The following is a 43658-nucleotide window of genomic DNA, read 5'->3' on the forward strand; positions in this document are numbered from 1 at the left end:
TCATTACGGTTAACTCTGTTAGTGGGGCATCATGTTGTAGTTAAGGTTCCACATGATCCACAGTGAGCCAACAACAACAATCAAAATGATGACTGCTGAGAAGACCAGTGCTACCAGGTTCCATCCGCCTTCTGACTTACGGTCCAGATGCAGGAAGTACACCAGGTGAACCACTATCTGTACCACGGCACAGATAACGACCACTGCCAGAATAGTGTTCTTCGCAGCACCGCCATCCATCACCATCCAGAAGGGGATAGCCGTCAGGATGACAGAAAGAATGAAGCCGATAACATATGACTTCACACTCCCGTGAGATGCGCCATGTTCGGTTACTGAATGGTTCATTACATGGCCCCCATCAGATAGACAATGGTAAATACACAAATCCATACCACATCCAGGAAGTGCCAGAACAGGCTCAGGCACATGATACGGGTACGGTTTGTCGCCGTCAGACCACGGGTTCCTACCTGGAACATCAGGACCAGCATCCAAATCAGACCACAGGTCACGTGCAGACCATGAGTACCGACTAAGGTAAAGAATGCTGACAGGAAGCCACTGCGCTGCGGGCCCCAGCCTTCTGCAATCAGGTTATGGAACTCGTTAATTTCCATACCGATAAATCCGAGACCAAACAGGAACGTCAGCAACAGCCAGCCCAGTACGGCGCCTTTACTGTTGCGGTTCATGCCAATCACGGAAAAACCATAAGTAATAGAGCTCAACAGCAGTAAGGCTGTTTCACCCAGTACATAAGGCAGTTCAAAAAAGTCTTTACCTGAAGGGCCGCCAGCCGTGCTGTGGACCATGACCGCATACGTCGCAAACAAGGTTGCAAAGATAATGCAGTCACTCATCAGGTAGATCCAGAAACCAAAAACTTTATTGGCTCCTGCATCGTGATGCCCATGGTCCCCATGGGCGTCGTGGTGTTTAGTGAGAGTTTCAGAAGACATTATTTCACACCCGCTTTGCTAAGTTCTTCAAAGTGCCGGTTTTCGATCCGCTCAATTTCTTCAACAGAGACATAGTAATCCACGTCTTCGTCGAAACTTTTGCCGATCCACAATGCAATCATCGCCAGGAAAGACAGGCCAGCCAGCCACCAGATCCACCAGATCATTGCAAAACCGAAGATGGTTGCAAACAGGGCGATCACGACCGGAATACCACTGTTTTTCGGCATATGAATTTCTTCATAATGGGCCGGTTTTTTATAAGCTTCACCGCGTTCTTTCATTTCCCAGAAAGCATCACGTTCATGCACCTCCGGAATCACGGCAAAGTTATAGAATGGCGGAGGAGAAGAGCATGCCCAGTCCAGGGTACGGCCACCCCATACATCACCGGTCAGATCCCGGTTTTGTTCACGGTCACGGACCGATACCCAGAACATAATGACCTGACAAAGGATCCCGATAGCAATCAGACCGGCACCACAGGCCGCAACAACCAGCAGCGGGTGGAACTGAGGATCAATATTCTGGCTCAGACGGCGGGTCATCCCCATAAAGCCCAGAGCATACAGCGGCATAAAGGCAACGAAGAAACCGATAATCCAGAACCAGAAGGCACGTTTACCCCAGGTTTCATTCAGAGTGAAGCCAAAGGCTTTCGGGAACCAGTAACTGACACCTGCCATACAACCGAAGACCACACCACCGATAATAACGTTATGGAAGTGCGCAATCAGGAACAGGCTGTTATGCAGGACGAAGTCGGCACCGGGAACTGCTAACAGTACCCCGGTCATACCACCGACCGAGAAGGTGACGATAAAGCCAACGGTCCACAGCATCGGTGCCGTCATCTGAATGCGGCCCTGATACATAGTGAACAACCAGTTAAAGATTTTAACCCCGGTAGGAATGGCGATAATCATCGTCATAATACCGAAGAAGGCGTTAACGTTGGCCCCGGCACCCATTGTAAAGAAGTGGTGCAGCCAGACGATAAACGACAGAACGGTAATCGCAACGGTTGCCCACACCATAGAGGTGTAACCAAACATGCGTTTTTTGGCGAAGGTCGCAGTAACTTCCGAGAACACACCAAACACCGGCAGCACCAGAATATACACTTCCGGATGGCCCCAGACCCAGATCAGGTTGACGTACATCATCATGTTGCCACCCATTTCGTTGGTAAAGAAATGGAAGCCCAGATAGCGGTCAAGGGTCAGCAGTGCCAGAGTGACGGTTAATACCGGGAACGCTGCAATGATCAGTACGTTAGTACATAACGAAGCCCAGGTGAAAATAGGCATTTTGAACATTGTCATACCCGGGGCACGCATCTTCAGAATAGTGACGAAGAAGTTAATCCCGGTCAGGGTAGTACCAATCCCTGACAGCTGCAGGCTCCATATCCAGTAATCAACCCCGACCCCCGGACTGTACTCTGCACCTGACAATGGCGGATAAGCCAGCCAGCCGGTCTGAGCAAATTCACCCACACCCAGTGACAGGTTAACCAGCACCACACCGATAGCGGTAAACCAGAAGCTGAGGTTATTGAGGAACGGGAAGGCAACGTCACGTGCACCAATCTGTAACGGAACGGCGATGTTCATCAGACCGACCACGAACGGCATCGCGACGAAGAAAATCATAATCACGCCGTGGGCGGTAAAGATTTGGTCGTAGTGATGAGGCGGCAGAAAGCCTGCTTCCCCGGCAGAGGCCAGCACCTGCTGGCTACGCATCATGATAGCATCGGCAAAACCACGCAACAGCATGACGAAAGCCAGAATGATATACATGATACCGAGTTTCTTATGGTCCACAGAGGTAATCCACTCAGACCACAGATACTTCCACTTACCGAAGTAAGTGATGGCGGCCAGAAGAGCAACACCGCCAATGATAATCGCAGCGCAGGTGACCATGACGATAGGTACGTCCAGTGGTATCGCTGCTAAGCTTAATTTTCCTAACATGCTGTTATTCCCCTGCTCCGGCGGAAGCTGCGTGATCCATGTTCATGCCCTGATGGGAGGACATGTCCATTTTCCCGTCATGTGTCATAAACTTATCAACGACCTGCCTGAACAGATCAGGATTAGCTGTTGAGAAGTACTCCACCGGGTTGTTTTCACTTGGTGCAGCCAGTTTATTGAAGTCATCCATAGTGGTCAGAGTGGCAGGTGCTGCTTTCACTTTGTCGACCCACTGCCGGAATTCCGCATCGTCTTTGGTCGCAATGGCTTTAAATTTCATGCCAGAGAAACCGCGACCACTGAAGTTAGAAGAAATACCGTCAAAAATACCTGGTTCATTCGCAATCAGGTGCAGTCGGGTCTGCATACCTGCCATAGCGTAGATCTGGCTGCCAAGGGTAGGAATAAAGAAGGAGTTCATGACCGAGTTTGAGGTGATTTTGAAACTGACCGGTGTATTTGCCGGGAAGGCAATCTGGTTAACCGTTGCAATTCCTTGCTCAGGGTAGATAAACAACCATTTCCAGTCGAGGGCAATAACGTCAATTTCAACAGGTTTTACATCGGAAGCAATGGGTTTACTTGGCTCGAGAGCGTGGGTTGATTTCCATGTCAACACACCAAGGAAGATGATGATGAGGATTGGAATTGTCCAAACGACAGCTTCAATCTTATTAGAGTGCGACCAGTTAGGTGAATATTTAGCATTCGTATTGGATGCCCGATACTTCCAGGCAAATACGATAGCCATTAAGACTGCCGGGATGACGACCACTAACATTAAGCCAAAGGCTGTCAAAATCAGTGAGCGTTGCTCCAGTGCAATCTGACCTTTAGGATTTAACAATGCACTATCACAGCCACTAAGCAAAATAGCACCGGTGATAAGTGACAAAATCCCCAAACTTTTATTGTATTTCCTGAGTCTCATTTAACGACCTCAATGACAAAGGGCTTATTGTCGTTTAAGTGTGGCGGCATTTTACGGCAAGGTTTATAAACTGTAAACCATATTGAATTTATGTCAGTAAGTTGTGGCTACATATTGCAAGGAATTTAACAAATGTGGTGGGGGCATTGAAATGATCAAGGACATCAAAGGATTGGCTTAATATAACCAGACGACAATAACCCCGTAGTTAATGTTCTTTATTGCTATAAGTATCGATATTAATTATCAATTATTTAACACTTTGCCTATTTATTTTAACAATAGGTGCTTTTATCGCACCGTATAAAAGCACCGGTATGTACAATTAATAAGCAATCCTGTTTTGTGTGAACAAAGAAAAAACTAAACCGTTAATTATCGCTGATCATTAAATGTCTTTTTTCAGACTCAGGCAGTCCAGTACGACTCCGAGAATGACTGCCAGGCTAATCACCACCATGCCAGCTTCAAACAAGGGAACATCGCGGACGTTACCCGGAAGCCAGCCTGAAGCACCAGATATAAGTGTAGACAACCAGACCAAAAGTACTAGGCAACCGGAAACAAAGAGGCGGAATGCCCAGCGATAGGCGAGAGGAAAACAGCGTCGCGGGGCGAACTGCCCGGCGACTGTCGGCATCAGATTATTGCGACTTATCAGTAGCAGCAGTAACCCCGGCAGTCCTGCGGCGACAGTAAAGGCATAGAATCCGGGCCAGCCCCAGAGTTCGACCAGCCAGCCGGCAGCAGGGCCGACATAAACGCGGCCGACAGCAGACAGGGCAGACAGCAGCGCAAACTGGGTGGCAGAAAAAGAGCTATTGCATAAGGCCATTAACAGGGCCACAAAAGCAGCCGTCCCCATACCACCACACAGGTTCTCGATAAATACTGCGCTGGCCATACTCCATAAATGCACATCAGTGATTGTCAGTAACCAGTAAGCCAGGTTTGACAGGGTCTGTAATATACCGAACCACATTAGTGCGCGAAACAGGCTGAGTTTTTGCATCACCACTCCGCCATACAGGGCACCGACAATGGTAGCCAGTAAGCCGAGAGTCTTATTCACCAGCCCGACGTCGCCGGCATTAAATCCCAGACCGCGGATCAGAAAGGTGGTGGTCAGGGCTCCGGCAAAGGCATCACCCAGTTTATACAGGATAATCAGTGTAATCATCAGCCAGGCATTATTACGGCTAAAGAAATCCAGCAACGGCGCGACTACGGCCTGGCGCAGGGTCAGTGGCCTGACAGCCGGGCCGGCCGGTTCCCTGGCAAGTAATGTGCCTGCAATGCCGGGCAGCATAAGTGCAGCCATCAGCCAGTAAGTGGCATGCCAGCCCAGATAACGATCTGCCAGCCAGAGAGCCAGCCCGCCGGAAACCAGCATCGCCAGCCGGTAACCCAGCACGGTGATGGCTGCACCGCTGCCGCGCTGTTCGGCCGGCAGGACATCGGTTTTCCAGGCATCGAACACAATATCCTGCGAGGCCGAACAAAAGGCGACGATCACTGCCAGTAATGCCAGCAGCGTCAGGTGTCCTGACGGCTGAAGAAAGCCAAGGCAGGCGATAGCCACAATCAGGGCACACTGGGTAAGTAACAGCCATCCCCTGCGGCGTCCGAGCAGCGGCGGGGAGTAGCGATCCATAAAGGGGGACCAGAGGAATTTAAATACATAGGCCTGGCCAACCAGAGAGAAAATACCGATGGTTTTTAAATCGATATTTTCAACCGTCATCCAGGCCTGAAGTGTACCCGATGTCAGGGCCAGAGGCAGGCCCGATGAAAACCCGAGTAACAGCAGAACGGCAAAGTTGCGCTGAGTGAAGATTTTTAAATAGTCTGAACGCATGGCATCCTGGCTGCACGAAGAAAATTCATGCAGCCATCATAACATTCAGTGCGAGTTTTGTTTAATGAACTGGTTAATGCTGGTGTCGCGGGACATATCAGTAATCACATCACTCAGGGTCTGGTTAACCGCCTGAGTAATTTTGTCGTTAGTTGCGCTGAACGGACCTTCAATACTGTAGGTCTGGCGGTAGGTTTTTATCTGTTTATTGCCATTTTTCGCGGTGGCGGTAATAGAAATGTCCGCACTGGTGGTAATACTGTAACGCAGATTCCCCTGAGAGACGTTAGCGTACAGTTTGTTAACCACGATCTGCAAGTCAACAGCACCGTCAGGGCCGATCATATAACCGCGGGCAGTCATCTGCTTTTCAAGCACTTCCTGTAACAGGAAGCGCAGATCACGTGACGGTGTCAGGGTGACCAGCTGGTTATCGCGGGTCACCTGAGCCAGTGCCTGGCTGGTACGTTGATCGGCACCATTAATACTGATAGTCACACCCATCAGGGCCGGATCCTGCTGCGGCAGAGTCATTGTCGGGGTAACATCCAGGGTGTTGCTGCTGGTGGCACATCCGGCAAGGGCCAATACCGCCAGTAAAGGAAAGACTGCTCTTCTTAACATACAAATTTTCTCATCACATGATAACAACAGTCAGCCGGAGGGGCTGCTGTCAGGGAATTTTTTGGCGACACCAGCAGGTATTCGCTGGCTGACTTATAAAAGTCTCTGGATTTCAGCTGCTGACTCATCCATAGTCCGCTGATCGCGCGAAGCTATCATGCGCAATTGGTTATAAAATAGCACGTTTTTTTTGCGCTCTGGCGCAGTGATAATGAAAACACACTACTATTGATCATAAGGGCAGTGCGCTTGCCAGCCAGGAGTGTCAGAAATGATCCGTGAACAGATTGAAGACAAGTTACGTAATGAATTTCAGCCTCTGCATCTCGAAGTGCAGGATGAAAGCTATCGTCATAATGTACCGGCCGGTGCCGAAAGTCACTTTAAAGTCGTGATAGTGTCCGACCGCTTTGAAGGGTTGCGTTTTCTGGCCCGCCATCGTGCTATCTACGGGATTCTGGCTGACGAACTTGCCGGTCCGGTACATGCACTGGCATTACATACTTATACTGCCAGTGAATGGCAGGGGCTACAGGATACTGTACCGGCCTCCCCTGATTGTCGCGGGGCCGGATTACAGGCCTGACGGCGGGCTATCCGGCAGGTATTTATACGGCCGAAAGGCCGTTTTTTTGAAAAAAAAGCCACTGACAGGCAAAAACCCGCAATATCACAGGTGTCGTCTGCGTGTGGCTTCTCGACTCATTCAACCGATGTCGCTATAATGCTGCGTCTATTTTTCCGGAATGTCTTCGGGACGCTTCTGGTAACAGGGATCGGAGTTTTCTTCACGGAAGCCGTCCCGGTTGTTAGATAGTGCGTATTTTATAATGCGTGATGTCTGAAGTTGACCGAGCACGTGATTTTTTGAGGTAACAAGATGCAAGTTTCAGTTGAAACCACACAGGGCCTTGGCCGTCGCATTACCATCACAGTCGCTGCTGACAGCATTGAGACTGCGGTAAAGAAAGAACTGGTAGAAGTATCTAAGAAAGTCCGTATCGATGGTTTCCGTAAAGGCAAAGTGCCTAAGAACATCATTGAACAGCGTTACGGTGCATCCGTGCGTCAGGATGTACTGGGCGAGCTGATGTCACGCAACTTTGTTGATGCGATCATCAAAGAAAAAATCAATCCGGCGGGCGCACCTAAATATGTACCGGGTGAATACAAGCCGGGTGAAGACTTCACTTACTCTGTAGAGTTTGAAGTGTATCCGGAAGTTGAACTGAAAGGTCTGGACACTATCGAGGTTGAGAAACCACTGGTAGAAGTGAAAGACGAAGACGTTGATACCATGCTGGATACCCTGCGCAAGCAGCAGGCTGACTGGAAAGAAACGGATGCTGCCGCGACTGCTGAAGATCGCGTCACTATCGATTTCTCTGGTTCAGTTGACGGGGAAGAGTTTGAAGGCGGTAAATCGTCTGACTTCGTTCTGGCAATGGGCCAGGGCCGTATGATCCCGGGCTTCGAAGAAGGTCTGGTTGGTCATAAAGCCGGTGAAGAATTCACCATCGACGTGAAATTCCCTGAAGAATATCACGCTGAAACTCTGAAAGGTAAAGAGGCTAAATTTGCGATTGTTCTGAAAAAAGTAGAACAGCGTGAACTGCCTGAATTTACCGAAGAGTTCGTCAAGCGTTTTGGCGTTGCTGATGGCTCTGTTGCCGGTCTGCGTACCGAAGTTCGTAAGAACATGGAACGCGAACTGAAAGGCGCAGTGCGTAATAACATCAAAACTCAGGCGATTGATGGTCTGGTGAATGCTAACGATATCGAGGTGCCTGCGGCACTGATCGACAGCGAGATTGATGTTCTGCGTCGTCAGGCAGCCCAGCGTTTTGGCGGTGATGAAAAACAGGCACTGGAATTACCTCGTGAACTGTTTGAAGAACAAGCGAAACGCCGTGTTGTTGTTGGTTTACTGCTGGGTGAAGTTATCCGTACCAGTGAATTAAAAGCTGACGAAGACCGCGTTAAAGGCCTGATCGAAGAAATGGCATCTGCTTATGAAGATCCTCAGGAAGTGATCGAATTCTACAGCAAAAACAATGAGCTGATGAATAACATGCGCAATGTTGCACTGGAAGAGCAGGCGGTTGACGTATTGCTTGAAAAAGCAAAAGTTACCGAAAAAGCGGCTAACTTCCACGACCTGATGAACCAGGGCCAGACTGCATAAGTCTGACTTAACGGTTCTCAGGTGAAGCCCGTGATCAGATTGGTCACGGGCTTTTTTACTTTTATAGCTAAAACTCCGTAACCCGCAGTGCTTTTTGTCGGTATTTCAGAGATTAACCGGCAGATTATCGGGTAATCTCTGGTGTAATATTCGCGAATTATCAAAAGATTGTTATGCTTGAAATATCGGTAGTTACCCCCATATACAGGGGAGTGTAAGATGAGACTGACTGATTAACCGTCCTGACGTTGTCGGAAGGAGGCAGGCTTCGGGGATTCGTAGCTTTCCTAACGTAAAATCGGTACAGAGTATTACCAATGTAATTTATTCAGGAGACGGTTATGTCATACAGTGGCGAACGTGAAATGATGGCATCACAAATGGCGCTGGTGCCAATGGTGGTTGAACAGACTTCACGCGGAGAGCGTTCTTACGACATTTTTTCCCGCTTACTTAAAGAGCGTGTGATCTTTTTGACAGGGCAGGTTGAAGACCAGATGGCCAACCTGATTGTCGCTCAGATGCTGTTTTTAGAAGCCGAAAATCCTGAGAAAGATATTTATCTGTATATTAACTCGCCGGGTGGCGTGATCACTGCCGGAATGTCGATTTATGACACCATGCAGTTTATCAAACCTGATGTCAGCACCATTTGTATGGGCCAGGCATGTTCGATGGGGTCATTCCTGTTGACGGCCGGGGCAGAAGGTAAACGTTTCTGCCTGCCAAATTCACGGGTTATGATCCATCAGCCACTGGGCGGTTTCCAGGGCCAGGCAACAGATATTGAAATTCATGCCCGCGAAATCCTGAAAGTGAAACAGCGGATGAATGAGTTAATGGCGAAGCATACAGGCCAGTCGCTGGCACAGATTGAAAGCGATACTGAACGTGACCGTTTCCTCTCAGCAGCAGAAGCGGTAGAGTATGGTCTGGTCGATTCTATTCTGACGCAGCGTAAATAAGGCTGTTTGCTACACTGCTTAAACCGCAGGCTGAAACCCGGGTAAATAGTGTATTGACGATGCCAGTCTGCTGCACGTTAAGTCGTGTTGCAGATTATCGAAACAATTAAAGAGGTAACTGATGACAGAAAAGCGCAAAGACGGTTCAGGTAAGTTGCTGTACTGCTCTTTTTGCGGCAAGAGCCAGCATGAAGTGCGTAAACTGATTGCCGGACCGTCAGTGTATATCTGTGATGAATGCGTTGATTTATGCAATGACATCATCCGTGAAGAGATTAAAGACGTCGCGCCTCATCGTGAACGTAGCGCACTGCCTACACCACGTGAAATCCGCGTTCATCTCGACGATTACGTGATTGGCCAGGAAAAAGCCAAAAAAGTGCTGTCAGTAGCGGTGTATAACCACTACAAACGCCTGCGTAATGGTGATACCAGCAACGGTGTTGAACTGGGCAAAAGTAACATTCTGCTGATTGGTCCGACCGGTAGCGGTAAAACCTTACTGGCGGAAACCCTGGCGCGGTTACTGGATGTGCCTTTCACTATGGCTGATGCCACCACCCTGACCGAAGCGGGTTATGTGGGGGAGGATGTGGAAAACATCATCCAGAAATTGTTGCAGAAATGCGACTATGATGTGGAAAAAGCCCAGCGCGGTATCGTCTATATTGATGAAATCGACAAAATCTCGCGTAAGTCTGATAACCCGTCAATAACCCGTGATGTGTCCGGTGAAGGGGTTCAGCAGGCATTACTGAAACTGATTGAAGGTACTGTGGCCGCTGTTCCGCCGCAGGGCGGACGTAAGCATCCGCAGCAGGAGTTTTTACAGGTAGATACCTCTAAAATCCTGTTTATCTGTGGTGGTGCTTTTGCCGGACTGGACAAAGTGATTGCTCAGCGTGTTGAAACCGGCTCAGGTATCGGTTTTGGTGCAACGGTAAAAGACAAGTCACAGAAAGCGACTGAAGGTCAGTTACTGTCTCAGGCAGAGCCGGAAGATCTGATTAAATTCGGTTTAATCCCTGAATTTATTGGCCGTCTGCCGGTAGTGGCGACGCTGAACGAATTAAGTGAAGAGGCATTAATTCAGATTCTGCGTGAGCCGAAAAATGCTTTGACCAAGCAGTACCAGGCATTATTCAGCCTGGAAGGCGCTGAACTTGAGTTCCGTGATGAGGCGTTAACCGCAATTGCCAAAAAAGCGATGGCCCGTAAAACCGGTGCCCGTGGCTTACGTTCAATTGTTGAAGCCGCACTGCTGGATACCATGTATGACCTGCCTTCGATGGAAGGCGTGGAAAAAGTGGTGATTGATGACAGTGTTATCGAAGGGCAGTCAGAACCTATGCTGATTTACGGTAAGCAGGAAGCTCAGGCGTCTGGCGAATAAATCAGCAAAATAGCCATCTGTTAGTTAATAAAGGGGAAAATCTTTTCCCCTTTTATTTTTTCTCGCATTTATGACATTGAATGTCTTGTCATCATCCCCATATACTCAATAACCTTTGGGCCTGAAGCACCCTGACGCTGTAAAAGGGTAGCTGAGCCCATCACCTGGCGGAAATTAAACTAAGAGAGAGCTCTATGAATTCTGAGCGTTCCGAACGCATTGAAATCACCGTATTGCCGTTACGCGATGTGGTGGTTTATCCGCACATGGTTATTCCGTTGTTTGTCGGACGTGAAAAGTCGATTCGCTGTCTGGAAGCGGCAATGGACAACGATAAAAAGATCCTGTTGGTGGCACAAAAAGAAGCTTCCACCGATGAACCCGGCGTTAATGATCTTTTTTCCGTCGGTACAGTTGCCTCTGTGTTGCAGATGCTGAAACTTCCCGATGGCACCGTCAAAGTGCTGGTGGAAGGCCTGCAGCGTGCGCGTATCGATACCCTGTCCGATAACGGTGACCATTTTGCAGCCCGTGCAGATTATCTGGAATCTGCAGAAATTGAAGAGCGTGAGCAGGAAGTGCTGGTACGCACGGCGGTGAATCAGTTTGAAGGTTACATCAAACTGAATAAAAAAATTCCGCCGGAAGTCCTGACGTCGCTGAACAATATTGATGATGCGGCCCGTCTGGCTGATACCATTGCTGCTCATATGCCCCTGAAACTGGCTGATAAACAGTCAGTTCTGGAAATGACAGATATTAATGAACGTCTTGAATATTTGATGGCGATGATGGAATCGGAAATCGATCTGTTACAGGTCGAAAAGCGTATCCGTAACCGTGTCAAAAAACAGATGGAAAAAAGCCAGCGTGAGTACTATCTGAATGAGCAAATGAAAGCCATTCAGAAAGAACTCGGCGAAATGGATGATGCACCTGACGAATTTGAAGCGCTGAAGCAGAAGATTGAAGCGGCGAAAATGCCGAAAGAGGCGAAGGAAAAAACTGAAGCCGAGCTGCAGAAGCTGAAAATGATGTCCCCTATGTCGGCGGAAGCGACAGTCGTCCGTGGCTATATCGACTGGATGGTTCAGGTGCCGTGGAACGGTCGCAGTAAGGTTAAAAAAGATCTTACCCGCGCCAAAGAAACCCTGGATACGGACCATTATGGTCTGGACCGGGTAAAAGACCGTATTCTTGAGTACTTAGCCGTTCAGAGCCGGGTCAATAAAATTAAAGGTCCTATTCTGTGTCTGGTCGGACCACCAGGGGTCGGTAAAACCTCTCTTGGACAGTCAATTGCTAAAGCAACCGGCCGTAAATACGTACGTATGGCGTTAGGCGGGGTGCGTGATGAAGCGGAAATCCGCGGACATCGTCGCACCTATATCGGTTCAATGCCGGGCAAACTTATCCAGAAAATGGCCAAAGTCGGGGTGAAAAACCCACTGTTCCTGCTGGATGAAATTGACAAAATGTCGTCTGATATGCGCGGCGATCCGGCTTCTGCACTACTGGAAGTGCTGGACCCGGAGCAGAATATCGCATTTAACGATCATTACCTGGAAGTCGATTACGACCTGTCCGACGTTATGTTCGTGGCGACCTCGAACTCGATGAATATTCCGGCTCCGTTACTGGATCGTATGGAAGTGATCCGTCTTTCCGGTTATACGGAAGATGAAAAGCTGAATATTGCCCGTCGTCATTTACTGCCGAAGCAAATTGAACGTAATGCGTTAAAACCGAAAGAAATTACGGTTGAAGACAGTGCACTGATGGGCATTATTCGTTACTACACCCGTGAAGCCGGGGTACGTAGCCTGGAACGTGAACTGTCAAAGCTGTGCCGTAAAGCAGTGAAAGCCCTGTTGCTGGATAAGCAGCAGAAACACATTGCGATTAATGGCGACAACCTGAAGGATTATCTCGGGGTGCAGCGCTTTGATTACGGCCGTGCTGATGAGCAAAACCGGATTGGCGAAGTGACCGGTCTGGCATGGACCGAAGTCGGTGGTGATTTACTGACCATTGAAACTGCCAGTGTCCCGGGTAAAGGTAAACTGACCTATACCGGTTCTCTGGGTGAGGTGATGCAGGAGTCTATCCAGGCAGCAATGACGGTGGTCCGTGCCAGGGCAGAGACGCTGGGGATTAACAGTGATTTCTACGAAAAGCGTGATATCCACGTGCACGTCCCGGAAGGCGCCACACCAAAGGATGGTCCGAGTGCCGGTATTGCTATGTGTACTGCGCTGGTGTCCGCGCTGACCGGCAATCCTGTGCGGGCTGATGTCGCGATGACCGGTGAGATTACGTTGCGTGGTCAGGTACTGCCGATTGGCGGATTAAAAGAAAAGCTACTGGCTGCTCATCGTGGTGGTATTAAAACCGTACTGATCCCCGATGAAAACAAACGTGATCTGGAAGAGATCCCTGATAATGTGATAGCGGATCTGAAAATCCATCCGGTTAAATGTATCGAAGAAGTGCTTAAACTGGCACTGGAACGTGCACCGGAAGGATTTGAGGTTGAAACAGCGAAATAATCTCGTTGCGTCAGCGCGGTTATTACCGTCAAATAGCGGCGGTAATAACCCGGATGCCGGCATTGTTATCACGGCGGCATAAATTCAGAGTAATACCGTTGTGTATGGCTGCGATGCTTGTTATAACGGGCTGTTCTTTATCGGCAGTTATTCTGCCGGTAAGGTAAAAAAATAAAAGGGGATGATAGAGTGAATAAATCACAGTTGATTGACCAGATTGCTGCTAATGCGGATATCTCCAAAGCAGCAGCCGGACGTGTTTTAGATGCATTTATGAGTGCAGTAACAGAGTCACTGAAAGAAGGTGATGAAGTGGCTTTAGTCGGCTTTGGTACTTTCTCCGTGCGTGAGAGAGCAGAGCGTACCGGCCGTAACCCACAGACCGGAAAGGAAATCACTATCCCGGCAGGTAAAGTTCCTGGCTTCCGTGCCGGCAAAGCACTGAAAGATTCTGTTAATTAATCGTATTTAACTCTGTGAAAGGATTTTCTTTCATGGATTGAGGACTGTACTGCCGTTCTCATGTAACATACTGGCACATCATGGTGATGTGCCTTTTTTATGCCGGTTAGCGGCTGCATAAGACGGTGACATCACCAGACAGGTTCGAAAATCAGTACCTGTTTATTGCTGATTTTTGAGTTGAACGGCGACGGTAAAGCGTCATATTTACACTACAGCGGAGTGTTGCCATACCATGATGGACAATTTACGCACGGCCTCTAGCCACATCGTATTGAAGATTATACTGGGATTGATCATTGTTTCATTCGTGCTGACCGGCGTGGGTAACTATTTGATTGGTGGTAATAGTGATTATGCCGCCAAGGTTAACGGTATCACTATCAGTGGTCCTCAGCTGGAGAATGCGTTCAATAATGAGCGTAATCGTCAGCAACAGCAACTGGGCGCACAGTTTGCTCAACTGGCAGGCAATGAACAATTTGTACAGCAAATGCGCCAGCAGGCGATGTCGGATTTGGTCGACCAGACACTGCTACAGCAGTATGTTAAGTCACTGGGACTGGATGTCAGTAACGATCAGATTAAACAGGCTATCTTTGCCCAGAAGGCTTTCCAGACCGACGGCCATTTTGATAATGCCCGTTTTACCGGCCTGATTAACAGTATGGGATATACCCCTGACCAGTATGCAGTGGCATTACGTAAGAGCCTGAGTACTGGTCAGCTGATTAACGGGATCACGGATACTGATTTTATGCTGAAGAATGAAATCAGCCAGCTGGTGAGCCTGGTGGCACAGCAACGTAATGTCCGTGAAGCGGTCATTAGCACTGATGCGCTGGCGGCGAAGCAGACTGTTTCAGATGACGAAGTGAACAGTTATTATCAGCAACATAAAGACAGCTTCCTCGCGCCTGAACAGTTCCGTGTCAGCTATATCAAACTGGACGCGGCCAGCCTGCAAAAAACACCTTCCCCGCAACAGGTACAAGCCTGGTATGACAGTCACAAAAGTGACTACACCACGCCGCAGCGTACCCGGTTTAGTGTGATTCAGGTAAAAACACAGGCTGATGCCGATGCTGTGCTGGCACAACTTAAACAGGGAGCCGATTTCGCGGCTTTGGCTAAAGAGAAATCTATTGACCCGATTTCTGCCCGTAAAGGCGGTGACATGGGCTGGCTGGAGCCGGATACTCTGCCAGATGAACTGAAAAATGCCGGTCTGACAACCAAAGGTCAGATTTCTGGTGCGATTAAAAGTTCGGTCGGCTATCTGATTGCGCGGGTGGATGATATTCAGCCGGAACAGATCCAGCCACTATCGGCTGTTTATACCACTGTTGCTCAAAGCGCAGAGCAGGATAGTGCCGTCAGCGAGTTCTATCAGCTGCAGCAAAAAGTCAGCGATGCCGCCAGCAATAATAATGCATCCCTTTCCGGTGCAGCCAGTGTTTCCGGGGTTAATGTGGTCGAAACCGGCTGGTTTACCCGTGACACGCTGCCTGCGGACCTGAATTTTGATCAGGTAAAACAGGTTATCTTCGGCGGAACGCTGCTGGGAAGTAACGGTGCTGCCGGTAATAACTCGGATATTATTACCGTAGAGGGTGACAGAGCCTTTGTGGTTCGTATCAGTGATCATAAACCTGAAGCAGTACAACCGCTGGTTCAGGTAAAACAGCAGATTGTTGATGCGATTAAACATGATAAAGCACTGCAACAGGCACGTACTCAGGCAACGGCGATTGTTGACCAGCTGAAACAGGGGAAAACCACAAGCTTTGATGCTGCCGGTCTGAAATTTGCGGCCTCAGAAACGCTTGAGCGTAATAACCCGAATGCTGTGACATCTACTGTCTTCGCCTTACCACAGCCACAGGCAGACAAACCTTCTTACGGTATCGGGGAAGATATGCAGGGTAATGTCGTGATTTTAGCGCTGGATAAAATCAGTGAAGGCACATTACCGGAAGCTCAGGTAAAACAGATGGTCGCTGGTGTGACACAAAACAATGCGCAACTGGTATTTGCCGCACTACTGCAGAATCTGCGTCATAATGCGAAAATCAAATACGGTGCGGCTGCTCAAATGCAGTAACCGTCCGCAACCCGTGTTGTGATGTTGTAATAACAAAGGCTGCCTTGTGCAGCCTTTCTGTTTTCTGTGCGACGTCCTCTGCGCACCGCCTCATTTTTCTGACATGCTGCCGCTGAATGTTATCCAGGGAGAATTAATATGCAATCAGGACTTATACGCATGCTGTGTACTTCACTGTTTTTACTGTCTGCTGTCAGTGTGTTGCCGGCAGGGGCCAGTGATGCAGTTCCGCGCCTTACGGGTAAGATCAATACTGCTGAGACTGTGACGACGAAGGTCAGTGTGAATCAGGCAACCGCAGAAATGCTGGCAGAGGCTATGAACGGGGTGGGTCTGAAAAAAGCCCGCGCAATCGTTGAGTACCGGGAGCAGTACGGCCCTTTCAGTTCTGTTGAACAGCTGGAGGAAGTCCCGGGGATTGGTGCGGCTCTTGTAGAAAGAAATATGTCGCGTTTAACACTGTAACCCTGCGGGACTTATCAGGGAGCATGCGGAGGGGAATAACGCCGGGCAACAGATACCTTCTGTTGCCCGTGATGTTACACCAGGCCGGTTTTTTGCTTCATGGCCGTCATCACCGGTTGCGGTTGTTGCTGGTATTCTTCCAGTCCGCGGGCACGCAGATGGCAGGCCGCACATTCACCGCAGCCGTCACCGGTTATCCCGTTGTAGCAGGTCAGGGTGGAGTGACGGATCAGTGGCAGTTGCTGCCAGTAGTCTGCCAGTGCCCAGGTCTCGGCTTTATTCAGCCACATCAGCGGCGTTTCAAAGCGAACATCTCTTGCCATTCCCAGCTGAACAGCATTATTCAGTGCTTTGACAAAATCATCCCTGCAGTCGGGATAACCGGAAAAGTCCGTTTCACAGACCCCGGTGATCACTGCTTCGGCGTTTACCTGGTAAGCATAGATAGCAGCCAGTGTCAGAAACAGAATATTCCGGCCCGGAACAAAAGTACTGGGCAGACCGTCCGCTGCGGCATCGTAGGCCGGTACCGGGATGTTATCCCGTGTCAGGCTGCTGATTGCCAGCTCGTTGAGTAGTGTCACATCCAGGACTTTATGTGCTCTGGCCCCCAGTTGCTGGCTGAGCTGACGTGCGACCTCTATTTCCTGGTGATGGCGCTGGCCATAGTCGAAGGTGACACAATGGACTTCATCATACTGGTTAAGTGCCTGGATCAGGCAGGTGGTCGAATCCTGTCCGCCACTAAAAACAACTACTGCTCTTTTCATTATCGTTATTCCGCTCAGATTACGCCGGTATGTTAACCTCTGGCGGGCAAAAGGACAAAGCCCGCGGCACGCAAGGTAAACCGGAGAAGATGGTCAGCAATTCAGTTCAGATTGCCAGTGGCTGATATCACCGATATTCTGGCCGACCCAGTGGGGATTATAGTAAGTATCCGGATAACGTTCTCCGCTGTCACAGATTAACGATACCAGTGCGCCCTGCTGACCCCGGGCTTTCATTTGCCGGGCGACATGGATCATACCGTAAAAGTTAGTGCCGGTAGACGCCCCCACGCGGCGACCAAGGATTTTTTCCAGTGCATAGATAGCGGCTACAGAGGCTGCATCCGGTACTTTAAGCATATTATCTATCACGCCGGGCAGAAATGAGGGTTCGACACGGGGCCGTCCTATGCCTTCAATCCGGCTGCCGGTCTGGCAGGTGAGGGTTTTGTCACCCTGTTGCCAGTAGTCATAAAACACCGAGTTCTCCGGGTCGACAGCCAGTAACTGTGTTTCAAAGCCGCGGTAGTGAATATAACGACCCAGGGTGGCTGTTGTCCCGCCGGTACCGGCGCTCATAATCAGCGTATGGGGTATCGGAAAAGGCTCATCCTGTAACTGACGGAAGATGCTTTCGGCAATATTATTATTACCCCGCCAGTCGGTTGCTCTTTCTGCATAGGTAAACTGATCCATATAATGGCCGTTCATCGTTTCTGCCAGTTGTGCCGAGCGGGCATATATCTGAGCCGATGAGTCGGTAAAATGGCATTCGCCGCCGTAAAAACGGATCTGTTCCGTTTTCCTTCTGGCAGTGGCGGACGGCATAACAGCAATAAATGGCAGCCCAAGCAGCCTGGCAAAATAGGCTTCGGAAACGGCGGTGCTGCCAGACGAGGATTCAATTACCGGAGTATCGCGTTTTATCCAGCCATTACTCAGCCCGTAAAGAAACAGAGACCGCGCCAGCCGGTGTTTCAGACTGCCACTCGGGTGGGTGCTTTCATCCTTCAGATAAAAGTAAATCCCCGGAAATTCCTTCAGGGTAAAACGGATTAAATGGGTATCTGCCGAACGCCGGAAGTCTGCATTTATCTCGTTGATTGCTTCTCTGACCCATGGGTCTGCCATGATATGTACCCTGTAAATTTAAAAAGGCAGCATAAAGCACCCGGCGGAAAATAACGTGATTAAATAGCGGTTAATATGCCCCTGTAAGAGAAAAATATTCTCCGGAGTTAGTTATATGGTAGATAAAATAGATCGTAAATTGCTGTCTTTGTTGCAGGAAGACAGTACATTATCTTTGCAGTCATTAGCCGATGCGGTAAACCTGACATCAACCCCTTGCTGGAAACGGCTGAAAAAGCTCGAAGATAATGGCATTATTCGCGGCCGGGTGACATTACTGGACGGGGATAAGCTCGGGTCAGGCCTGATAGCATTTATGTTTATCAAGACCCAGCAACATAATAAACAGTGGTATCAGGATTTTGTGTCACTGATCCATGAGTTACCGGAAGTGATGGGCTGCTACCGGATGTCGGGACAGTATGATTATTTGCTGCGTATTCAGATTGCGGATATGAAAAGTTATGATGCGCTGTATAAAAAGCTGGTGGAAGGTATTTCCGGACTGACAGAAGTGACGTCCAGCTTTGCAATGGAAGAAATTAAATATACCACTGCTATACCGCTCAATCTGTAGTCACTGATAGTGAGATCCTGAGTGCTTTTATTTAGTCAATTACGTGAATATTTCGCGTCAGAATGGCGGCGGTACACCGGTGCGGTCAGCCTGCTGGTGCTGGTTGCGCTATTACAATTACTGCCGCCGCGGCTGGTGGGGATTATCGTTGATGGTGTCACACATCATACCTTGTCACATCGTCAGCTGACCCTATGGATTGGCGTTATTCTGGCGATTGCGGTGGTCACTTATTTTTTACGCTATGTCTGGCGGGTGTTGCTGTTTGGCGCGTCTTATAAGCTGGCAGTGGTATTGCGGGAAAAATATTATCATCAGCTCAGTCGGCAGAGTCCGCAGTTTTATGCCCGTTACCGGACCGGTGACCTGCTGGCCAGAGCAACCAATGATGTCGACCGGGTGGTATTTGCCGCCGGAGAAGGGGTACTGACGCTGATTGACTCGCTGGTGATGGGGCTGGCGGTGCTGGTGGTGATGAGTACTCAGATCAGCTGGCAACTGACACTGATAGCTTTAGTCCCGATGCCGGTAATGGCATTGATTATTAATCGTTGCGGGAAAAAACTTCACCGTCGCTTCCGCTCGGCACAGGCGGCTTTTTCTTCTCTGAATGATCAGGCCCAGGAGAGCCTGACCAGTATCCGGATGATTAAAGCCTTTGGCCTTGAGCAATACCGTTCCGCTCAGTTTCTGAAAACGTCACAGCAAACCAGCACCGATAACTTCCGTGTCGCGAGGGTGGATGCCTTATTTGAGCCGGTAATTTATCTGGCGGTTGCCTGTTCTAACTTTCTTGCGATTGCCGGCGGAGGCTGGATGGTCTGGCATCAGCAGTTATCCCTCGGCCAGTTAACCAGTTTTGTTATGTATCTCGGGTTAATGATTTGGCCAATGCTGGCACTGGCCTGGATGTTTAACATTGTCGAGCGAGGCAGTGCGGCATGGGTGAGGATTGAGGCTCTGCTATCACAGGCCCCGGAAATTGCTGACGGCCTGCACCGGCTGCCGGCAGGACGCAGTGATTTACGGCTGAATATTGCATATTTCCGCTATTCGCAAAGTGATAATGATGTGTTACACAACATGGAAATAACCATACCGCCCGGCAGTATGCTGGGGATCTGTGGTCCGACAGGTAGCGGAAAGTCGACTCTGCTGGCCCTTATCCAGCGGCATGTCGAACTCACAGCAGGACAGGTGACTTATCACGGACAGCCTCTGTCATACTGGTTACAGGATGACTGGCGGCAGCGTCTGGCGGTGGTAAACCAGTCGCCGTTTCTGTTTTCAGACACGGTTGCCGGCAATATTTCTCTGGGAAATCCGCAGGCCAGCCGTGAACAGATTGCTCAGGCGGCTAAGCTGGCCTGTGTCGAACAGGACATTTTACGCCTGCCACAGGGTTATGATACGGATGTCGGCGAGCGCGGCGTTATGCTGTCCGGCGGACAGAAACAACGCATTTCTCTGGCCCGTGCCCTGCTGATGAATGCGGAAATTCTGATCCTTGATGATGCTTTATCAGCCGTCGATGGCGGTACTGAGCACCGGATACTGACAAACCTGCGACAATGGCGGGGGAATAAAACCGTGATTATGACTGCGCATCGTTTATCTGCGCTGGCGATGGCTGATGAGATTATTGTGCTGCAACAGGGGGAAATTACCCAGCGCGGGACTCCGCAGCAACTGGAAAATGCCGCCGGCTGGTATCAGGATATGTATCAGTATCAGAAAATAGCAGCATCACTCTCCGGCAATTCAGGCCGTCAGCCACCACAGGAGGTTTGAGTGTCTCAGCCGGTATCATTTATGAAAACCTTAACACGGTTACTGGCGTATGGTCTGCCGTGGAAAAAACAGTTAATTTCAGCGGTGGTATTGCTGGTTCTGGCGGCGGCAGCACAGGTCGCAGGGCCGATGCTGATCAGCTATTTTATCGACCATTTTATCAGTGCTGAGCAATGGCAGTGGCGGGCAGTATTGCTGACGGGGGCAGGATTTTTGCTTTTGCAGCTACTGGCCGCGATATTTAATTACCGCCAGTCTCTGTTATTTAACCATGCGGCGATTGGTGTGGTGCGCAAACTCCGTTGTGAGGTGATGGACGCGGCATTGCGCCAGCCACTGAAAGCATTTGATACCCAGCCGGTCGGACAGCTGGTTTCCAGAGTCACCAACGACAGTGAGGTGGTACGCGATCTGTATATCACTGTGGTCGCCAGCGTGTTACGCAGTACGACCCTGATTATTGCAATGCTGGTCGCCATGTTTGCCCTGAACGTGGAAATGGCATTGATTGCGTTATGCATTTTCCCGATGGTGCTGGGTGTGATGATTATTTATCAGAAACACAGTACAGGGATTGCCCGCCAGGTGAGAACCCGACTGGCAGATATTAATAACGGTCTTAATGAAGTGATTAGCGGTATGACGGTGATCCGGCAGTTTCGCCGCCAGCAACATTTTGCTCAGTTGCTGAAACGGCACAGCGAAAATCATTACCGCTCAAGAATGAAAATATTGCGTCTGGACGCCTTTCTGTTACGGCCATTGCTCAATCTGTTCAGTGCTGTGATTCTGGCTATGCTGGTACTGGTGTTTAGCCTGGCGAGCCCCGGTCACTTCGAAGTCGGGGTATTGTATGCATTTATTGCTTATCTGGGCCGGATTGAAGAGCCGTTAATTGAACTGACGACCCGCCAGTCGTTATTACAGCAGGCAGTTGTCTCCGCTGAACGTATTTTTGAACTGATGGATGCGCCGGCACAGCAATACGGTACTGATAACCGGCCACTGGCCTCCGGACAACTGACGATCAGGCAGTTGTATTTTGCGTATCAGCCGGAACGTGATGTCTTGAAAAACATTAACTGTCAGTTAAAAGAGGGCGGTTTTCTGGCACTGGTCGGGCATACGGGCAGCGGTAAAAGTACTCTGGCTAATCTGCTGATGGGGTATTACCCAATCACGCGCGGAGAGATTATCCTCGACGGGCGGCCGATCAGCGATCTCAGCCACCGGGTATTGCGTAAAGGGATCGGTATGGTGCAACAGGACCCGGTGGTTCTGGCGGATACATTGCTGGAAAATATCCGGCTGGGCCGGGAGATCTCCGAAGATCAGATAACAGATGCCCTGGCCAGGGTCCGGTTAACTGACTGGCTACACAGTCTGCCGCAGGGGATTTATACCCCGATGGGGGAGCAGGGTAATAGCTTATCGGCCGGGCAAAAACAGTTACTGGCGCTGGCACGTATTCTGGTGGATGTACCTGCATTACTGATCCTCGATGAAGCGACGGCCAGTATCGATTCCGGTACCGAACGGGCTATTCAGCAGGTACTCTCTGAAGTGCGAAAAACGACTACCCTGGTTGTTATTGCACACCGGCTGTCGACGATAACGACGGCAGATACTATTTTGGTGTTAGAGCGTGGAGAGGTCACTGAAAGGGGCACTCATCAGCAATTACTTGAGCAGGGTGGCCGTTATCAGCAAATGTACCAGTTACAGCGTGCGGGTCATGAACTATCAGACAGCAACCTTGCGGCAGGATAATCTCTCAGTGCACTCTGTTAGTACAATTTAATCAGAGAACCCTGGCTGCTGCACCACGACAACACTGACTGCACCTTAATGGTGCAGTCGCTGCCCGCCATTTTTCTCCCGCGTTAATTCCTCCGGTAACAACCTCCGCCCGGCCGCTGATTTGCTGCATTTTCCGAAAATAGCCATCACTGAATAAATGGCATGTTGTTTGCTTATGCTAGAGAAGGTTCAGTGCAACTTATAATTTCAATACCCGGAGGGAGTAATATGAAGCTGGTGACCGTGGTCATAAAGCCATTTAAATTAGAAGACGTACGTGAAGCATTATCTTCCGTGGGTATCCAGGGACTGACTGTGACCGAAGTAAAAGGGTTTGGTCGCCAGAAAGGGCACGCTGAACTGTATCGTGGTGCTGAATACAGTGTGAACTTTTTACCTAAAGTTAAAATTGATATTGCTATTGCCGATGATCAGCTAGATGAAGTCGTTGATATTATTAGTAAAGCAGCCTATACCGGAAAAATTGGTGACGGAAAGATTTTCGTTTCTGAATTGCAACGTGTCATTCGTATCCGTACCGGTGAAACAGACGAAGCTGCGCTTTAATTTAGCCTTGGATTACTGAGGGAAGGGAAAAATGAATAAATTTCTGACTAAACTGGCTCTGGCGGGGGCAGCGCTCGCGCCATCGTTTGCCTTTGCCGCACCTGCCGTTGCCGATCAGGCGGATAACGGATTTATGATGATTTGTACTGCTCTGGTGCTGTTTATGTCAGTACCGGGCATCGCTCTGTTTTATGGCGGACTGATCCGCGGTAAGAACGTATTATCCATGCTGACACAGGTTTCGGTGACTTTCTCTCTGGTTGCTGTTATCTGGGTAATTTATGGCTACTCACTGACCTTCGGCGATGGCAATAACTACGTTGGTGGCTTCCAGTGGGTGATGCTGAAAGGGATTGAACTGAAAGCGCTGATGGGCACCATTTATCAGTATATCCATGTAGCATTTCAGGCATCTTTTGCCTGTATTACCGTAGGCCTGGTGCTGGGCGGATTGGCTGAGCGTGTGCGTTTCTCTGCAGTACTGATTTTTACGGTTATCTGGGTCACTCTGTCTTATTTCCCTATCGCGCATATGGTGTGGGGCAACGGCTTACTGGCTCAGGACGGAGCTCTGGATTTTGCCGGGGGGACAGTGGTGCATATTAATGCTGCGATTGCTGCGCTGGTCGGTGCTTATATGCTGGGTAAACGCGCTGGTTTTGGCAAAGAAGCATTTAAACCACATAATCTGCCGATGGTTTTCATTGGTACGGCGATCCTCTACATCGGCTGGTTTGGCTTTAATGCCGGTTCTGCTGCTTCAGCTAACGAAATCGCTGCGCTGGCGTTTCTGAATACGGTTGTTGCTACCGCGGGTGCAGTATTGTCCTGGACGTTTGGTGAGTGGCTGGTGCGTGGCAAGCCTTCATTACTGGGTGCCTGTTCCGGGTTTATTGCCGGCCTGGTTGCCATTACCCCTGCTTGTGGTTATGTCGGCGTAGGCGGTGCACTGATCATTGGTCTGGTTGGCGGACTGGCAGGTATCTGGGGTGTGACATCACTCAAACGTTTCCTGCGTGTCGACGATCCTTGTGATGTGTTCGGTGTTCATGGTGTCTGCGGTATCATCGGTTGTATCCTGACAGGGGTGTTTGCCTCTTCTTCACTGGGTGGGGTGGGTTACAGTGCCGGAGTCACTATGGGCCATCAGGTCTGGGTTCAGATCCTCAGTTGTCTGCTGACGCTGGTCTGGTCTGGCGTTGCTGCGTTTATCAGCTTTAAAGTGGCGGATATGGCGGTCGGGCTGCGTGTTCCGGAAGACCAGGAGCGTGAAGGTCTGGATGTTAACAGCCACGGTGAGAATGCTTACAATCAGTAATGCGAACTCAGGGCTGTAATTAACGGTAGAAAAAGGGCGGTTACCGCCCTTTTTTACTGTGTTTTTTCTGACGTATTATCCCTTCCTGTACTGCAGATGCCACCAGCTGACCGTCCTGACTGTAGAATTCTCCGCGTACAAACCCCCTGCCACCGGAAGCCGAAGGGCTGCTCACGCTGTATAACAACCACTGGCTGAGGTTCACCGGGCGGTGGAACCACACAGAATGGTCAATGGTGGCAACCTGTATATCCGGTTCCAGAAAACCTTTGCCATGGGGCTGTAATGCGACCGGTAAGAAATTAAAGTCAGAGGCATAACTGAGCAGCGATTGCTGCAGGGGCTGATCATCTGGCAACCTGCCGTTAGCTCTGATCCATACCTGGCGGACAGGCTCACTGATCTGCCCTTGTAACGGGTGATGTTGCTGAACCGGACGGATTTCCAGCGGGCGGTCGGCGCTTATCAGGGATTTTAACGCCGCGGGTACGCAGGAACCCGGTTTTCGGGCCAGTTGTTGTTCGCCGGGCAGATTTTCCGGACCATTGATGTCCGGCATCGGGCTCTGGTGTTCGAAACCTTCAGCGTCCGCCTGGAATGAGGCTGTCATGGAGAAAATTACCACATCATTTTGTTGTGCCGTTATCCGCCGTGCACTCAGGTTCTGGCCGTCACGCAGAATTTCCACATCGTAAATCACCGGCAGTTCACTGGACGCTGGCCGCAGAAAATAGCTGTGAAATGAGTGTGCATACCTTCGGCTGTCGGTGGTTTGTTGTGCCGCACTGAGTGCCTGAGCCACCAGTTGTCCGCCAAAAACCTGAGGTAACCCCAAATCTTCACACTCAGCGCAGAACCGCAGACCCTCCTGTTTTACAGGCTGTAGCAAGGTTAGTAAATTTTCTAATGGATTAGCCATAGAGACCTCAGTATATGGCGCGGGGATTTACCAGGAATTTTCTTATAATTTGCCCGCATAATGGTTTTGGCATAAATAAACAGGAATAAACCCGATATTCTGCCAGAATTATCAGAGCACGGTGGCAAGAATGTACTCTTGGGTAATAGCAGAGCACCGTGGTTCATTCTGTTCATAAGGAGACGACATCAATGAAATCTATGCATATTATTAGTGGATTAGTCATAGCCCTGTCTGTGACGGCATGTGCCGATAACACCGGTGTGCCTGCAGGATCGCCTCCGGCACCGGGCATCAGTACTGCGGCCGCACAACCGGTTATTTCCGGGGCTGTATTTATCCGCCAGCGTATTGCTCTGCCGGAAGATGCCGTACTGACGGTGACCTTAGCTGATGCTTCCGGGGGAACCGGACCAACGCGGGTGATTGCACAGAAAACAGAACGCCTTGCCGGACAACAGGCACCTCTCCACTACACACTGCCGTTTAATGGCAGAGAGGTCAGCCCTCAGGGACAGGTATTACTCAGCGCAGCCATTACTCTGAATGGCCGGGTGATTTTCTCTTCCGAGTCCCTGCAACCAGTAACCTCGGGAGTGACACAACGTAAAGACCTGATGCTGGAAGCTGTACCTCAGGTTGCTGTTCCGGTTGCGGCCTCTGCTGCCGGCTGATGATACCTGATGGCTGGTCAGCGGGTGTTATTGCCCTGACCAGCGATATTTTTGCAGGCAAATGATCTGTTGCTGGCTGACATCAATTCCTTCGGCCAGTAATGCCTCACGTTGTCGCAGCAGGTCTGTACCCTGCAAAGAAATTCCTCCCTGCCGGTTTACTACACGATGCCAGGGCAGCTCAGAACCTTCAGGTAATCTTTTTAAGACCGCCCCCACTTGTCTGGCGGCTCTGGAATTTCCTGCCAGCCTGGCAATGTCTCCGTAGGTCGATACCTGGCCGTAAGGGATGGCGGCCACGATTAACCAGACCCGTTCGCGAAATGCTGGTTCGTCTGTCATTGTTTATCCTGAAGAGTGGATCAGAGTAATACAGACAATAACCCGGTCAGGTGTTCAAGAAAACAACGGTTGGCTGTCGCAGGCTTGCAATTAGCCTCTCCATCACTGATAATGCCTGCGCTTTGAGAGATCAGGGCTTTTCAATGGGGACTCTGCTGGTTCTCCCGCAATGCTAACTTGTGAACCCGGTCAGATCCGGAAGGAAGCAGCCGCAGCAGGTGACGCATGTGCCGGGATGTCGCTGGCAGAGGCCCCACCCAAAAGATTCAGTTTCAATACTCCCTGCCAGTTTATCCCTTACTTACCAGACAGTTTCTGTCTCAGAAAATTATTCATCAGTATTTATTAACAATTATCGTTATTACCGTGATGTGCTTTTTATTGTTTGCGGGCACTCGACAGACAGCATAAAGAAATGCGTGCTTTGCTGGTAAGGGCACCGTATACCGGAAAGTCAACCGGTGTGTCCGCCTGACGACCCGCTGTTTTGTTATCTGAATTCCCCGCGAGAAATAATTAACCCCCGCAGGTTTTTTCATTTAATCGTAATAGTGGCCGGGAAAGCAGTTTTTCACTTCAGGCAGGTACTTTGTACAGCATGACGGGAGAGTTAAGATCCGTTATCGTACATACTTCCATACAGTTGCTGGCACTTTATCGTACAATTTATTCATCGTCAGTTCCGCCAGACGGTGGTCTGCGGCTGAATAAAAAACCACCAGATCTTCATCTGATAATTCGTATTTATTTTTTTCGATAACTCTTTCCAGAGTATCAATTGAACGACAGCGTCTCAGACGCATCAGATAATCTGTTTTGGTTAAAGTAGTGTTGCTCATAATAAAACTGCTCCTGGCTAATGTATGACACTATGCCCGTTTTTTTCGCTGAGACGGGTGTCAAAAAATAATCTAAACAACTGGTTTGATGAAGTTTTCCAGAAATTAAAATCCTGTTTATTTACTGTGTAGCCGCTAAATAATGTAAAAGTATCGTCAAGATATTTATCAACCTGTTGAATCAGTAACTCATCTTCACTATGTTTTAATTTATAGAGAATACTGAATGCTGCAATGTGTTCAATCAGATCATGCAGTTGCAGACTTTCTGCCGACGCGGGATCGTTAATCCAGCAGGCTTGTTGCAGGTTGAGAGTTGCAATACTTTCATCAAATAAGTTTTCACACAGGAACTTCAACTGCGCCACATCATACCTTTTAGGTGAGTATTCATCCATCTTTTCCACCTCTTACGAATCTGGCTGAAGACAATTTCAGCTAAAATAGAAAGCTACGGAAGATTCTCAATGACTGATACGCGTTAATCTGAAACTGACATGACCAATACAGGGTTATTGTGTAAATAACACAAACCATATCACTGTGAACAGCGGGCATGTAATTCTGACCGCGGATAAAAAAATAAGTTTAACTGTCTGCTGAATTTTTATTACGGATACAGCAACTGGTTTTTATTTTATTAAAAACTGACATTACAACGGAGACAAACCTTAGTCAGTGTTTATCCGGATGATAAAGGCTGATAGCTTATAGTATGTACCCTGTTTAAGCAGAGCGCCAGACTGACTGCCCAAAACCGTCATTTTAAACTAAAGCTACCACCTGCAGCCTGAATCTATCAATAAAGACTTTTCTTAAAATACAACGAAGTTAAACGGCCTTACACGCTGCAATTAAAATTACACAATACAGATCTGGTTGTGGTTGTTTATATTTCACAGTTACAAGCTAAACACCGGGCTGTGCCGTGACTTCGGCAGTTTACCCGACATCTGCTGCCAGCGGAAGACTATGATATTTAGATACACTTATTTTCTTTATTTCACCGCTCTCAATGCTTAATATGTAATGTTATAACGTTATTTTGTCATGCCATGGTGTTCTATGATAAGCAGTCCATTACTCTGTTCCGCATTACTGCGTTTATTGATGGCCAGCGGGGTGATCTGTGTTTTGATTATCGCCGTAAGCTGGGGTGTGAACGGATGATCAGGTTTAATGCCTGCCAGGCAGGCTACGGGAAGCAGGTGGTGACACCGGTGGTCGACGGGGAAATCCTCCCCGGAACGCTGACGGCATTGGTCGGTGTGAATGGCTGTGGAAAATCTACCCTGTTAAAAACAGTGGCCGGATTATTACCGGCGGTTTCCGGTGAATGCAGGGTATCACTGGCGCGGAAAAAAATTGGCTGGCTTCCGCAGCGTAGCGAATTAGAACGGCAGTTTCCGTTAACCGTTTTCGAACTGGTGGCTATGGGGTGCTGGCCGGCAACCGGGTGGTTTCGTGGCATCAACCGTCAGTTACGCCACCAGATTATGCAGGCTCTGGCGGCAACAGGTATGGAAAATTTTGCAGATGCAAGACCGGCGATGTTATCCGGCGGGCAACTGCAGCGGGTTTTATTTTCCCGTTTACTGATGCAACAGAGTGAATTATGGCTGCTGGACGAACCTTTCAGTGGTATTGACCAGCAAACTATCATTTCACTGATGACATTAATTCATCAGCAGCAGCGCTCAGGAACCACCATTGTGGTGGTATTGCATGACCAGCGACTGGTTGAGCAGAATTTTCGTCAGGTATTATCGCTGGAAGGAGAGAATGCCTGCTGGTATAGCTCTGAAAGTGAGCAGCAAGGGACATTGCGTTTATGTTGTTAGTTCAGCCTTTTATCGAATTTGCTTTTATGCGCAAAGCACTGGTTGCCTGTGCTGCTATTGCGATCAGTGCCACCCCGCTGGGGGTATTTCTCTCTCTGCGGCGGATGAGCCTGGTGGGCGATGCCCTTTCTCATGCTGTATTACCCGGCGCCGCGTTGGGATATCTGATTTCCGGACTGTCACTGGTCGCCATGGGTATTGGCGGATTGATCGCCGGGCTATCTGTTGCCCTGTTATCCGGGGTCGTCAGCCGTTTTACTCCGTTAAAAGAAGATGCCAGCTTTTCCGGATTTTATCTGGGTGCACTGGCACTGGGCGTGACTCTGATTTCATTGCGCCGCTCAGGGGTTGATTTATTAAATGTGCTTTTCGGTTCTCTGCTGGCAGTTAATAGTCAGGCACTGATTATGGTGGCTGCTATTTCTGCGGTCAGTCTGCTGGTCCTGGCGGTGATTTACCGTCCGCTGGTGATTGATGCATTTGATCCGCATTTCCTGCAGATGCAGGGCAGGTGGCATGCTCCGCTGGTGCACGGTATTTTTCTTATTCTGGTCGTGATGAATCTGGTGGCCGGATTTCAGATCCTCGGGACGTTAATGTCTGTCGGGTTAATGATGCTGCCGGCAGCAAGTGCCAGATTCTGGAGTCAGCGGCTGGAAAAAATACTGCTGACCGGTATTTTTATTGCCATTCTCTCTGCGTGGTTAGGTTTATCTGCATCATGGTATCTGTCTTTACCTGCAGGCCCTGCCGTTATTTTATGTGCCACAGGGTTTTTCTTTATTTCGGTATCTATTGGTCCCTGTGGCGGGATCTTCCGGCGTACCGCGGGCTGATAATTACAGGAACATCTGATGAAAAAATTGATTCCGGCCTTACTGGCTTGTTGCGCTGTTTTTACTCCGGCAGCAATGGCCGGTACCGTCCACGTCGTCGCCAGCTTTACAGTACTGGCAGATATGGTCAGGCAAATTGGCGGGCAGTATGTTGAGGTTAAAAGCCTGGTCGGGCCGGACGGCGACCCTCATACCTTTGAACCGGCACCACAGGACAGTGTTGCTCTGGCTAAGGCCGATGTGGTGGTAATCAGCGGATTAGGTCTTGAAGGCTGGATGGAACGTCTGATCCGGGCATCCGGTTATCAGGGGAAAGTGATTGTTGCTTCTCAGGGGATTACTCCGCTGACCATGACAGAAAACGGCAATAAGGTGACGGATCCCCATGCCTGGAATAGTATGGCTAACGGGGTGATTTATGCGCGTAATATCAGTCAGAGTCTGCAACAGGCAGACCCGCAGGATGCTGCTGAGATCCGGCGACAGGGGGATGCCTATATCCGGCAACTGGAAAGTCTGGATCATTGGGCACAGAGTAAATTTGCCGCTATTCCGGCCAGTAAACGGCTGGTATTAACCAGTCATGACGCCTTTGGCTATTTCGGCGACCGTTACGGGGTAAAATTCGTCTCGCCGATTGGCTTTAATACTGATGAAGAAGCCAGCGCATCCGGTGTGGCGGCCCTGATTAATCAGCTAAAAAGTACCGGCATTCATCGCTACTTTATAGAAAATCAGACCGATCCACGGCTGGTTCAGCAAATTGCCGCCGCAGCCGATGCTACTCCCGGCGGAGAACTGTACCCTGAAGCGTTATCTGACGAGCGAGGACCGGCAGCGACTTATCAGCAGGCTTTCCGTCTGAATGTCGATCAACTGCTGAAAAGTATGCAGTAACTGCGCCTGTAAAAAAGCGGCCTTTAGCAGGCCGCTTTATATCGTGTTCAGCGTTTCTTTTTTCTGCCCTGGACAGCGTTAAAGCGCGGGTTTGATTTACAGATCACAAATACCCGGCCATGGCGACGGACCAGTTTACAGTCAGGGTGTCGCTGTTTTGCAGACTTCAGGGAACTGAGTACCTGCATATCTGTTACTCCGCGGTTTTACTTCCCAGGAAACGGCCGTAACGCTGCTGGAATTTGGCGGCGCTGCTGTCCTGAGAAATAGTTTTCTGTTTGCCCGTATAAAAGCTGTGAGACGCTGAAGAGACGTCTAAGGTGACATATGGGAAAGTTTCCCCCTGGTATTCAATGGTCCGTTCGGTTTTGATGGTTGAACCGACCTTAAAATATTCATTCGCTGATGTATCGTGAAACACTACCGGGCGGTAGTAAGGATGGATATCTGGTTTCATTACTGCCTCTTAATTGTTATGTTATAACATAACTGCATTATGGCGATGACCACGGATGAAGGCAAGTGCTAAAAACGATTGTTTTACAGCATCAGGGGGGAGTGACTGAATTAAAGGAAAAAAAAGAGGCTGCATCTGCAGCCTCCTGAGTGTGTTTTACCGGAAACGGTTATTTCTCTGTGTGTTGTTCCGTGGTTTTACTGTTGCCAAAACGGCGGCGAACCACAACAAAGAACACCGGAACCAGGAAGATAGCCAGGCAGGTTGCGGTAACCATACCACCGATAACCCCGGTACCTACTGCATTCTGGGAGCCGGAACCTGCACCGGTACTGATGGCCAGTGGCAGTACCCCAAGGATAAAGGCCAGTGAGGTCATCAGAATTGGGCGCAGACGCATACGTACGGCTTCCAGGGTCGACTCAATCAGTCCTTTACCGTCTTTATCCATCAGGTCTTTAGCAAACTCAACGATCAGTATGGCGTTTTTCGCTGACAACCCGACGGTAGTCAGTAGTCCGACCACGAAGTACACGTCATTACTTAATCCCCTGAGAGTGGTGAACAGCAAGGCACCAATAATACCCAGCGGAACCACCAGCATGACAGAGAACGGGATAGACCAGCTCTCGTACAGTGCTGCCAGGCACAGGAACACGACAATCAGCGAGATAGCATATAACGCCGGCGCCTGGTTACCTGACATCCGTTCCTGATAAGACATACCGGTCCACTGGTAACCGATACCGGCAGGCAGTTTCGACGCCATTTGCTCCATCAGCGCCATGGCTTCACCAGAGCTTTTGCCCGGTGCCGGCTGTCCGAGGATTTCCATTGATGGTAAACCGTTATAGCGCTCCAGGCGTGGCGAACCGTATTGCCATTTCGCCGAAGAGAAGGCAGAGAAGGGTACCATCTGTCCGCCGGAGTTACGCACGTACCATTTATTGATATCGTCCGGCAGCATACGATCGCTGGCCTGTGACATCACATAGACTTTTTTCACGCGACCGCGGTCAATAAAGTCGTTGACGTAACTACCGCCCCAGGCAGAGCCCAGTGTGGTATTGATATCAGAAATAGATACGCCAAGTGCGTTAGCTTTTTCCTGATCAATCATCAGTTTGTACTGCGGTGTATCTTCCAGCCCGTTAGGGCGGACACCCACCAATACATCCGGATGCTGGGCAGCCATACCTAACAACTGGTTACGTGCTTCAGTCAGTTTTTCATGGCCCAGGTTTGCCTGGTCGATAAGTTCAAAGTCAAACCCGGTGGCATTACCCAGTTCGATAATTGCTGGCAGGTTAAACGGAATAACAAAAGCATCTTTGATCTGACCTAAAGCGGCCATTGCCCGTCCGGCAATCGCCGGTACCTTATTGTAACTGCCGGAGCGTTCATCCCAGGGTTTCAGGCTGACAAAGGCAATACCGGTGTTTTGTCCGCGGCCGGAGAATCCGAAACCGTTAACCGTAAACACAGACTGCACATTATCTTTCTCTTTGGTCAGGAAGTAGTTGGTGATCTGATCCATGACCTTCTGAGTACGTTGCTGGGTGGCTCCGGCCGGTAACTGCGCCTGGGCCAGCAGCAGGCCCTGGTCCTCATCCGGCAGGAAGGAACTTGGCAGTTTGGCAAATAACCATACCATCCCGACAACAATGACCAGGTAAACCACCAGATAGCGCCCGGTACGGCGAATAATGTGGCTGACACTGTTAACGTAGTGGTTAGTACTCTTGTCAAAAATACGGTTAAACCAGCCAAAGAAACCTTTGTCTTTGGCATGATCACCGGGTTTCACCGGTTTCAGGATAGTTGCACATAATGCAGGCGTCAGAATTAAGGCAACCAGCACTGACAGCACCATCGCAGAGACAATAGTGATGGAGAACTGACGGTAAATAACCCCGGTAGACCCGCCGAAGAAAGCCATCGGGATAAATACGGCCGACAGAACCAGTGCGATACCGACCAGTGCTCCCTGAATCTGTTCCATCGATCGTTTGGTGGCTTCTTTCGGGGGGAGCCCTTCTTCAGCCATCACACGTTCGACGTTCTCCACCACCACGATGGCATCATCCACCAGCAAACCGATGGCGAGTATCAGCCCGAACATCGTCAGGGTATTTATCGAGTAACCGAAAGCATTCAGGATGGCAAAGGTACCCAGTAATACCACAGGAACCGCGATCGTCGGGATCAGCGTTGCGCGGAAGCTCTGCAGGAACAGATACATGACCAGGAACACCAGCACGATAGCTTCGAACAGGGTTTTTACCACTTCAAAGATAGAAATCTTAACAAATGGCGTGGTGTCATACGGGTAAACGACTTTCAGGCCGTGGGGAAAGAAAGGTTCAAGCTTAGTCAGCTCTGCTTTCACCGCAGCCGCAGTGTCCAGCGCATTCGCCCCGGTAGCCAGTTTAATCCCTAAACCTGCAGCAGGCTTGCCATTATAGCGGGCGATAACTTCATAGTTTTCCCCCCCCAGTGCAACCTTCGCCACATCTCCCAGCGTCACCCTTGAACCATCGGTGTTAACTTTTAACAGGATTTTGCTGAATTCTTCAGGAGAGGTCAGCCGGGTCTGGGCAATGATTGATGCATTAAGCTGCTGACCAGGCACGGCAGGAGTACCACCTAACTGTCCGGCCGCTACCTGGGCGTTCTGGGCTTTAATTGCAGCAATAACATCAACCGGAGTCAGCTGATAGTTATTCAGTTTTGCCGGGTCCATCCAGATACGCATCGCATACTGGGCGCCGAACAACTGGGTATCACCTACCCCGGGAGTACGGCTGATAGGATCCTTAATGTTGGATGCCACATAGTCGGCAATATCATTCTGGTCCATGCTGCCGTCAGTGTTGACGAAGCCGGCAACCATCAGGAAACTGCTGGAAGACTTCTCAACGCTGATCCCTTGTTGCTGTACTTCCTGAGGCAGTAATGGCGTTGCCAGCTGAAGTTTGTTCTGTACCTGAACCTGGGCGATATCCGCATCGGTTCCGGCAGAGAATGTCAGGGTTAACTGCAATGTCCCGGAAGAGTCACTGCTGGAAGACATATACAGTAAACCATCAATCCCGTTCATATTTTGTTCTATGACCTGGGTAACGGAATCCTGTAAAGTTTTTGCATCAGCACCCGGGTAAGTTGCCTGAATCTGAATGGCCGGAGGAGCAACCGCAGGGTATTGCTCAATCGGGAGATTCAGAATCGACAACGCGCCCGCCAGCATCACAATGATGGCGAGGACCCATGCAAAAATCGGGCGATCGATAAAGAACTTAGCCATGAATCAGTGGCTCCTGTTAATACGAAAATTTTTCAGAGAATTACTGTGCATTACTGTCAGAGGTCGCGTCTGGTTTCACTTCCTGTGGTGTGACCTGAGCACCTGCTCTGGCACGCTGCAGGCCGACAGTAATGACTTTGTCACCGGATTTCAGTCCCTGAGTCACCAGCCACTGATCGCCAATGGCCTGGGCTGCCGTTACCTGACGGACTTCGACCTTATTATCACTGCCAACCACCATCGCCGTTGCCTGTCCGGTCGGAGTACGGGTTATGGCTTGCTGTGGTACTAACAAGGCATCAGGGTTGGTCCCTTCTTCCAGTCTGGCGCGGACAAACATACCGGGTAACAGTGTATGGTCAGGGTTCGGGACAATTGCCCGTAAAGTAATGGAACCGGTGGTCTGGTCAACAGTGACGTCGGAAAACTCCAGAGTCCCGGTATGCTTAAAGACAGAACCGTTATCCAGAACCACAGAGACTTTAGCTTTGCCATTGACCTGCTGTAACTGGCCGGATGCCAGCTCGGAGCGCAGGCGCATAAACTCATCACTCGACTGGGTAACATCGACATACATCGGGTCCAGTTGCTGAACGGTTGCCAGCGCAGTGGTCTGACCATTCTGCACTAACGCACCTTCAGTCACAGAAGATTTACCGATACGCCCGGAAATAGGAGAGCTGACTTTGGTATAGGCGAGGTTAATACGGGCCGATTCTACCGTGGCTTTTGCTGATTGTACTGCGGCAGCATTTTGTGCCGCGGTGGCAACCGCCGTATCATAATCCTGCTGACTGATATATTTGGTGCCAAGTAATGGCTGATAGCGGCGTACGGTCAGATTAGCGATACGGGCATTCGCCTGAGCTTTGGCTAAATCACCGAGGGCACTGTCATACGCGGCCTGGTAGGTTGCCGGATCAATCTGATATAACGACTCCCCGGCCTTGATATTACTTCCCTCAATGAAATTACGTTTCAGGATAATACCGGAAACCTGCGGACGAACTTCCGCGACCCTGTAGGCCAGCGTACGGCCTGGCAATTCAGTGGTAATGTTCAGAGGGGCTGTTTGTAACGTAACCACACCTACTTCCGGGGCAGCCTGCTGACCGGATTGTTGTGTGTTGTTATCACACCCGGTGAGTGCCACGCTCCCGGAAAACATCAGGATGGCCGCCAGAGGTGACAATCCTCTGTTCTTTTTCATAAATAAACCTCTAAGTATCCGGAATTGATCGAGCCACAGCCCTGAAGTATAGCGGTCTGTAGCTGTGTAATTATACAAACCATGTTATAGTACATATATACATGAATGTATGTAAATCCTTATATTGCCCTCTGGCAGGGTATATAACCCCTGATCCTATAAAGACAAACTTTCTATGGCACGAAAAACTAAAGAACAGGCGCTGGAAACCCGAAATCAAATTCTTGATGCTGCGCTCCACTGCTTTTCCACACACGGGGTGTCTTCTACCTCCCTGTCAGATATTGCAACCCGGGCGGGGGTAACACGCGGGGCGATTTACTGGCACTTCAAAAATAAAATCGACATCCTTAATGAGATCTGGCTGCAATGTGATGAGCATCTGGATGAACTGGAACTGGAATATCAGAAACAGTACCCGGATGATCCTCTTGCACAGATGAAAGCTTTACTTGTCACACTGTTACAATCTACGGTGAAAGATCATTCACGGAGAGCATTGATGGAAATTATATTCCATAAATGCGAGTTTGTCGGGGAAATGGAAACATTCCAAAAAATACAGCAAACCGTGTTATTGGAATGTTACCCAAAGATCGAAGCTTCATTACGTAAATGTGTATCCGCAGGTCAGCTTCCCGAAAAACTCAACACCCGCCAGACCGCAATTATTATGCGCAGCTATATCAGCGGACTGATGGAAAACTGGTTATTTACACCGGCGAGTTTCGACTTAGAAAAGGATGCGCCAGAGCTGGTCGAAGCTTTTATTGATATGCTTCGTTTTAGTCCGGCGCTACAGAAATAAGCCGATGACACCAGTTGTTTTATCCCGCTGGTGTCGCTTTCTGTTCTTCATTATCCCGCCTGGCGATATAATCCTTTTTGACAATTTCCAGGGCACTTAGCACCACCTGTGCCGGTACCTGGTTTTGTTCCAAAAGCATAATTAAATCAACAGCAAGTTTGACCTCTTCAGGTGCAGATTCCAGCGACATAAAGTTAACCTGTTATGTAAAAAAGTGATTTACCGGTATGTGCGATCAACCGGGGTTAATTGATATTGCCGGTCATTGTTACCCCTGCCGGAATTAAGGAAAAATACAGGCAAGGCGGTGTCTGATGGTTAACCATGGCCTTTCCGGAAACCGGGTCACAGACACCTTGCGGGCAGCCCCTGAGAACAGTGACCAACTATAGCCAGTCAGGCTGATGCATTTCAATATCGGGAGGAGTTAATTACGCAGGGATGCCTGCCAGTGGCTCTCACGTAAAGCGTGACGACAGCGGGCCAGACGCTGCTCAAGGACAGAGATATGTTCTGCAATAAGCTGCTGTTGTTGCAGGGTATCGGCGGTATTCAGTTGCTGTTCCTGTTGTTCTATCATCTCGCACAGGCGTGCTTCATAGCCACGTTGTTGCTGATATTTATCAAACCAATAGCTGGCGCTGGTCGCGGGCGCGGGCTGACGACTGTCCAGACTACTGAGTTCCCGTTGCATGGCCTGGCACTGATCAACCATCCGTTGTGATAACCATTGAAAAGGGGGCGACTCACTATCAGACATTGCTTGCAGGGCCAGCAGATGGCAGCGAATTTGCTGAATATAGTCCAGTAATCGGTGGCCGCGATCAGCAAATAACAGGGGGTCAAAACGTTTTTCCCGGCAAACAGGATTACCTGCCAGCTCCGCCTGCTGCTGTAACTGTGCTAATAAGCGCCTAAACTGGGTGATAACTTTTTCTTTCTTCATGTTCTTTATTTATGTCCGGGATGACCTGTTAGCAAAATGACTGGCGCAGCAATGATAACTGCCGGTCACTGACACTGTCGCAGTTATTTCCCGGGAGGCCTTCCCGCACAGAGCGATTGCTTATCAGACAGGGAGTGATTATTGTAATCAGACGTCCCCGGGTGCTGAAAGGCAGTATAAAAAAGCACAAGTCGGGTGTCTGAGGTTGCAATTGTTTTGCAGTTTGCTTAGATTTGTCCGTTTTCGTGTGCAGTCCCCCCGAATATAACGTTACCGGCCAGCTTATTTTAGCGGACCGGTCGGGTCTGCGCGTTACTGAGAATTCACCAGGCGTACCATTATGAGCGTAACTGAGCAACAGCTTGAATCGATTAAAAACAGCATTAAAAGTGTTCCCGACTATCCGAAACCAGGGATCCTTTTCCGTGATGTTACCGGACTGCTGGAAGATGTAAAAGCCTATTCAGCGACCATTGATCTGCTGGTTGAGCGTTATCGTGGCAAAGGTATTACTAAAGTTGTGGGTACCGAAGCCCGTGGTTTTTTGTTTGGTGCTCCGGTGGCTTTAGGGCTGGGTGTAGGTTTTGTTCCGGTACGTAAACCCGGCAAATTACCCCGTGAAACCTACCGTGAAGAATTCACTCTTGAATACGGTACGGATGTGCTTGAAATGCATACCGATGCAGTGAAACCAGGCGATGTGGTACTGGTTGTCGATGATTTGCTGGCGACCGGTGGTACCATTGAAGCGACTGTAAAACTGATCCGTCGTGCCGGGGCTGAGGTACATGATGCGGCTTTCGTGATTAATTTATTTGACCTCGAAGGGGAGTCCCGTCTGGAAGCGATGGGTATTAACTGCTTCAGCGTGGTTAACTTTCCCGGCCACTGAGTTACCTGTTCCCCGTATCTGCCTGTGACCTAAACTTATAGGCAATGGGCCGGGTGGCTGATACACTAGGCAGCGCAATAACGGGGCCGGAATGTCCCGTTATCCGCCGCTATAGATTCGAGATGCAGTGGCGCCAGATTGGGGTGCTGCATGATGTGTTAACCCTATCCAGTGACTAAAATTCCATGAGTTATCAGGTTCTTGCGCGAAAGTGGCGGCCTCAGGTTTTTGCTGATGTTGTCGGCCAACAGCATGTTTTGACCGCGCTGGCCAATGGTTTGTCATTGGGCAGACTCCACCACGCTTATCTTTTTTCCGGTACCCGCGGCGTGGGAAAAACCACCATTGCCCGGCTGCTGGCCAAAGGGCTGAATTGTGAGCAGGGCATTACTGCCACACCCTGTGGTCAGTGTGAAAACTGCCGTGAGATTGAACAGGGGCGGTTCGTTGATCTGATTGAGATCGATGCGGCTTCCCGGACTAAAGTCGAAGATACCCGGGATCTGCTGGATAATGTGCAATATGCACCGGCCCGCGGACGTTTCAAAGTTTATCTGATCGATGAAGTACATATGCTGTCGCGGCATAGCTTTAATGCGTTACTGAAAACGCTGGAAGAGCCGCCGGAGCATGTCAAATTCCTGTTAGCCACCACTGATCCGCAAAAATTACCGGTGACCATTCTCTCCCGCTGCCTGCAGTTTCACCTGAAAGCACTGGATGTGGAACAAATCAGTCAGCAGCTGACCCATATTCTCAGCCAGGAACAGATCCCCGCAGAGGCCAGGGCATTGCAGTTACTGGCGCGTGCAGCTGATGGCAGTCTGCGTGATGGCCTGAGTCTTACGGATCAGGCGATTGCCATGGGGCAGGGTGCTGTGACCACCGATACTGTTGCTGCGATGCTGGGGGCACTGGACAGCAGTCAGCCACTGGCCTTAATTGAAGCTCTGGCCAGCGGCGAGGCTGAGGCGATGATGGAGCAGCTGCAACAAGCGGCCAGCCGAGGTGTAGAGTGGGAAGTGCTGCTGGTAGAAATGCTGCGTTTGTTACATTGCATCGCAATGCTGCAACTGTTACCGGGCACACTGAATGAAGAGTTTGTTGCCAGTGAACAGCAACTGCGTGAACTGGCGAGAAAATTACCGCCGGAAGAAGTACAGCTTTATTATCAGACATTGCTGATGGGCAGGAAAGATCTGCCACTGGCCCCGGACCGTCGTATGGGGGTGGAAATGACACTGCTGCGTGCGCTGGCTTTTCATCCGCTGGCGGTGACTGAACCTCGCAGCGCTGAGCCGTTCAGGGGGCCTCAGACAGCGGCGCCTGTCGCCGTATCAGCACCCGCGGCCGCTTCCCCGGTGGCCTCTGTGACCGGCAGCCGGCCGCAACAGAGTACGGAACCGGAGAAAGCACCGGAGAAAACACCGGCGAAAGCAGATACCACCAGCCAGCTATTACAGGCCCGTACCGAGCTATTGCGCAGGGGGGCCTCCGGCGCAAAAAAGACTGAGCCGGCGGTGCCTGACGCGCAGCCGGCGCAGAGTGCACTGCAGCGACTGGCCGCAGTGACCGGGCAGGGACGCCAGGCCCGGTCAGCCAAAACTTCCGCGGGCAGTCAGCCGGAGAAAAAAGAAAGTTACCGCTGGACGACCCGGCAACCGGAGACAGAGAGTACTCAGCCGGTGGCGACGCCGAAAGCATTACGCAGCGCACTGGAACATGAAAAAACACCGGAACTGGCTGCCAGACTGGCGGATGAAGCACAACAGCGTGATGCATGGGCCGCAGAAATTGCCAGCCTGACACTGCCGAAACTGGTTCAGCAACTGGCGCTGAATGCCTGGAAGCAACAGCAGGGTAATGCAGTGTCTCTTCATCTGCGTTCGTCCCAAAGTCACCTGAATTCGCCTTCAGCCCGTAAGGTACTGGCGGAGGTTTTATCTGCCGCGGCAGGTGAAACGGTTGAACTGACTATCGAGACCGATGATAATCCGGCAGTACTGACGCCACTGGAATGGCGGCAGGCGATTTATGAAGAAAAGCTGACGCAGGCGCGCCAGTCGATGGTCAATGATCCTTATATCAGGACATTGCAGACGTTATTCGATGCGGATCTGGATGAGGAAAGCATCCGGCCCGTGTAATCATGCTGCAGGTCATCATCAGGATGGCTGTGGCCTAAGCAGAGAGAGAGAACTATGTTTGGTAAAGGTGGTCTGGGCAACTTAATGAAGCAAGCCCAGCAAATGCAGGACAAAATGTCTCAGGTTCAGGAAGAGATCGCTGCACTGGAAGTGACCGGAGAGTCCGGCGCTGGTCTGGTAAAAGTCACCATCAATGGTGCACATAACTGCCGCCGTGTAGAAATTGATCCAAGCCTGCTGGAAGATGACAAAGATATGCTGGAAGACCTGGTTGCTGCGGCATTTAATGATGCAGCGCGCCGGATTGAAGAGACCCAGAAAGAAAAAATGGCGTCGGTATCTTCCGGTATGCAACTGCCTCCCGGCTTTAAGATGCCATTCTGATGCAGACAAGCCCGCTGCTGGAATCCCTGATGGAATCCCTGCGTTGTCTGCCCGGTGTCGGGCCTAAGTCAGCGCAGAGAATGGCTTTTCACCTGTTACAGCGAGATCGTAGCGGCGGGATGCGTCTGGCGCAGGCGCTGACCCGCGCGATGTCGGAAATTGGTCACTGTGCTCACTGCCGGACATTTACCGAGCAGGAGATGTGTACTATTTGCACTAATCCACGGCGTCAGCAAAATGGAGTCATCTGTGTGGTGGAAAGCCCGGCGGATATCCATGCTGTGGAGCAGACCGGCCAGTTTTCCGGACGCTATTTTGTCCTGATGGGGCATTTGTCGCCATTAGACGGTATCGGGCCCGGTGATATCGGGCTCGATCTGCTGGAACAACGGTTGCAGAACGAAGCCATTACTGAGGTGATTCTGGCGACCAACCCGACCATTGAAGGTGAAGCTACCGCCAATTATATTGCCGAACTTTGTCGTCAGTATTCGGTGGAAGCCAGCCGCATTGCTCACGGTGTCCCTGTCGGCGGTGAACTGGAAATGGTTGACGGTACGACCCTGTCACATTCTCTTGCCGGACGGCAAAAGTTCAAATATTAATCGCTTGCTGATGTTCCTGTTGAACATCAGCTTGAAATTCTGCATATCATCCCCATCTAACATCCAGACATTAGTTAATCCTGATTTTTGAGGTATCAATGACAATGAAAGGACAAGAGACTCGTGGTTTTCAGTCAGAAGTAAAACAACTTTTGCAGCTGATGATCCATTCGCTCTACTCAAACAAAGAGATCTTTTTGCGCGAGCTTATTTCTAACGCCTCTGATGCGGCAGATAAGCTTCGTTTCCGTGCCCTGTCTGACGCCGGCCTGTATGAGGGGGACGGTGATTTACGGGTCCGTATCTCAACAGACAAAGAAAAGCGCACTCTGACTCTGAGTGATAACGGTATCGGTATGAGCCGTGAGGAAGTTATTGACAACCTGGGGACCATTGCTAAATCAGGTACCCGTGCTTTCCTTGAGTCAATGGGCTCTGATCAGGTAAAAGACAGCCAGCTGATTGGTCAGTTCGGGGTGGGCTTCTACTCGGCATTTATCGTTGCCGATAAAGTGACTGTCCGTACCCGGGCGGCAGGTGCACCTAAAGAAGACGGTGTGTTCTGGGAGTCTGCCGGTGAAGGTGAGTACACCCTGGCCGATATCGAGAAAGCGGATCGTGGTACCGAAATTACCCTGCACTTGCGTGAAGGTGAAGACGAGTTCCTCGACAGCTGGCGGGTGCGTAATATTGTCAGCAAATATTCTGACCATATCGCGTTACCGGTTGAGATAGAAACCAAAGATGAAGAGAACGATACAACCCACTGGGAGAAGGTGAATAAAGCTCAGGCTTTGTGGACCCGTAATAAGTCAGATATTACTGACGAAGAGTATAACGACTTCTATAAACATATTGCCCATGACTTCACCGATCCGCTGATCTGGAGCCATAACCGCGTTGAAGGTAAACAGGAATATACCAGTCTGCTGTATATCCCGGCCCAGGCACCATGGGATATGTGGAACCGTGATCATAAACACGGACTGAAACTGTATGTTCAGCGTGTATTTATCATGGACGATGCAGAACAGTTTATGCCGAACTACCTGCGTTTTGTCCGCGGTCTGATAGATTCAAACGATCTGCCGCTGAACGTATCCCGTGAAATTCTGCAAGACAGCCGTGTTACCCAGAGCCTGCGCAGTGCTCTGACCAAACGTACCCTGCAGATGCTGGAAAAACTGGCCAAAGATGATGCCGCCAAATACCTGCAATTCTGGAAAGCGTTTGGTCTGGCACTGAAAGAAGGTCCGGCCGAAGATTCATCGAATCTGCCGGCAATTGCTAAACTGTTGCGCTTTGCATCGACCCATAACGACAGTTCAGAACAGACAGTGACTCTGGAAGACTACATCAGCCGGATGGCGGACGGTCAGGAGAAAATCTATTACATCACTGCTGATAGTTACGCTGCTGCGAAAAACAGTCCGCATCTGGAATTGTTCCGCAAAAAAGGCATCGAGGTGCTGTTGCTGTCTGATCGCATCGATGAGTGGATGATGAGCTATCTGACGGAGTTTGATGGTAAATCTTTCCAGTCGGTCAGCAAAGCCGATGATTCACTGGATAAACTGGCCGACGAAGAAACCGACCAGCAGAAAGAAAGTGAAAAAGCACTGGAACCTTTTGTTGAACGTGTGAAAACGCTGCTCGGTGACCGGGTGAAAGACGTGCGCCTGACCCACCGTCTGACGGATACCCCGGCGATTGTGGTGACTGATGCCGATGAAATGAGTACCCAGATGGCGAAGCTGTTTGCAGCTGCAGGCCAGGATGCACCGGAAGTTAAATATATCTTTGAAATTAATCCGGACCATCCGCTGGTGAAACAGGCGGCAGAGACCACTGATGATGCCCGTTTTGCTGACTGGACTGAATTACTGCTGGATCAGGCCCTGTTCGCTGAACGCGGGTCACTGGATGATCCTAACCAGTTTATTCGTCGTATGAACCAGTTGCTGCTGGGATAATTCGCCTCTTCAGGCCATTATTCAGATAACGGCAGTCAGATAGCGCACCCTTATACCGGGTGCGCTTTTTTTTGGTTCATCGCGTTTTACCGGGGAACGCTGCTTTTATCTTCAGGAAGAAGTATTCATTATCCCGGTATCCATATGCCA

At 50.0% G+C, this 43658-nt stretch carries 42 protein-coding genes and 1 other RNA gene (1 of these 43 cut by a window edge); 24 read left to right on the forward strand and 19 right to left on the reverse strand.

Going from position 1 to position 43658, the window contains the following annotated elements:
* The 7 genes from cyoE to JK211_RS06870 form a co-directional block, all read right to left on the reverse strand.
* Positions 1-4, reverse strand: partial view of a heme o synthase gene (gene cyoE / locus JK211_RS06840; RefSeq protein ID WP_212707931.1) — the 5' end (the start) only. It extends 887 nt beyond the left edge of the window; 4 of the gene's 891 nt are visible here — the first part of the coding sequence; its start codon is at positions 2-4; its stop codon lies off the left edge, out of view.
* Between the two features lie 14 nt (positions 5-18).
* Positions 19-348: a cytochrome o ubiquinol oxidase subunit IV gene (locus JK211_RS06845; RefSeq protein ID WP_212707932.1), complete on the reverse strand. Its 330-nt coding sequence runs from the start codon at positions 346-348 to the stop codon at positions 19-21.
* Positions 348-962 carry a cytochrome o ubiquinol oxidase subunit III gene (locus JK211_RS06850; RefSeq protein WP_212707933.1) on the reverse strand — a complete coding sequence of 205 codons (615 nt, stop codon included), beginning with the start codon at positions 960-962 and terminating at the stop codon, positions 348-350. Before JK211_RS06850 ends, JK211_RS06845 begins: the two co-directional genes overlap by 1 nt.
* Positions 962-2944 carry a cytochrome o ubiquinol oxidase subunit I gene (gene cyoB, locus JK211_RS06855; protein ID WP_212707934.1) on the reverse strand — a complete coding sequence of 661 codons (1983 nt, stop codon included), beginning with the start codon at positions 2942-2944 and terminating at the stop codon, positions 962-964. Before cyoB ends, JK211_RS06850 begins: the two co-directional genes overlap by 1 nt.
* 4 nt (positions 2945-2948) lie before the next feature.
* Positions 2949-3875 carry a cytochrome o ubiquinol oxidase subunit II gene (gene cyoA / locus JK211_RS06860; RefSeq protein ID WP_212707935.1) on the reverse strand — a complete coding sequence of 309 codons (927 nt, stop codon included), beginning with the start codon at positions 3873-3875 and terminating at the stop codon, positions 2949-2951.
* Between the two features lie 388 nt (positions 3876-4263).
* Complete coding sequence (ampG, locus tag JK211_RS06865; protein ID WP_212707936.1) at positions 4264-5733, reverse strand: muropeptide MFS transporter AmpG; 1470 nt, start codon at positions 5731-5733, stop codon at positions 4264-4266.
* A gap of 45 nt (positions 5734-5778) precedes the next feature.
* Positions 5779-6357 (reverse strand): lipoprotein, encoded by a 579-nt coding sequence (locus tag JK211_RS06870; protein WP_212707937.1) that lies wholly within the window; start codon positions 6355-6357, stop codon positions 5779-5781.
* A gap of 271 nt (positions 6358-6628) precedes the next feature.
* On the opposite strand from JK211_RS06870, the gene bolA reads away from it, so the two are divergent.
* The 8 genes from bolA to JK211_RS06910 all read left to right on the forward strand — a co-directional run bounded on the left by bolA (position 6629) and on the right by JK211_RS06910 (position 16480).
* Positions 6629-6943 carry a transcriptional regulator BolA gene (bolA, locus tag JK211_RS06875; protein WP_212707938.1) on the forward strand — a complete coding sequence of 105 codons (315 nt, stop codon included), beginning with the start codon at positions 6629-6631 and terminating at the stop codon, positions 6941-6943.
* Between the two features lie 294 nt (positions 6944-7237).
* Positions 7238-8542 carry a trigger factor gene (gene tig / locus JK211_RS06880; protein ID WP_212707939.1) on the forward strand — a complete coding sequence of 435 codons (1305 nt, stop codon included), beginning with the start codon at positions 7238-7240 and terminating at the stop codon, positions 8540-8542.
* 341 nt (positions 8543-8883) lie between these two features.
* On the forward strand, positions 8884-9507 hold the full coding sequence (gene clpP / locus JK211_RS06885; RefSeq protein ID WP_212707940.1) for an ATP-dependent Clp endopeptidase proteolytic subunit ClpP: 624 nt from the start codon (positions 8884-8886) through the stop codon (positions 9505-9507).
* Between the two features lie 121 nt (positions 9508-9628).
* Positions 9629-10900 carry an ATP-dependent protease ATP-binding subunit ClpX gene (gene clpX, locus JK211_RS06890; RefSeq protein ID WP_212707941.1) on the forward strand — a complete coding sequence of 424 codons (1272 nt, stop codon included), beginning with the start codon at positions 9629-9631 and terminating at the stop codon, positions 10898-10900.
* 194 nt (positions 10901-11094) lie between these two features.
* Positions 11095-13449, forward strand: coding sequence for an endopeptidase La (gene lon, locus JK211_RS06895; RefSeq protein WP_212707942.1), 2355 nt, complete (start codon positions 11095-11097; stop codon positions 13447-13449).
* 189 nt (positions 13450-13638) lie between these two features.
* Positions 13639-13911 carry a nucleoid-associated protein HU-beta gene (gene hupB / locus JK211_RS06900; RefSeq protein ID WP_212707943.1) on the forward strand — a complete coding sequence of 91 codons (273 nt, stop codon included), beginning with the start codon at positions 13639-13641 and terminating at the stop codon, positions 13909-13911.
* Between the two features lie 235 nt (positions 13912-14146).
* Complete coding sequence (gene ppiD, locus JK211_RS06905; RefSeq protein ID WP_212707944.1) at positions 14147-16015, forward strand: peptidylprolyl isomerase; 1869 nt, start codon at positions 14147-14149, stop codon at positions 16013-16015.
* 138 nt (positions 16016-16153) lie between these two features.
* Complete coding sequence (locus tag JK211_RS06910; protein WP_212707945.1) at positions 16154-16480, forward strand: helix-hairpin-helix domain-containing protein; 327 nt, start codon at positions 16154-16156, stop codon at positions 16478-16480.
* Positions 16481-16554: 74 nt separating this feature from the next.
* Here the strand turns inward: JK211_RS06910 and queC are convergent, their stop codons facing one another.
* Positions 16555-17250 (reverse strand): 7-cyano-7-deazaguanine synthase QueC, encoded by a 696-nt coding sequence (gene queC, locus JK211_RS06915; RefSeq protein ID WP_212707946.1) that lies wholly within the window; start codon positions 17248-17250, stop codon positions 16555-16557.
* Between the two features lie 93 nt (positions 17251-17343).
* Complete coding sequence (locus JK211_RS06920; RefSeq protein ID WP_212707947.1) at positions 17344-18381, reverse strand: PLP-dependent cysteine synthase family protein; 1038 nt, start codon at positions 18379-18381, stop codon at positions 17344-17346.
* Between the two features lie 115 nt (positions 18382-18496).
* Between JK211_RS06920 and JK211_RS06925 the strand changes: the two genes are divergently transcribed.
* The 5 genes from JK211_RS06925 to amtB all read left to right on the forward strand — a co-directional run bounded on the left by JK211_RS06925 (position 18497) and on the right by amtB (position 24434).
* Positions 18497-18958: an Lrp/AsnC family transcriptional regulator gene (locus JK211_RS06925; protein ID WP_212707948.1), complete on the forward strand. Its 462-nt coding sequence runs from the start codon at positions 18497-18499 to the stop codon at positions 18956-18958.
* Between the two features lie 21 nt (positions 18959-18979).
* The gene (locus tag JK211_RS06930) at positions 18980-20749 is read left to right on the forward strand and encodes a SmdA family multidrug ABC transporter permease/ATP-binding protein (RefSeq protein ID WP_212707949.1); all 1770 of its coding nucleotides are present in this window, start codon (positions 18980-18982) and stop codon (positions 20747-20749) included.
* A 21-nt stretch (positions 20750-20770) separates the two neighbouring features.
* Complete coding sequence (locus JK211_RS06935; RefSeq protein WP_212707950.1) at positions 20771-22519, forward strand: SmdB family multidrug efflux ABC transporter permease/ATP-binding protein; 1749 nt, start codon at positions 20771-20773, stop codon at positions 22517-22519.
* Positions 22520-22777: 258 nt separating this feature from the next.
* On the forward strand, positions 22778-23116 hold the full coding sequence (gene glnK / locus JK211_RS06940; protein WP_038018716.1) for a P-II family nitrogen regulator: 339 nt from the start codon (positions 22778-22780) through the stop codon (positions 23114-23116).
* 31 nt (positions 23117-23147) lie between these two features.
* The gene (amtB, locus tag JK211_RS06945) at positions 23148-24434 is read left to right on the forward strand and encodes an ammonium transporter AmtB (protein ID WP_212707951.1); all 1287 of its coding nucleotides are present in this window, start codon (positions 23148-23150) and stop codon (positions 24432-24434) included.
* 40 nt (positions 24435-24474) lie between these two features.
* On the opposite strand, the gene JK211_RS06950 is transcribed toward amtB, so the two are convergent.
* Positions 24475-25353: an acyl-CoA thioesterase domain-containing protein gene (locus JK211_RS06950; RefSeq protein ID WP_212707952.1), complete on the reverse strand. Its 879-nt coding sequence runs from the start codon at positions 25351-25353 to the stop codon at positions 24475-24477.
* Positions 25354-25544: 191 nt separating this feature from the next.
* Between JK211_RS06950 and JK211_RS06955 the strand changes: the two genes are divergently transcribed.
* Entirely contained in the window at positions 25545-26027 is a 483-nt protein-coding gene (locus JK211_RS06955) for a YbaY family lipoprotein (protein WP_212707953.1), read from the forward strand.
* A gap of 27 nt (positions 26028-26054) precedes the next feature.
* Here JK211_RS06955 and JK211_RS06960 read toward each other — a convergent pair whose 3' ends face one another.
* Positions 26055-26369, reverse strand: a complete 315-nt coding sequence (locus JK211_RS06960; protein ID WP_212707954.1) for an MGMT family protein — start codon at positions 26367-26369, stop codon at positions 26055-26057.
* 153 nt (positions 26370-26522) lie between these two features.
* On the opposite strand from JK211_RS06960, the gene ffs reads away from it, so the two are divergent.
* An RNA gene (ffs, locus tag JK211_RS06965) (signal recognition particle sRNA small type) lies at positions 26523-26619 on the forward strand.
* A 370-nt stretch (positions 26620-26989) separates the two neighbouring features.
* Here the strand turns inward: ffs and JK211_RS06970 are convergent.
* Positions 26990-27208, reverse strand: a complete 219-nt coding sequence (locus JK211_RS06970) for an HHA domain-containing protein (RefSeq protein ID WP_212707955.1) — start codon at positions 27206-27208, stop codon at positions 26990-26992.
* 17 nt (positions 27209-27225) lie between these two features.
* Positions 27226-27606, reverse strand: a complete 381-nt coding sequence (gene tomB / locus JK211_RS06975; protein ID WP_212707956.1) for an Hha toxicity modulator TomB — start codon at positions 27604-27606, stop codon at positions 27226-27228.
* A 768-nt stretch (positions 27607-28374) separates the two neighbouring features.
* On the opposite strand from tomB, the gene JK211_RS06980 reads away from it, so the two are divergent.
* Genes JK211_RS06980 through JK211_RS06990 form a run of 3 tightly spaced genes read left to right on the forward strand, consistent with a single transcriptional unit; the run spans position 28375 to position 30782 of the window.
* Complete coding sequence (locus JK211_RS06980; protein ID WP_212707972.1) at positions 28375-29049, forward strand: metal ABC transporter ATP-binding protein; 675 nt, start codon at positions 28375-28377, stop codon at positions 29047-29049.
* Entirely contained in the window at positions 29040-29885 is an 846-nt protein-coding gene (locus JK211_RS06985) for a metal ABC transporter permease (protein ID WP_212707957.1), read from the forward strand. Before JK211_RS06980 ends, JK211_RS06985 begins: the two co-directional genes overlap by 10 nt.
* An 18-nt stretch (positions 29886-29903) precedes the next feature.
* The gene (locus tag JK211_RS06990) at positions 29904-30782 is read left to right on the forward strand and encodes a metal ABC transporter solute-binding protein, Zn/Mn family (RefSeq protein ID WP_212707958.1); all 879 of its coding nucleotides are present in this window, start codon (positions 29904-29906) and stop codon (positions 30780-30782) included.
* Between the two features lie 47 nt (positions 30783-30829).
* Here JK211_RS06990 and ykgO read toward each other — a convergent pair whose 3' ends face one another.
* The 4 genes from ykgO to JK211_RS07010 all read right to left on the reverse strand — a co-directional run bounded on the left by ykgO (position 30830) and on the right by JK211_RS07010 (position 35753).
* Positions 30830-30970, reverse strand: a complete 141-nt coding sequence (gene ykgO / locus JK211_RS06995; protein ID WP_212707959.1) for a type B 50S ribosomal protein L36 — start codon at positions 30968-30970, stop codon at positions 30830-30832.
* 5 nt (positions 30971-30975) lie between these two features.
* Positions 30976-31239, reverse strand: a complete 264-nt coding sequence (locus tag JK211_RS07000) for a type B 50S ribosomal protein L31 (protein WP_212707960.1) — start codon at positions 31237-31239, stop codon at positions 30976-30978.
* Between the two features lie 169 nt (positions 31240-31408).
* Positions 31409-34543, reverse strand: a complete 3135-nt coding sequence (locus JK211_RS07005; protein ID WP_212707961.1) for an efflux RND transporter permease subunit — start codon at positions 34541-34543, stop codon at positions 31409-31411.
* A gap of 40 nt (positions 34544-34583) precedes the next feature.
* Positions 34584-35753: an efflux RND transporter periplasmic adaptor subunit gene (locus JK211_RS07010; protein ID WP_212707962.1), complete on the reverse strand. Its 1170-nt coding sequence runs from the start codon at positions 35751-35753 to the stop codon at positions 34584-34586.
* A 175-nt stretch (positions 35754-35928) separates the two neighbouring features.
* Here JK211_RS07010 and acrR point away from each other — a divergent pair, with 175 nt between their 5' ends.
* Positions 35929-36561: a multidrug efflux transporter transcriptional repressor AcrR gene (gene acrR / locus JK211_RS07015; RefSeq protein ID WP_212707963.1), complete on the forward strand. Its 633-nt coding sequence runs from the start codon at positions 35929-35931 to the stop codon at positions 36559-36561.
* 19 nt (positions 36562-36580) lie between these two features.
* On the opposite strand, the gene rsmS is transcribed toward acrR, so the two are convergent.
* Both rsmS and priC read right to left on the reverse strand, forming a co-directional pair.
* Positions 36581-36751, reverse strand: a complete 171-nt coding sequence (gene rsmS / locus JK211_RS07020; protein WP_212707964.1) for a pleiotropic regulatory protein RsmS — start codon at positions 36749-36751, stop codon at positions 36581-36583.
* 237 nt (positions 36752-36988) lie between these two features.
* Entirely contained in the window at positions 36989-37507 is a 519-nt protein-coding gene (gene priC / locus JK211_RS07025; protein ID WP_212707965.1) for a primosomal replication protein PriC, read from the reverse strand.
* A gap of 340 nt (positions 37508-37847) precedes the next feature.
* Between priC and apt the strand changes: the two genes are divergently transcribed.
* From apt to htpG, 5 genes are all read left to right on the forward strand, one after another.
* The gene (gene apt / locus JK211_RS07030) at positions 37848-38399 is read left to right on the forward strand and encodes an adenine phosphoribosyltransferase (protein WP_212707966.1); all 552 of its coding nucleotides are present in this window, start codon (positions 37848-37850) and stop codon (positions 38397-38399) included.
* A 185-nt stretch (positions 38400-38584) separates the two neighbouring features.
* The gene (gene dnaX, locus JK211_RS07035; protein WP_212707967.1) at positions 38585-40546 is read left to right on the forward strand and encodes a DNA polymerase III subunit gamma/tau; all 1962 of its coding nucleotides are present in this window, start codon (positions 38585-38587) and stop codon (positions 40544-40546) included.
* A gap of 54 nt (positions 40547-40600) precedes the next feature.
* Entirely contained in the window at positions 40601-40930 is a 330-nt protein-coding gene (locus JK211_RS07040) for a YbaB/EbfC family nucleoid-associated protein (RefSeq protein ID WP_048911719.1), read from the forward strand.
* Positions 40930-41535: a recombination mediator RecR gene (gene recR / locus JK211_RS07045; RefSeq protein ID WP_212707968.1), complete on the forward strand. Its 606-nt coding sequence runs from the start codon at positions 40930-40932 to the stop codon at positions 41533-41535. Before JK211_RS07040 ends, recR begins: the two co-directional genes overlap by 1 nt.
* 98 nt (positions 41536-41633) lie before the next feature.
* On the forward strand, positions 41634-43508 hold the full coding sequence (htpG, locus tag JK211_RS07050; protein WP_249212906.1) for a molecular chaperone HtpG: 1875 nt from the start codon (positions 41634-41636) through the stop codon (positions 43506-43508).
* Positions 43509-43658 lie beyond the last annotated feature (150 nt).

This window comes from Tatumella sp. JGM130 (genome assembly GCF_018257525.1).
GTDB lineage: Bacteria > Pseudomonadota > Gammaproteobacteria > Enterobacterales > Enterobacteriaceae > Tatumella > Tatumella punctata.

Bases quoted from the DNA above. Each gene is read 5' to 3' on its own strand.
- JK211_RS06845 (WP_212707932.1), bottom strand. From the start codon at position 348: ATGAACCATTCAGTAACCGAACATGGCGCATCTCACGGGAGTGTGAAG.
- JK211_RS06850 (WP_212707933.1), bottom strand. From the start codon at position 962: ATGTCTTCTGAAACTCTCACTAAACACCACGACGCCCATGGGGACCAT.
- cyoB (WP_212707934.1), bottom strand. From the start codon at position 2,944: ATGTTAGGAAAATTAAGCTTAGCAGCGATACCACTGGACGTACCTATC.
- cyoA (WP_212707935.1), bottom strand. From the start codon at position 3,875: ATGAGACTCAGGAAATACAATAAAAGTTTGGGGATTTTGTCACTTATC.
- ampG (WP_212707936.1), bottom strand. From the start codon at position 5,733: ATGCGTTCAGACTATTTAAAAATCTTCACTCAGCGCAACTTTGCCGTT.
- JK211_RS06870 (WP_212707937.1), bottom strand. From the start codon at position 6,357: ATGTTAAGAAGAGCAGTCTTTCCTTTACTGGCGGTATTGGCCCTTGCC.
- bolA (WP_212707938.1), top strand. From the start codon at position 6,629: ATGATCCGTGAACAGATTGAAGACAAGTTACGTAATGAATTTCAGCCT.
- tig (WP_212707939.1), top strand. From the start codon at position 7,238: ATGCAAGTTTCAGTTGAAACCACACAGGGCCTTGGCCGTCGCATTACC.
- clpP (WP_212707940.1), top strand. From the start codon at position 8,884: ATGTCATACAGTGGCGAACGTGAAATGATGGCATCACAAATGGCGCTG.
- clpX (WP_212707941.1), top strand. From the start codon at position 9,629: ATGACAGAAAAGCGCAAAGACGGTTCAGGTAAGTTGCTGTACTGCTCT.
- lon (WP_212707942.1), top strand. From the start codon at position 11,095: ATGAATTCTGAGCGTTCCGAACGCATTGAAATCACCGTATTGCCGTTA.
- ppiD (WP_212707944.1), top strand. From the start codon at position 14,147: ATGATGGACAATTTACGCACGGCCTCTAGCCACATCGTATTGAAGATT.
- JK211_RS06910 (WP_212707945.1), top strand. From the start codon at position 16,154: ATGCAATCAGGACTTATACGCATGCTGTGTACTTCACTGTTTTTACTG.
- queC (WP_212707946.1), bottom strand. From the start codon at position 17,250: ATGAAAAGAGCAGTAGTTGTTTTTAGTGGCGGACAGGATTCGACCACC.
- JK211_RS06920 (WP_212707947.1), bottom strand. From the start codon at position 18,381: ATGGCAGACCCATGGGTCAGAGAAGCAATCAACGAGATAAATGCAGAC.
- JK211_RS06925 (WP_212707948.1), top strand. From the start codon at position 18,497: ATGGTAGATAAAATAGATCGTAAATTGCTGTCTTTGTTGCAGGAAGAC.
- JK211_RS06935 (WP_212707950.1), top strand. From the start codon at position 20,771: ATGAAAACCTTAACACGGTTACTGGCGTATGGTCTGCCGTGGAAAAAA.
- glnK (WP_038018716.1), top strand. From the start codon at position 22,778: ATGAAGCTGGTGACCGTGGTCATAAAGCCATTTAAATTAGAAGACGTA.
- amtB (WP_212707951.1), top strand. From the start codon at position 23,148: ATGAATAAATTTCTGACTAAACTGGCTCTGGCGGGGGCAGCGCTCGCG.
- JK211_RS06950 (WP_212707952.1), bottom strand. From the start codon at position 25,353: ATGGCTAATCCATTAGAAAATTTACTAACCTTGCTACAGCCTGTAAAA.
- JK211_RS06955 (WP_212707953.1), top strand. From the start codon at position 25,545: ATGAAATCTATGCATATTATTAGTGGATTAGTCATAGCCCTGTCTGTG.
- JK211_RS06960 (WP_212707954.1), bottom strand. From the start codon at position 26,369: ATGACAGACGAACCAGCATTTCGCGAACGGGTCTGGTTAATCGTGGCC.
- JK211_RS06970 (WP_212707955.1), bottom strand. From the start codon at position 27,208: ATGAGCAACACTACTTTAACCAAAACAGATTATCTGATGCGTCTGAGA.
- tomB (WP_212707956.1), bottom strand. From the start codon at position 27,606: ATGGATGAATACTCACCTAAAAGGTATGATGTGGCGCAGTTGAAGTTC.
- JK211_RS06980 (WP_212707972.1), top strand. From the start codon at position 28,375: ATGATCAGGTTTAATGCCTGCCAGGCAGGCTACGGGAAGCAGGTGGTG.
- JK211_RS06985 (WP_212707957.1), top strand. From the start codon at position 29,040: ATGTTGTTAGTTCAGCCTTTTATCGAATTTGCTTTTATGCGCAAAGCA.
- JK211_RS06990 (WP_212707958.1), top strand. From the start codon at position 29,904: ATGAAAAAATTGATTCCGGCCTTACTGGCTTGTTGCGCTGTTTTTACT.
- ykgO (WP_212707959.1), bottom strand. From the start codon at position 30,970: ATGCAGGTACTCAGTTCCCTGAAGTCTGCAAAACAGCGACACCCTGAC.
- JK211_RS07000 (WP_212707960.1), bottom strand. From the start codon at position 31,239: ATGAAACCAGATATCCATCCTTACTACCGCCCGGTAGTGTTTCACGAT.
- JK211_RS07005 (WP_212707961.1), bottom strand. From the start codon at position 34,543: ATGGCTAAGTTCTTTATCGATCGCCCGATTTTTGCATGGGTCCTCGCC.
- JK211_RS07010 (WP_212707962.1), bottom strand. From the start codon at position 35,753: ATGAAAAAGAACAGAGGATTGTCACCTCTGGCGGCCATCCTGATGTTT.
- acrR (WP_212707963.1), top strand. From the start codon at position 35,929: ATGGCACGAAAAACTAAAGAACAGGCGCTGGAAACCCGAAATCAAATT.
- rsmS (WP_212707964.1), bottom strand. From the start codon at position 36,751: ATGTCGCTGGAATCTGCACCTGAAGAGGTCAAACTTGCTGTTGATTTA.
- priC (WP_212707965.1), bottom strand. From the start codon at position 37,507: ATGAAGAAAGAAAAAGTTATCACCCAGTTTAGGCGCTTATTAGCACAG.
- apt (WP_212707966.1), top strand. From the start codon at position 37,848: ATGAGCGTAACTGAGCAACAGCTTGAATCGATTAAAAACAGCATTAAA.
- dnaX (WP_212707967.1), top strand. From the start codon at position 38,585: ATGAGTTATCAGGTTCTTGCGCGAAAGTGGCGGCCTCAGGTTTTTGCT.
- JK211_RS07040 (WP_048911719.1), top strand. From the start codon at position 40,601: ATGTTTGGTAAAGGTGGTCTGGGCAACTTAATGAAGCAAGCCCAGCAA.
- recR (WP_212707968.1), top strand. From the start codon at position 40,930: ATGCAGACAAGCCCGCTGCTGGAATCCCTGATGGAATCCCTGCGTTGT.
- htpG (WP_249212906.1), top strand. From the start codon at position 41,634: ATGACAATGAAAGGACAAGAGACTCGTGGTTTTCAGTCAGAAGTAAAA.